Origin of the sequence: Bradyrhizobium viridifuturi (assembly GCF_001238275.1) — a bacterium.
Lineage (GTDB): Bacteria > Pseudomonadota > Alphaproteobacteria > Rhizobiales > Xanthobacteraceae > Bradyrhizobium > Bradyrhizobium viridifuturi.
In genome coordinates this window covers 1-57,671 of record NZ_LGTB01000030.1, presented here as the reverse complement: position 1 = coordinate 57,671, position 57,671 = coordinate 1, and the positions used below count along the sequence as shown (strand labels likewise).

General features: G+C 65.1%; 46 protein-coding genes and 3 pseudogenes (1 of these 49 running past the window's edge). 35 read left to right on the top strand and 14 right to left on the bottom strand.

Annotated features, from left to right (window positions below; all coding sequences use genetic code 11):
* The 4 genes from ALC15_RS25610 to ALC15_RS25595 form a co-directional block, all read left to right on the top strand.
* Window positions 1-1,143, top strand: partial view of an amylo-alpha-1,6-glucosidase gene (locus tag ALC15_RS25610; RefSeq protein WP_050629661.1) — the 3' portion only. It extends 1,059 nt beyond the left edge of the window; only the last 1,143 of its 2,202 coding nucleotides appear in the window; the start codon falls outside the window, past its left edge; it ends in the stop codon at window positions 1,141-1,143.
* A gap of 51 nt (window positions 1,144-1,194) precedes the next feature.
* On the top strand, window positions 1,195-1,740 hold the full coding sequence (locus tag ALC15_RS25605) for a PRC-barrel domain-containing protein (RefSeq protein WP_050629660.1): 546 nt from the start codon (window positions 1,195-1,197) through the stop codon (window positions 1,738-1,740).
* 94 nt (window positions 1,741-1,834) lie between these two features.
* Entirely contained in the window at window positions 1,835-3,067 is a 1,233-nt protein-coding gene (locus ALC15_RS25600; protein WP_050629659.1) for an MFS transporter, read from the top strand.
* Window positions 3,068-3,230: 163 nt separating this feature from the next.
* A complete protein-coding gene (locus ALC15_RS25595; protein ID WP_050629658.1) occupies window positions 3,231-4,853 on the top strand; it encodes a L,D-transpeptidase in 1,623 nt (540 codons plus the stop codon).
* A gap of 88 nt (window positions 4,854-4,941) precedes the next feature.
* Here the strand turns inward: ALC15_RS25595 and ALC15_RS25590 are convergent, their stop codons facing one another.
* The gene (locus ALC15_RS25590) at window positions 4,942-6,000 is read right to left on the bottom strand and encodes a class I SAM-dependent methyltransferase (RefSeq protein WP_050629657.1); all 1,059 of its coding nucleotides are present in this window, start codon (window positions 5,998-6,000) and stop codon (window positions 4,942-4,944) included.
* 181 nt (window positions 6,001-6,181) lie between these two features.
* Window positions 6,182-7,609: a glycogen synthase GlgA gene (glgA, locus tag ALC15_RS25585; RefSeq protein WP_050629701.1), complete on the bottom strand. Its 1,428-nt coding sequence runs from the start codon at window positions 7,607-7,609 to the stop codon at window positions 6,182-6,184.
* A 149-nt stretch (window positions 7,610-7,758) separates the two neighbouring features.
* On the opposite strand from glgA, the gene ALC15_RS25580 reads away from it, so the two are divergent.
* From ALC15_RS25580 to ALC15_RS25545, 8 genes are all read left to right on the top strand, one after another.
* A complete protein-coding gene (locus ALC15_RS25580; RefSeq protein ID WP_050629656.1) occupies window positions 7,759-8,991 on the top strand; it encodes a CaiB/BaiF CoA transferase family protein in 1,233 nt (410 codons plus the stop codon).
* A gap of 235 nt (window positions 8,992-9,226) precedes the next feature.
* Window positions 9,227-10,768: an ABC transporter substrate-binding protein gene (locus tag ALC15_RS25575; RefSeq protein WP_050629655.1), complete on the top strand. Its 1,542-nt coding sequence runs from the start codon at window positions 9,227-9,229 to the stop codon at window positions 10,766-10,768.
* A 6-nt stretch (window positions 10,769-10,774) separates the two neighbouring features.
* A complete protein-coding gene (locus ALC15_RS25570; protein ID WP_050629654.1) occupies window positions 10,775-11,725 on the top strand; it encodes an ABC transporter permease in 951 nt (316 codons plus the stop codon).
* Window positions 11,712-12,581: an ABC transporter permease gene (locus tag ALC15_RS25565; protein ID WP_050629653.1), complete on the top strand. Its 870-nt coding sequence runs from the start codon at window positions 11,712-11,714 to the stop codon at window positions 12,579-12,581. The genes ALC15_RS25570 and ALC15_RS25565 overlap by 14 nt, the downstream gene beginning before the upstream one ends.
* Window positions 12,578-13,564: an ABC transporter ATP-binding protein gene (locus tag ALC15_RS25560; RefSeq protein ID WP_050629652.1), complete on the top strand. Its 987-nt coding sequence runs from the start codon at window positions 12,578-12,580 to the stop codon at window positions 13,562-13,564. Before ALC15_RS25565 ends, ALC15_RS25560 begins: the two co-directional genes overlap by 4 nt.
* The gene (locus ALC15_RS25555) at window positions 13,561-14,529 is read left to right on the top strand and encodes an ABC transporter ATP-binding protein (protein ID WP_050629651.1); all 969 of its coding nucleotides are present in this window, start codon (window positions 13,561-13,563) and stop codon (window positions 14,527-14,529) included. Before ALC15_RS25560 ends, ALC15_RS25555 begins: the two co-directional genes overlap by 4 nt.
* 125 nt (window positions 14,530-14,654) lie before the next feature.
* Entirely contained in the window at window positions 14,655-15,725 is a 1,071-nt protein-coding gene (locus ALC15_RS25550; RefSeq protein WP_050629650.1) for an alcohol dehydrogenase, read from the top strand.
* A 106-nt stretch (window positions 15,726-15,831) separates the two neighbouring features.
* Window positions 15,832-16,914: an isocitrate/isopropylmalate dehydrogenase family protein gene (locus ALC15_RS25545; RefSeq protein WP_050629649.1), complete on the top strand. Its 1,083-nt coding sequence runs from the start codon at window positions 15,832-15,834 to the stop codon at window positions 16,912-16,914.
* A gap of 143 nt (window positions 16,915-17,057) precedes the next feature.
* Here the strand turns inward: ALC15_RS25545 and ALC15_RS44275 are convergent, their stop codons facing one another.
* The 3 genes from ALC15_RS44275 to ALC15_RS25530 all read right to left on the bottom strand — a co-directional run bounded on the left by ALC15_RS44275 (window position 17,058) and on the right by ALC15_RS25530 (window position 19,674).
* Window positions 17,058-17,399: a hypothetical protein gene (locus tag ALC15_RS44275; protein WP_157860942.1), complete on the bottom strand. Its 342-nt coding sequence runs from the start codon at window positions 17,397-17,399 to the stop codon at window positions 17,058-17,060.
* Window positions 17,400-17,607: 208 nt separating this feature from the next.
* Window positions 17,608-18,927: a L,D-transpeptidase family protein gene (locus ALC15_RS25535; RefSeq protein ID WP_094194098.1), complete on the bottom strand. Its 1,320-nt coding sequence runs from the start codon at window positions 18,925-18,927 to the stop codon at window positions 17,608-17,610.
* Between the two features lie 351 nt (window positions 18,928-19,278).
* Window positions 19,279-19,674, bottom strand: a complete 396-nt coding sequence (locus tag ALC15_RS25530) for a helix-turn-helix domain-containing protein (protein WP_094194089.1) — start codon at window positions 19,672-19,674, stop codon at window positions 19,279-19,281.
* Between the two features lie 570 nt (window positions 19,675-20,244).
* On the opposite strand from ALC15_RS25530, the gene ALC15_RS25525 reads away from it, so the two are divergent.
* Window positions 20,245-20,556, top strand: a complete 312-nt coding sequence (locus tag ALC15_RS25525) for a hypothetical protein (protein ID WP_128089583.1) — start codon at window positions 20,245-20,247, stop codon at window positions 20,554-20,556.
* Between the two features lie 52 nt (window positions 20,557-20,608).
* Here ALC15_RS25525 and ALC15_RS25520 read toward each other — a convergent pair whose 3' ends face one another.
* From ALC15_RS25520 to ALC15_RS25510, 3 genes and pseudogenes are all read right to left on the bottom strand, one after another.
* A complete protein-coding gene (locus tag ALC15_RS25520; RefSeq protein ID WP_050629646.1) occupies window positions 20,609-21,928 on the bottom strand; it encodes a dicarboxylate/amino acid:cation symporter in 1,320 nt (439 codons plus the stop codon).
* Window positions 21,929-22,017: 89 nt separating this feature from the next.
* Complete coding sequence (locus tag ALC15_RS25515; RefSeq protein WP_050629700.1) at window positions 22,018-23,478, bottom strand: sensor histidine kinase; 1,461 nt, start codon at window positions 23,476-23,478, stop codon at window positions 22,018-22,020.
* 259 nt (window positions 23,479-23,737) lie between these two features.
* Window positions 23,738-25,010, bottom strand: a pseudogene (locus ALC15_RS25510) (serine hydrolase domain-containing protein).
* A 145-nt stretch (window positions 25,011-25,155) separates the two neighbouring features.
* On the opposite strand from ALC15_RS25510, the gene ALC15_RS25505 reads away from it, so the two are divergent.
* The 6 genes and pseudogenes from ALC15_RS25505 (at window position 25,156) to ALC15_RS25480 (ending at window position 30,242) form a co-directional block, all read left to right on the top strand.
* Window positions 25,156-26,070: an intradiol ring-cleavage dioxygenase gene (locus tag ALC15_RS25505; RefSeq protein ID WP_050629645.1), complete on the top strand. Its 915-nt coding sequence runs from the start codon at window positions 25,156-25,158 to the stop codon at window positions 26,068-26,070.
* 1 nt (window position 26,071) lies between these two features.
* Window positions 26,072-26,890: pseudogene (locus tag ALC15_RS25500) on the top strand (CmpA/NrtA family ABC transporter substrate-binding protein); the annotation flags it as partial.
* Between the two features lie 60 nt (window positions 26,891-26,950).
* Window positions 26,951-27,853, top strand: a complete 903-nt coding sequence (ntrB, locus tag ALC15_RS25495) for a nitrate ABC transporter permease (protein WP_050629644.1) — start codon at window positions 26,951-26,953, stop codon at window positions 27,851-27,853.
* 10 nt (window positions 27,854-27,863) lie between these two features.
* Window positions 27,864-28,658: an ABC transporter ATP-binding protein gene (locus ALC15_RS25490; RefSeq protein WP_050629643.1), complete on the top strand. Its 795-nt coding sequence runs from the start codon at window positions 27,864-27,866 to the stop codon at window positions 28,656-28,658.
* Window positions 28,659-28,772: 114 nt separating this feature from the next.
* The gene (locus tag ALC15_RS25485; protein ID WP_050629642.1) at window positions 28,773-29,198 is read left to right on the top strand and encodes a globin family protein; all 426 of its coding nucleotides are present in this window, start codon (window positions 28,773-28,775) and stop codon (window positions 29,196-29,198) included.
* A gap of 144 nt (window positions 29,199-29,342) precedes the next feature.
* On the top strand, window positions 29,343-30,242 hold the full coding sequence (locus tag ALC15_RS25480) for an SMP-30/gluconolactonase/LRE family protein (protein WP_200914695.1): 900 nt from the start codon (window positions 29,343-29,345) through the stop codon (window positions 30,240-30,242).
* A gap of 19 nt (window positions 30,243-30,261) precedes the next feature.
* Here ALC15_RS25480 and ALC15_RS25475 read toward each other — a convergent pair whose 3' ends face one another.
* Both ALC15_RS25475 and ALC15_RS25470 read right to left on the bottom strand, forming a co-directional pair.
* Window positions 30,262-31,461 carry a 3-hydroxybenzoate 6-monooxygenase gene (locus tag ALC15_RS25475; RefSeq protein ID WP_050629640.1) on the bottom strand — a complete coding sequence of 400 codons (1,200 nt, stop codon included), beginning with the start codon at window positions 31,459-31,461 and terminating at the stop codon, window positions 30,262-30,264.
* A 22-nt stretch (window positions 31,462-31,483) separates the two neighbouring features.
* Window positions 31,484-32,047, bottom strand: coding sequence for a MarR family winged helix-turn-helix transcriptional regulator (locus ALC15_RS25470; protein WP_050629639.1), 564 nt, complete (start codon window positions 32,045-32,047; stop codon window positions 31,484-31,486).
* Between the two features lie 183 nt (window positions 32,048-32,230).
* On the opposite strand from ALC15_RS25470, the gene ALC15_RS25465 reads away from it, so the two are divergent.
* From ALC15_RS25465 to ALC15_RS25440, 6 genes and pseudogenes are all read left to right on the top strand, one after another.
* A complete protein-coding gene (locus ALC15_RS25465; RefSeq protein ID WP_050629638.1) occupies window positions 32,231-33,205 on the top strand; it encodes an amidohydrolase family protein in 975 nt (324 codons plus the stop codon).
* A 59-nt stretch (window positions 33,206-33,264) separates the two neighbouring features.
* Window positions 33,265-33,459 carry a hypothetical protein gene (locus ALC15_RS45190; protein ID WP_200914694.1) on the top strand — a complete coding sequence of 65 codons (195 nt, stop codon included), beginning with the start codon at window positions 33,265-33,267 and terminating at the stop codon, window positions 33,457-33,459.
* Window positions 33,456-34,622, top strand: a complete 1,167-nt coding sequence (locus tag ALC15_RS25455; protein WP_050629636.1) for an MFS transporter — start codon at window positions 33,456-33,458, stop codon at window positions 34,620-34,622. Before ALC15_RS45190 ends, ALC15_RS25455 begins: the two co-directional genes overlap by 4 nt.
* Window positions 34,623-34,624: 2 nt before the next feature.
* Window positions 34,625-35,715: pseudogene (locus ALC15_RS25450) on the top strand (maleylacetate reductase).
* Complete coding sequence (locus ALC15_RS25445; RefSeq protein WP_050629635.1) at window positions 35,708-36,565, top strand: intradiol ring-cleavage dioxygenase; 858 nt, start codon at window positions 35,708-35,710, stop codon at window positions 36,563-36,565. The pseudogene ALC15_RS25450 and the gene ALC15_RS25445 overlap by 8 nt, the downstream one beginning before the upstream one ends.
* Before the next feature lie 49 nt (window positions 36,566-36,614).
* Entirely contained in the window at window positions 36,615-37,064 is a 450-nt protein-coding gene (locus ALC15_RS25440; protein WP_050629634.1) for a DoxX family protein, read from the top strand.
* Between the two features lie 187 nt (window positions 37,065-37,251).
* On the opposite strand, the gene ALC15_RS25435 is transcribed toward ALC15_RS25440, so the two are convergent.
* On the bottom strand, window positions 37,252-38,337 hold the full coding sequence (locus ALC15_RS25435) for a substrate-binding domain-containing protein (protein WP_050629633.1): 1,086 nt from the start codon (window positions 38,335-38,337) through the stop codon (window positions 37,252-37,254).
* 114 nt (window positions 38,338-38,451) lie between these two features.
* Between ALC15_RS25435 and ALC15_RS25430 the strand changes: the two genes are divergently transcribed.
* From ALC15_RS25430 to ALC15_RS25395, 8 genes are all read left to right on the top strand, one after another.
* Window positions 38,452-39,936 carry an aldehyde dehydrogenase family protein gene (locus tag ALC15_RS25430; RefSeq protein WP_050629699.1) on the top strand — a complete coding sequence of 495 codons (1,485 nt, stop codon included), beginning with the start codon at window positions 38,452-38,454 and terminating at the stop codon, window positions 39,934-39,936.
* 278 nt (window positions 39,937-40,214) lie between these two features.
* Window positions 40,215-41,054, top strand: coding sequence for an aldo/keto reductase (locus tag ALC15_RS25425; RefSeq protein WP_050629698.1), 840 nt, complete (start codon window positions 40,215-40,217; stop codon window positions 41,052-41,054).
* A 243-nt stretch (window positions 41,055-41,297) separates the two neighbouring features.
* Window positions 41,298-42,236, top strand: a complete 939-nt coding sequence (locus ALC15_RS25420; RefSeq protein ID WP_050629632.1) for a DMT family transporter — start codon at window positions 41,298-41,300, stop codon at window positions 42,234-42,236.
* Window positions 42,237-42,703: 467 nt separating this feature from the next.
* On the top strand, window positions 42,704-46,321 hold the full coding sequence (locus ALC15_RS25415; protein ID WP_244486254.1) for an autotransporter domain-containing protein: 3,618 nt from the start codon (window positions 42,704-42,706) through the stop codon (window positions 46,319-46,321).
* A 118-nt stretch (window positions 46,322-46,439) separates the two neighbouring features.
* On the top strand, window positions 46,440-47,522 hold the full coding sequence (locus tag ALC15_RS25410; RefSeq protein WP_050629630.1) for a zinc-binding dehydrogenase: 1,083 nt from the start codon (window positions 46,440-46,442) through the stop codon (window positions 47,520-47,522).
* A gap of 94 nt (window positions 47,523-47,616) precedes the next feature.
* Window positions 47,617-48,375: an SDR family NAD(P)-dependent oxidoreductase gene (locus tag ALC15_RS25405; protein WP_050629629.1), complete on the top strand. Its 759-nt coding sequence runs from the start codon at window positions 47,617-47,619 to the stop codon at window positions 48,373-48,375.
* A gap of 5 nt (window positions 48,376-48,380) precedes the next feature.
* Complete coding sequence (locus ALC15_RS25400) at window positions 48,381-49,640, top strand: NAD(P)/FAD-dependent oxidoreductase (protein ID WP_050629628.1); 1,260 nt, start codon at window positions 48,381-48,383, stop codon at window positions 49,638-49,640.
* 73 nt (window positions 49,641-49,713) lie between these two features.
* Window positions 49,714-50,382, top strand: a complete 669-nt coding sequence (locus ALC15_RS25395; RefSeq protein ID WP_050629627.1) for an amino acid ABC transporter permease — start codon at window positions 49,714-49,716, stop codon at window positions 50,380-50,382.
* A 180-nt stretch (window positions 50,383-50,562) separates the two neighbouring features.
* Here the strand turns inward: ALC15_RS25395 and ALC15_RS25390 are convergent, their stop codons facing one another.
* Both ALC15_RS25390 and ppk2 read right to left on the bottom strand, forming a co-directional pair.
* A complete protein-coding gene (locus ALC15_RS25390) occupies window positions 50,563-51,441 on the bottom strand; it encodes a transporter substrate-binding domain-containing protein (protein ID WP_050629626.1) in 879 nt (292 codons plus the stop codon).
* Window positions 51,442-51,833: 392 nt separating this feature from the next.
* The gene (gene ppk2 / locus ALC15_RS25385; protein ID WP_050629625.1) at window positions 51,834-52,781 is read right to left on the bottom strand and encodes a polyphosphate kinase 2; all 948 of its coding nucleotides are present in this window, start codon (window positions 52,779-52,781) and stop codon (window positions 51,834-51,836) included.
* 147 nt (window positions 52,782-52,928) lie between these two features.
* Here ppk2 and ALC15_RS25380 point away from each other — a divergent pair, with 147 nt between their 5' ends.
* Together ALC15_RS25380 and ALC15_RS25375 are read left to right on the top strand one after the other, a co-directional pair.
* Window positions 52,929-54,101, top strand: a complete 1,173-nt coding sequence (locus ALC15_RS25380) for a fumarylacetoacetate hydrolase family protein (RefSeq protein ID WP_050629697.1) — start codon at window positions 52,929-52,931, stop codon at window positions 54,099-54,101.
* Window positions 54,102-54,493: 392 nt separating this feature from the next.
* Complete coding sequence (locus tag ALC15_RS25375) at window positions 54,494-55,786, top strand: cytochrome P450 (RefSeq protein ID WP_244486253.1); 1,293 nt, start codon at window positions 54,494-54,496, stop codon at window positions 55,784-55,786.
* Window positions 55,787-56,201: 415 nt separating this feature from the next.
* On the opposite strand, the gene ALC15_RS25365 is transcribed toward ALC15_RS25375, so the two are convergent.
* On the bottom strand, window positions 56,202-57,671 hold a 1,470-nt coding region (locus tag ALC15_RS25365; protein WP_347336316.1), incomplete at its 5' end, for a Spy/CpxP family protein refolding chaperone.

Sequence of the window (57,671 nt, the reverse complement as noted above, 5' to 3'; positions counted from 1 at the left end):
ATCCTGCATGAGATGCGCGGCGGCGAGATGGCCGCGCTTCGCGAGGTGCCGTTCGCGCATTATTACGGCAGCGTCGATTCGACACCGCTGTTCGTGCTGCTTGCCGGGCTCTATCTGGAGCGCACCGGCGACGTCGAGACGTTGCGCGAGCTGTGGCCGGCGGTCGAGGCCGGATTGCAGTGGATCGACGGTCCGGGCGATCCCGATCGCGATGGCTTCGTCGAGTATCAGCGCGCGACCGAAAAGGGACTGCGGAACCAGGGTTGGAAGGATTCCTTCGACGCCATCTTCCATGCCGATGGAACGCTTGCCGAGGGCAATATCGCACTGGCGGAAGTGCAGGGCTATGTGTTCGCCGGCAAGCAGCTTGCCGCGCGCGCGGCGCGCACGCTCGGCCTTGCGGACAAGGCTTTGAAGCTCGAAGCCGAGGCGGAGCGGTTGCGCGCGCGGTTCGAGGAGGCTTTCTGGTGCGAGGAACTCGGCACCTATGCGGTCGCGCTCGACGGCGCCAAGCAGCCGTGCAGGGTGCGCACCTCGAATGCCGGACAGACCTTGTTTTCCGGCATGGTGCGCCAAGATCGCGCGCGACGGGTCGCCGCGGATCTGATGAGCCAGAGATTCTTCTCGGGCTGGGGGATCCGCACTGTCGCCGTCGGCGAAGCGCGGTACAACCCGATGTCCTATCACGACGGCTCGATCTGGCCGCACGACAATGCGCTGATTGCGCTCGGATTGGCCCGCTACGGCCTCAAGCACTCGGTCGCACATCTGTTCAAGGGGCTTTTCGACGCCGCAAGCTATATGGAGCTGCGGCGGCTGCCGGAGCTGTTCTGCGGCTTCCGCCGCGAGCGCCGGCGCGGCCCGGTGCTCTATCCCGTGGCCTGCGCACCGCAGGCCTGGGCGAGCGCGACGCCGTTCACGCTGCTGGAGGCCGCGCTCGGGCTGGAGTTTGACACCGCGCGCGGCGAGATCCGCTTGCGTGATCCGTGCCTGCCGGAATTCCTCAACGACGTGGTGCTGCGCGACCTCAGGCTCGGTGCATCCAGCGTCGATCTCCGGCTGCGCCGCCACGGCGATGAGGTTTCACTCGAAGTGTTGCATACGCGCGGCCAGATCCAGGTGTCGATCGTGCTGACGCATTGAGTGTCGTCGCGCGGCGCGCGCCCGCCAGGGAAATCGTGGGGAGAGAGTAACATGCGTCCGAGGGTCATGGTCATGCTGGTCGCAGCGGCGCTGCTGACATGCGCTGGTGTCCGCGCCGCCGATGATGCATCGCCGTCGCCATCAGCGCCGCCGGCTGCTCAGGCGCCGCCTGCTGCTCAAGCGCCGCCAGCAACGCCCGCACCGCCGGCAGCCGCTGCGGCAAAGGAGCAGGCCAAGGAGTCGCCGCCACCCTCGGTGACCGTGATCGGGGCGCGCGATGCGCACGGCATTCTCGGGCGTGACGTTCGCAGCTCCGCCAATGAGGACATGGGCCGCATCGTCGACGTCATCGTCGACCGCGACGGCAAGGTGCGCGCCGCGGTGATCGATTTCGGCGGCTTCCTCGGCGTCGGCAGCCGCAAGATCGTGGTCGACTGGAACGCGCTGCGGTTCGCCGGCGTTTCCAGCAAGAGCGACAGCATCACGCTGGACCTCAACAAGCAGCAGGTGAGCGCTGCGCCTGAATACAAGGAAGATACGCCGCTGATCGTGCTGGGCGCGGCCGGCAATCTCCATCCATGGGACTACGAGCATTAGGGGGCAAAAGCTGGTCGCGCGTCCGAACTCTTCCTTCGAGACGGTTGGCGACGATCGTGACGAGCGATCAGCCGGCAGCACCAATATTGTGTCGATGGTGCCTGATCGGCCCAGTCCGGAACCGCCGAGCGGGCCGTCGCGCGAAAGCCAGCGCGGGCTCGACTGGTTCATCTTCTTCCTGGCCGACGTGCAGACCGGGTTCGGTCCGTTCATCGCGGTCTATCTGACGACCCAGAAATGGACCCAGGTCGAGATCGGCTTCGTGCTCTCGATCGGCGGCATCATCGGCCTGCTGGGCCAGATGCCCGGCGGGGCGATCGTCGATGCGGCGCGCTCGGAGCGCATTGTCGCGGGCTGCGCGGTGGCTGCGATCGGATCAGCCGCGCTGGCCTACGCGCTGTGGCCGATCTTTCCCGTGGTGACGCTCGCCGCGACGCTGCATGCGCTTGCAAGCTGCGTGCTGGGGCCTGCGATCGCCGCGATCAGCCTGGGCCTGGTCGGGCCGCGGGCGATCGGCGAGCGGCTCGGCCGCAATGCGCGGTTTGCCTCGCTCGGCAGCGGCTCGGCCGCGGCGCTGATGGGCGCCTGCGGCTATCTGTTGTCGAGCCGCTCGGTGTTCCTCGTCACCTTCATCCTGGCGATCCCGACGCTGCTGTCGCTGGCGCGTATCCGCGAGCGCGAGATCGACATCGCGCAGGCCCATGGCGAAGTGAAGCGCGAGGTTCCCGACAAGCGCGCCACCAGCGTGTTCAGTCTGGTGCGGCAGCGGCCGCTGTTGATCTTCGCCGGCGCGATGATGCTGTTCCAACTCGCCAATGCCGCGATGCTGCCGCTGATGGCGGGCGTGGTGACGACGCGGTCGAGCCAATGGGCGCCGGTCCTGATCGCTGCCTGTATCATCGTGCCGCAGGCGATCGTTGCGCTGTGCTCGCCGTCGGTCGGCCGCAAGGCCCAGGCCTGGGGCCGCCGGCCACTGCTGCTGATCGCGTTCGCTTCGCTGGTGATCCGCGGCCTGTTGTTCGCAACGGTGCGCGATCCCTATCTGCTGGTCGTGGTGCAGATCTTCGACGGCATCACGGCGGCGATCTTCAGTGTCATGGTGCCGCTGATCGTGGCCGACGTCGCGTTCGGCAGCGGCCATTTCAACCTGGCGCAGGGCATCGTCGGAACCGCCGTCGGCATCGGCGCGTCGCTCAGCACCGTGCTGGCCGGCTATGTCAGCGACAAGCTCGGCAGCAGCACGGCCTTCATGGGCCTCGCCAGCGTCGCCGCGCTCGGGCTGTTCATGATCTGGCTGGTGATGCCGGAGACACGGCGGACGGCATGACGGAGGCAGGTTTGGCTCCCGGCACCCTTCCTCATGCATGCGCCGTCATATATGAGTGATTTGCTGCTGGAACGAGCTGATAGTTCCCTGGATTAATCAATCCAAAATCGTGATCTGGTACGGATCGGCGCAGCGCGGGCAGGCATTTCGACCGAGGAATGGCATGGAAAATCGTACGACGACGGCGCAAATCACCGGAGCGATGCGGCGTTGGGGGCCTCCCGCCTTTGTGACTTTCGCGGCCATGGTCACACTTGCGTCACTGACCGGCGGCGTCGCTGCAAAGCAGCAGCGCCCTGCGGCAACGGTCGAGGCGACCGCGCCCCGCGCCGCGGGCGAGCCGATCATGGCGATCGTGTCGATCAGCGCCCAGAAGGTGACCTTCTACGACGCCGACGGCTGGATTTACCGCGCGCCGGTATCGAGCGGCGTCAAGGGACGCGAAACGCCGGCCGGCGTGTTCGCGCTGGTCGAGAAGGACAAGGACCATCACTCGACCATGTACGACGATGCCTGGATGCCGAACATGCAGCGCATCACCTGGAACGGCATTGCACTGCATGGCGGGCCGCTGCCGGGCTATGCGGCCTCCCACGGCTGCGTCCGGATGCCCTACGACTTTGCCGAGAAGCTGTTCGACAGGACGCGGATCGGGATGCGGGTGATCATCGCGCCGAACGACGCGGCCCCGGTCGATTTCACCCACCCGGCGCTGTTCGTGCCGAACGCACAGGCGATCGCGGCGGCTCCGGCGCGTGCCGAGACGCTGGCGCGGGAGGCCACGGATGCCGCCAAGGCTGCCGACGAGGCCAAGAAGGCTTCGGTCGCCGCGACGAAGGAAGCCGCACTGTTCACGCCGGCCTCGCTGCGCAAACTGCAACAGAGCAAGGCCCGTGCCGACGCTGCCGTTGCGTTCGCCGACAAGACGCTCGCCAATGCCAAGACCGATCAGGCCAAGGCGCGCGCCGAGGATCTGAAGCAGAAGGCCGTCGCCAAGGCCGCCGAAGCGACCACGCAATTCGAGGCCGCCCAGGGCAACGCCAAGCCGAAGCTCGATGCCGCGGCAGCGGCAAAGGACGCCGCCAAGGCGGCCGAGACCAAGAAGACCGATGCCCAGAAGGCGGCGACTGAGGCGAAGCTCGCGCTCGAGCCGGTCTCGGTCTACATCAGCCGCGCTACGCAGAAGCTCTACGTCCGGCGCAACACCCACAAGCCATGGGCTGACGGCGGCGAGGTGTTCGATTCAAGCATCGAGGTTCCCGTCACCATCCGCGATCCGGACAAGCCGATCGGCACGCATATTTACACCGCGGTGGCGCGCAACGATTCCGGCCTGCGCTGGACCGAGGTGACGATCGACGACGGCGACAACGCCAAGGACGCGCTCGACCGCGTCACCATCCCGCAGGATGTGCTGGACCGGATCGCGCCGACCGCCGTGCCGCGCTCCTCGATTATCATCTCGGATGAGCCGTTGAGCGCCGAGACCAACTATCGCACCGAGTTCGTCGCCGTGCTGAGCAACCAGCCCCAGGGCGGGTTCATCACGCGCAAGCCGACACCACGGCCGATGGATGAGGATTACCCGGTTGCGAGCAGGGACGAGGATGGTTTCGGCTTCTTCTCCCAGCGCAGCTGGAATCCCCAATCTGGTACCCAGTACGGCTATCCCCAATACGGCAATCCCCAGGCGCCGACCCAGTACGGCACGCCGTATGGCAATCCGCAAGCCGCCAATCCGCGCCGGCGCGGCGGCCAATACTACTGGCAATCGCAGGACTGGTAGCAGGGCGCTGACGGCGTAGCCGCCGATCAGGCCGGCACTGACAGCATTGGACGGCGGCGCGATGCCGCCGTCCAATTGCGTTGTGCAGTTACGGTCGAGCTTCCAGGATCAGGTTGAACGGCGTTTCCGCCGCGCGGCGGAAGCGCGAGAAACCAGCCTGACGCGCGACTTCGCGCAGTCTCGTCTCTCCGGCCTGCGCGCCGAGCGCAAGCCCGACTTCCTGATCCAGCGAGGCCGGCGTGCAGATCATGGTCGAAGCGGCGTAGTAGATGCGCCCGACCGGATTGAGGTTGTCCTCCAGCCGGTCGTTGGCGAACGGCTCGATCAGCAGGCAGGTGCCATCGTCGGCGAGGGTGGAGCGGGTGTGCTTGAGGGCGCCGACCGGATCGCCCATGTCGTGCAGGCAATCGAAAAAGCACACCAGGTCATATTTGTTGCCGGGGAATGTCTTGGCCGAGTGCGCCTGGAAATGGACGCGGTCCGACAATCCGGCCTCCCTTGCGCCGATCCGCGCCGTCTGGATCGAGCCATCGTGATAGTCGAAGCCGTAGAAGGTCGACTTCGGGAATGCTTCCGCCATCAACCGCGTCGAGACGCCGTGCCCGCAGCCGACGTCGGCGACGACGGCGCCCTTCTTCAGTTTGTCGACAACGCCCTCCAGTGCCGGTAGCCATTCCTGCACCAGATAGTGCTTGTAGCTGGTACGGAAGAAGCGGGCGGTGCCGCAGAACAGGCACTCGCTGCGCTTGTTCCAGCCGACGCCCTTGCCGGTCTTGAACGCGTCGGTGATTTGTGGCTCGTCGAGGAATGTCGCGCCGACAACATTTCCCACAGCGGCAAGGAAGACCGGGCTGTCCTCGTCGGCAAGCGCCAGTGCCTGCTCGGGCAGCATCGAGAATTTTCCGGTGGCGCTGTCATACTCGACGTAGCCGGACGCAGCCTGTGCCGAGAGCCATTCTTGGATGTAACGTCCGGCTGTTCCTGTCGCCTTGGCGAGCGCCGCGGCGTCCATCGGTCCGTGTTTCGCGAGAGTCTTGTAGAGCCCGAGCTTGTCTCCCAACAGCATCAGCGAGGTGTTCATCGCCGCGCCGACATCGCCGATCATCTTTCCCATGAATGAATTGAGACGCTCCTCGTTGACGTCCATGATGTTCCTCCATCGCAATCGCGTTTGGCCAAAAGTCCATCGTTCGCAATTTCACGCATGCGTCGTCGTCCGGTGGTAGGGCGACGTGACCGCTTGAAAGGTTCGGTGCAATGAACCGATTGTTACTGCTGCGCTGGGATCCCAGAGCAACCAGGCTTCACAAGCCTGCGAGGCGGGCCGCCTACGCGGCTGCCCGCGGCATCACCAGCCGCTTGTAGAGTGCGCTGTAACAAGCGGCCGACAGGTCCCAGCTGTAGGACTTGGCCATCGCGCTGGCGCGCATGGCATTGAGGCGATCCTTGGCGCGGTAGGCGTCAAATGCGCGCCTGACGCCGCCGAGGAAGGATTCCGCCGACGGCTGCGGGAACAGGAAGCCGGTCTCGCCGTCGGCGATGGTTTCGGCAAGACCGCCTGTCTGGTGGCCGATCGGCAGCGAGCCGAAGCGCTGCGCGTACATCTGGCTGAGGCCGCAGGGCTCGAAACGCGACGGCATCAGGGTGAAATCGCTGCCGGCGAAGATCCGGCGGGCCTGTCCATCGTTGAAGCCGATGATGACGCCGATCGCATCCGGCCGGCGCCGGTGCGCGGCCACCAGCGCGTCCTCGATCGCGGGCTCGCCGCTGCCGGTGACGACGATCTGTCCGCCGTCCCTGATGATTTCATCGGCGGCCGACAGCACGAGGTCGACGCCCTTCTGATGCACGAGCCGCGCGACCAGGCCGAAGATCGGCCCGCGCGAGACCGCAAGCCCGAACTGCCGGCGGACGTAGTCGGCGTTGGCCTGCTTGCCCTTCCAGTCGCCGGTGCCGAACGGCTGCGCAAGCTGCGCGCAGTGGCGCGGGTCCCAGCTCTCGTCGATGCCGTTCAGGATGCCGGTCAGCTGGTCGGCGTCGGAGCGGACGCGGAGCAGACCCTCCAGCCCGCAGCCGAGCTCCGCGGTCGTGATCTCCTTCGCGTAGGTCGCGCTGACCGTGGTCAGATGCGAGGCATAGACGAGGCCGCCCTTGAGGAAGGAGAGCTTGTCGTAGAATTCGAGCCCGTCGATGTGGAACGAGCTTTCCGGTGCGCCGATCCGCCGCAGCGAGTCCTTCGGAAACAGGCCCTGATAGGCGAGATTGTGGATCGTCAGGATCGACGGAATCCGCAGCTGACGCCAGGCGAGGTAGGCCGGTGTGAGCGCGGCCTGCCAGTCGTTGGCGTGAACGAGGTCGGCTGCCCAATTCTTGTCCAGCGTTCCGGCTGCAAGTTCGGCAGCGGCGGAGGCAAAGCGGCCGAACCGGATGTCGTTGTCGGGCCAGTCGCGGCCGGACTCATCGCCATAGGGATTGCCCGGCCGGTCGTAGAGCTCTGGACACAGCAGCACATAGACCGGCAGCCCGTCCTTGGTCGATGCGCGCCCGAGCGTGCAAGCCGGCATCTCCGCGAGGCTTGCGCATTGTCCAACGATTTCAATGTGCGTGAATTGCTCAACCACATCCCGGTAACCGGGAAGCATGATCCTGACGTCGCTCCAGGGGCGGAGCGCCCGGGGCAGTGCTGCGGACACGGCGCCGAGCCCGCCCACGCGGACGAAATCGTCCATCTCCGTCGTGACGAATAAGACCTTCAACAAGCGCCCTCGTTCCAGCCCGTGACAGGGCCATGCAAGATCGGGTCCAATCTGCCTTTGAATAAAATGCACGACGGCCCGCGGTCCCGGTCTGGACGAGACGCTTTCCTGTCAGGGCGGCTCACTTTAGGGTCACGCGACGCCAAACAATGACGAAGCTGGAGGAAGCCTTGGCAACGACAATAGCCGCTGACGATGAGGGGAATTTGACACGGAGCTTTGACGGCCTTCGCGTGCTCGACTTTTCGACCACGATCGCCGGACCTCATTGCACGCGGATGCTCGCCGATATGGGCGCGGAGGTGATCAAGATCGAGCCCGGTGAGGGCGAGACGATGCGGACACGGCCGCCGCTGCGCAACAATTGCTCGACGGCGTTCGGCCAGCTCAATATCGGCAAGCGCAGCCTCGTGCTCGACCTGAAGTCGCCGGCGGGCGTCGAGGCCGTGCGCCGCCTGATCGCGACCGCCGACGTGCTGGTGGAGAACTTCCGCCCCGGCGTGATGCGGCGGCTGAAGCTTGATTATGCCTCGGTCCGCGACATCAATCCGAAGCTGATCTTCTGCTCGATCTCAGGCTACGGCCAGACCGGGCCGTCGGCGGAATTGCCGGCCTATGCGCCGGTGATCCACGCCGCCTCGGGCTACGAGATGGCGCATCTCGCCTACCAGCCGGGCCGCAGCCGGCCGGACTATTGCGGTATCTACCACGCCGATGTGCTGACCGGCGTCTACGCCTTCGGCGCGATCTCGGCTGCTCTCTATCAGCGCGCCGCCAGCGGCAAGGGCCAGCATATCGACGTCTCGATGCTGGAATCGATGCTGAGCCTGACCCTGAACGAGTTGCAGTGGTCGCAATTCGAGGTGAAGCAGACCCAGCGTCCGATGTTCGGCCCGATCGAAACCACCGACGGCTACGTGATGGTGGCGATCGCCAGCGAGAAGACGTTCCAGAACCTGATGCAGGTGATAGGCCATCCCGAATGGGTGTCCGATCCGCGCTTCGCCAAATATTCCGATCGGCGAGACAATTGGGCGGATCTGATGGAGGGCGTCGAGGCGTGGTCGCGCGCAGTCAGCACGCAGGCCTGTCTTGCCGCGCTCAATGAATATGGCGTGCCGTCGTCGGCCTATCGCACCGTGCGCGAGGCGCTCGCCGATCCGCAGATCGCCCACCGCGGTGCACTCGCCGAAGTCGAGGATGGCGGCGGCAGCTTCAGGGTGCTCAATCTTCCGTTCCGCATGTCCGGTGCAACGGTCGGTGCACGGAAGCGGATGTCGACGCTCGGAGAGCACACACTGTCGTACCTGAAGGAGATCGGGCTCTCCGACGATCAGATCGCAGGCTTCGCAGCGCAACCGGCGAAGACGGCGCGTAGCTAGAGCATGATCCGGACCGGACGGCCGCGTTAGCGCAAAGTGGGACCGGTCTTCCGAAACATCACGCTCAAGCGAGCAGGTGACAACACAATGCGATCCGAGAGGATCGCATTGTGATCCCCCCTGCGGCTTTTCATCCGTTTTACGGTCTTGTCGCGCGCGGCGATTCCGGACAAGCTGCCGCCCGACATACGACGATCCGGAACACCGGACGTCGCCCACCTGGGAGGGAGCACGGATGAAGCTGGTCGGGCGCGCGCACGCAGTTGCGCGCATATTTCTTGTGGCGGGATTAGGTGCGGCGGCGTTCACTGCACCGGCCAATGCGCAGAAGCAGGGCGGTACGCTCACCGTCGGCCAGGAACTGGACATTCCGGGCTTCGACCCGCTCAAGGTCGGCGTCTACGACACATCGGCCAACACTGCGGCGGCCGCGATCTTCGACACACTCATGACGCTCGACGACAAGGGCGAGCCGAAGCCGAAGCTCGCGCTGTCGTGGGAGCATTCCGAAGACTTCAAGACCTGGACCATCAAGCTGCGGCCCGGCGTCAAATTCCACGACGGCACGCCGTTCAATGCGCAGGCGGTGAAGGAGAACTTCGACCGCCAGAAGGACCCGGCCAACAAGTGCCGCTGCGCGTTCTACATTACCAGCATCAAGAGCGTGGACGTCATCGATGATCTCACGGTGCGCTACAATTTCAGCGACCCGTCGGTGAACTTTCCGGCGACCCAGTCGATCCAGAGCTCCAACAACGTGATGCAGTCGCCCACGGCGTGGAAGACGAAGGGGGACGATTACAATCGCAACCCGGTCGGCACCGGTCCCTATATCCTGAAATCCTGGACAGCCGGGGACCGCATGGTGCTGGAGAAGAACCCGGATTACTGGGACAAGGGCAAGCCCTATCTCGATCGCATCATCCTGAAGCCGCTGCCGGATGCGCAGTCGCGCTTCGCCTCGCTGCAATCCGGCGAGGCCGACGTCATCTGGGACGACGAGGCCGACGCCGACAACATTATCAAGGCGCGCAAGGACCCAAGCCTGACCGTGCATACCTATCAAGGCTCGGGGGCCTCAGTCGCCGCCTTCAACACCAAGGTCCCGCCTTTCGACGACGTGCGCGTGCGCCAAGCGCTGGTGATGGCGCTCGACCGCCAGAAGATGTCGCAAGCGATCACCAATGGTCTGGCGCGGCCGGCCAGCAATCCCTATGGCGACGGTTCCTGGGTGAAGTGCAAGGATGACGGCGCGTTGCCTTACGATGTCGAGAAGGCCAAGGCGTTGATCAAGGACTACGGCAAGCCGGTCGAGTTCAAGATGCTGGTCACGGCGACACCCCGCGGTCGCACCGGCGGTCAGGTGTTGCAACAGTTCTGGAAGCGCATCGGCGCTAATATGGAGATCGAGCAGGTTGATCAGGCGACCATTCCGCCGCGCGCCTTCATGCGCCAGTTTCAGCTGACGCCGTGGCGCATCGTCGATCTCGCCGATCCCGATCCGCAGATGTACGCCAATTTCCACACCGGAAGTCCGGTGGCGTTGGCGAACTATTCCAATCCGGAGCTCGACCGGCTGCTGGAGCATGCACGGACGACCGCCGACGTCGCCCAGCGTACCGACGATTATTGCGCGATCAGCCGCCTGATCAACAAGGAGGCGATCTGGTTCTGGACCTTCCAGAACACCTACTACGCAATGTCGAGCGTGAAGGTGAAGGGCGTGCCAAAGATGTTCAACGGGGTGCTCGACGTCTCCTACGCCTGGAAGGAATAGCCTTTCATGCTGTTCTTCGTCGCGCGCCGGCTCCTGTACCTGGTACCGGTGCTGATCGCGGTTTCGGTCCTGACTTTCGTGATCGCGTCGCTGTTGCCCGGCGATCTCGCTTACGTGATCCTCGGCGACCAGGCGACGCCGGAGAATGTCGCGGCGCTGCGTCATGACCTGGGGCTCGATCAGCCGATCTGGCTGCGCTATCTCGGCTGGCTCTGGCACATCCTGCAGGGCGACTTCGGACGATCCTTCCGCACCGGGCAGACCGTGCTGCAGGCTGTCAGTGAACGCGTCCCGATCTCGTTCGAGCTGATGATCCTGGCCGAGTTGATCGGGCTTGCGATCGGCGTGCCGCTCGCGATCGCCTGCGCGGCCAAGGCCGGCAGTGCATTCGACCGCCTCATGACGGGATCGGCCTTCGGCATGCTCTCGGTGCCGACCTTTCTGTCAGCGATCCTCTTGATCTATCTGTTCGCGGTCGAGCTGCGCTGGCTGCCGGCGACCGGCTACGTGCCGTTCACCGAGGATCCGGTTGCCAATCTGCGCTTCATGGTACTGCCGGCGTTGACGCTCGGGCTTGCGGAATGGCCGGGCATCATGCGCGTGCTGCGCTCCGACATGATCGCGGCCCTTCAGGAGGATTATATCGCCCTCGCCAAGGCAAAGGGCCTGAAGCCGTCGCGCATCCTGTTCGTGCATGCGCTCAAGCCGTCGTCGCTGACGCTCGTCACCATCACCGGCATCAATATCGGCCGCCTGATCGGCGGCGCCGTGATCGTCGAGACGATCTTCGCGTTACCCGGCATCGGCCGTCTCCTGGTCGGCGCGATCCTGACCCGCGACCTCATCATCCTGCAGGGCGTGGTGCTGCTGGTCGGCGCGGGCTTCGTCATCATGAACTTCATCGTCGATCTGCTCTACGCCTTACTCGATCCGAGGATCCGCCATGGCCACGCTTGAGCTCGGCCTCGACGAGAGCAGTGCCGCACCGGCGCGGCGCAAGCGCCGGGTTGGCACGCTGTTCTGGTTCGCCGTCGGATGGACAGTCGCAGTATTTGCGGTCGCGATCCTCGCCGACCTGTTGCCGCTGCCGAGCCCGACCGACATGGACATGCTGGAGCGGCGCGGGCCGTTCTCCGCCGAGCATTGGCTCGGCACCGACGGTCTCGGCCGTGACGAGCTGTCGCGGCTGATCTATGGCGCGCGAATCTCGCTGATCGTCGGCCTCTGCGCGCCGATGATCGGGGTCACGATCGGCGGCGCGCTCGGCATGCTCGCCGGCTATTTCCGCGGCCGCTTCGAATCCATCGTGGTCGGCAGCATGGACGTGCTGCTGGCATTCCCGCCGCTGATCCTGGCGCTGGCGGTAACCGCCTATCTCGGGCAGTCGATCTTCAATTTGACCTGCATTCTCGGCGTGCTCGGCATTCCCGCCTTCATGCGGGTGGCGCGGGCGGCGACTCTGACGTTGGCGCGGCGCGAATTCGTGATCGCGGCACAGGCGCTCGGCGCAACACATACCCGCATCCTGCTGCGTGAGCTGCTGCCGAATGTGCTGCTGCCGCTGCTTGCCTTCTTCTTGCTCGGCGTCGCCGTCACGATCGTGGTCGAAGGATCGCTGTCCTTCCTCGGCCTCGGCGTGCCGCCGCCGATCTCGAGCTGGGGCAGCATGATCGGGGAGGGGCGGGAGAGCCTCGACGTAGCGCCGCGCCTCGCCTTCATTCCGGCGGCCGCGATGTTCCTCACCGTGCTCGCGTTCAACCTGATCGGCGATACGATGCGCGCGCTAACCGATCCCAGGCAGGGTGCGCTATGACCAGTGCGTTGCTGTCGGTCGAGAATGCGGTGGTCGACCTGCCGACGCCGCGCGGCAACCTGCGTGCGGTGGATCATGTCGATCTTGCCGTCGGCGCCGGCAGGACACTCGGCATTGTCGGCGAATCCGGCTGCGGCAAGACCATGCTGTCGCGCGCGATCCTGCAACTGCTGCCCAAAAAGGCCAGGCTATCCGGCCGCGTGATGTTCGACGGGCAGGATCTAACCAAGCTGTCGGCGGAGAAATTGCGCAAGCTGCGCGGCCGCTCGCTGGCGGTGGTGTTCCAGGACCCCATGACCTCGCTCAATCCGGTGCTGACCATCGGCACCCAGTTGATCGAGACCATCCAGGAGCACCTCGAGCTCGATCTTGCCGAGGCCAGGCAGCGCAGCATCGAACTGCTGGCAGCGGTCGGCATTCCCGCGCCGGAGCAGCGGCTGGCGCAATATCCGCACCAGCTTTCCGGCGGCATGCGCCAGCGCGTCGCGATCGCGGTGGCGCTGTCCTGCGAGCCGCAGCTGCTGATCGCGGACGAGCCGACCACCGCGCTCGATGTCACGATCCAGGCGCAGATCCTCGATCTGCTGGCGCGCGAGCAGCAACGCCGTCACATGGCGATGATCATCATCACCCATGACCTCGGCGTAGTCGCCGGCCGCACCGACGAGGTCGCGGTGATGTATGCGGGCCGCGTCGTCGAGCGCGCGCCGACGCCCGTCTTGTTCAAGCAGATGCGGATGCCCTACACCGAGGCGCTGCTCGCCGCGCTGCCGAAGCTCGATGTCGCCCCGCATACGCCGCTGCCGGCGATCTCGGGGCGGCCGCCCGATCCGACCCGGCCGCTCAAGGGCTGCTCGTTCTCGCCGCGCTGCCGTTATTCCGGCGAGCGCTGCGGTGCGGAGAAGCCGCAGCTCAGCCCGGCGGAGACGCCTGAACATCTCTACGCCTGCTTCCATCCGATTGCCGCGAAGGTCAGCGCATGATGCTGCAGGCTGCACCCGACCCGCTGATGAAGGTAGAAAACCTCGTCGTTGAATATTCGGTGGGGGGCAAGACCATCCATGCCGTCTCCGACGTCAGCCTCGAAATCGCACGTGGCGAGACGCTGGGGCTGGTTGGCGAATCCGGCTGCGGCAAGTCCACGCTCGGCCGCGCCGTGCTGCAATTGCGCCAGGCCGTCTCCGGCAAGGTGCTGTTCGACGGGCACGATCTCACCACCCTGAAGGGCGAGGCGCTGCGCCAGATGCGGCGGCGCGTGCAGCTGATCTTCCAGGACCCGATCGCCTCGCTCAATCCGCGGCGGCGGATCGGCGACATCGTCGCCGAGCCGCTGGTGATCGCGGGCGTCAAGGATCCGGAGGAACGCAAGCGGCGCGTGGCCGAGGTGCTCGCGGCGGTCGGCCTCGATCCCGCGCTGGTGAGCGGACGGCTGCCGCATGAATTCTCCGGCGGACAGTGTCAGCGCATCTGCATCGCCCGCTCGCTGGTGCTCAATCCGGAATTCGTGATCTGCGACGAGCCGGTGTCCGCGCTCGACGTCTCGATTCGCGCCCAGATCCTCAACCTGCTGGAGGAGATGAAGGCGCGCTACGGCCTGACCCTGCTGTTCATCGCCCACGACCTCGCCGTGGTGAAGGCGGTCTCGGATCGTGTCGCCGTGATGTATCTCGGCCGGCTCTGCGAGGTCGGCCCGTCCGAGCAGCTGTTCGCGCGGCCGGCGCATCCTTATACCGCGCTGCTGATCGAGGCGATCCCGGTGCCCGATCCGGATGTCCGCCCGACCCAGAGCGTCCCGGTCGGCGAGCCGCCATCGCCGATCGCGCCGCCCTCCGGCTGCCGTTTCCGCACCCGCTGCCCGCGGGCCGATGCGCGCTGTGCCAGCGAGGTGCCGGAACTGCGTCTCGTCGCGACCGGCCAGTTCGCGGCCTGCCATCATCCACTGATCTGAATAGTGACGCCTCGACCGTCGAGCGGCTGCATGGCGGCTCGCTCGAAAATGGGGTCATGAGCGTTTGTCCCGGGCGGGCAGGCGTGGCAAGGTCCGCCGCAACAACGAGCTTCGGGAGAACAGCGATGAAGAGTTTCCAGGTCGTCGATTTCAACGCCCCCTTGAAAGAGGTCGATCAGCCGACGCCGCAGCCGTCGGGCACGCAGGTGCTGATCAAGGTCAAGGCGGCGGGCGTCTGCCACAGCGACCTGCATATCTGGGAAGGCGGCTACGATCTCGGCCATGGCCGCAAGCCGCTGTCGCTCAAGGATCGCGGCGTCTCGCTGCCGCGCACGATGGGCCATGAGACGGTCGGTGAGATCGTGGCCTTCGGTCCCGACGTCAAGGACGCCGACAAGGGCGGCCTCAAGGTCGGCGATGTCGCGCTGGCCTATCCCTGGCTCGGCTGCGGCAAATGCCCGACCTGCCTCGGCGGCGACGAGAACATGTGCGCGATCAAGCCGAATGCGCTCGGCGTCTATTGCGACGGCGGCTACGCCGATCACATGACGGTGCCGCATCCGAAATATCTGCTCAACCTCAAGGGGCTCGATCCGGTCACCGCCGCGCCCTACGCCTGCTCGGGCGTCACCACTTATAGCGCGTTGAAGAAGGTCGAGAAGGATCTCGACACGCCGATCGTGATCTTCGGCGCCGGCGGTCTCGGCCTGATGGCGCTGTCGCTGCTGAAGGCGATGGGCGGCAAGGGCGCGATCGTGGTCGATATCGACGCCAGGAAGCGCGAGGCGGCCGAGGCCGCCGGTGCGCTCGCAACCGTCGACGGCAAGGCGCCCGATGCGCTGGAGCAGCTCATCAAGAAGGCCGGCCAGCCGATCCGCGCCGCGATCGACCTGGTCGGCAATGCCCAGACCTCGCAGCTCGGCTTCGACTGCCTGACCAAGGGCGGCAAGCTCGTGATCGTCGGCCTGTTCGGCGGCGGTGCGACCTGGGCGCTGCCGCTGATCCCGATCAAGGCGGTCACCATCCAGGGCAGCTATGTCGGCAATCTGCGCGAGACGCAGGAGCTGCTCGACCTGGTGCGCGAGAAGAAGATCCCGGCGATCCCGGTGACACCGATGCCGCTGGCGAAGGCGAACGAGGCGCTGACCAATCTGCAGAAGGGCCAGCTCGTCGGACGCGCGGTGTTGACGCCGTAACCGAGCTGTTGTCATTCCGGGGCGCGAAGCGAACCCGGAATCTCGAGATTCCGGGTTCGATGCTTCGCATCGCCCCAGAATGACTGTTGTCTTCCGGAGATCCCCCATGTCCGCCAACGACGCACTTCACATCGCAGTCCTCGGGGGCGATGGCATCGGCCCCGAGGTGATGGCACCGGCGCTCGAGGTGCTGCGCAAGATCGAGGCGTCGGCCGGCCTCAAATTCCGCTTCACCGAGGCGCCTGCGGGCGCCGGCCATTACAAGGAGACCGGCAAGTCGATGCCGGAGAGTACGATCCGGCTGTGCGAGGAGGCCGACGCGATCCTGCTCGGCGCCTGCGGCCTGCCGTCGGTGCGCTATCCCGACAATACCGAGATCGCGCCGCAGATCGAATTGCGCGTGATCTTCGATCTCTATGCCGGCGTGCGGCCCGCGCGATTGATTCCGGGCGTGAAGAGCACGATCGTCGGCGCCGATCAGAAGGGCATCGACCTCGTCGTGATCAGGGAATCGACCGAGGGCCTATTCGCCTCGATGGGCAAGGGCGTCGTCACCGACGATGAGGCGCGCGAGACGATGGTGATCACGCGCCGAACCTCGGAACGGTTGTTCGAGTTCTCGTTCCGGCTTGCCGAACGCCGCAAGGCGCGCGGCAAGATTGGTGGCGGGCTGACTTGCGTCGACAAGGCGAATGTGTTCAAGGCGTTCGCGTTCTTCCGCAGCATCTTCGACGAGACCGCGAAGCGTCATCCCGACGTCAGGGCCGATCACCTCTACATCGACGCGACCGCGGCGGCGCTGGTGAAGCGGCCCTGGGACTTCGACGTCATGGTCACCGAGAACATGTTCGGCGACATCCTGTCGGATCTCACCGCCGGCCTGATCGGCGGCATGGGCATGGCGCCGTCGGCCGACATCGGCGATCGCTATGCGGTGTTTCAGCCCTGCCACGGCACCGCGCCCGACATCATGGGGCAGGGCAAGGCCAACCCGACCGCGATGATCCTGTCAGCGGCGATGATGCTGGACTGGCTCGCCGACAAGCACGGCCTCGAAGGCGCGGCCGAAGCCGGAGAGCGGATCGAGCGCGTGGTCGACAAGGTCTATGCCGGCGGCATCAAGCCGTTCGAGTTCGGCGGCAGCAATGGCACCGCCGATGTTGCCAAGGCCGTGCTGGCGGCCCTTTAGCGCGAACAGGTGAAGCGGGTCACTGCCAGGCGCTCGAAGTCAGCAGCAACTCGGGCCGGCTGACTTGCCCGAGAAATCCTCGGTTGTGTGCCGGCATGTTCCGGCGCGAAAAGGTGAGGGGGCCGAAGCCCCCTCGCGGATGATCAGCGCCGGTGGCCACCGTGATGTCCGCCACCGTGATGCCCGCCGCCGTGATGGCCGCCACCATGGTGTCCGCCGTGATGGCGGTGCCCGTGATGATGATGGCGCGGATAGAAGTGCGGACGATGATGCCATCCGTGATGGCGCGGTCCGTAGCCGTAGCCCGGTTGCCAGTAGCAACGGCCCCAGCGATCGCAGACCTGGCGCACCTTGTCGACATTGGACGTCTCGCCTGCGATCTGGCTGGCCTGCGGAAGCCCGTTCGGCAGCGCCGACGCCGCACCGGACATCAACGCCGCGCTCCCGAGCGCGGCCAGTCCAATAACGGCAAGCTTGATATTCATCGAAATCTCCTTGGTTGAAGCCTGAAAACGTTCATGCGGCCGCTTGGTTGCTGCGACAAAAAAGACAGGCACGTGCACTTGGTTCTGGCGATATCGGTTCAACGCAGGAAATGCGGGAGTTGTGAGGTTGCCTGATGCGCGGGCGACAATTGGCCGCGCGACAGAATGGCGGGCCAACTCGCGATGTCGCGCTTCGTGCGGAAGCGCGTTACTGCGTGGTCAGCGGATGTTCGGCGGCCTTGTTGAAGAAGGCGGCTTCCTCGGCAGTGGCTTCGAGGAGCTGCTGGTCCTGGTCGTAGACGTCGTTGCGGAACTGGATGGTCCGGTCCTTCGTCATCCACGCCGTGAGGTAGACCCAGGCCACCGGCACCTTCTTCTGCATGCGGATATCCTGACGTTGTCCGGTGGCGATCGCGGCATCGATGGCGACGCGGGTCCACTGCGGCTGGTCCTTCAGCAGCCATGCCGCGAGGTCGCGGACATTGTCGACGCGCGAGCAGCCGTGCGAATCGAAGCGATAGTCGTCGCTGAACAGGCTGCGCTGATTGGTGTCGTGCATATAGACCGAATAGGAGTTCGGCATGTCGATCTTGACCGCGCCGAGCGCATTCCATGCGCCGCTCTGCTGACGCACGGAGACGTTCGGCGCATGATCGCCCGACCAGTCGACCGCATGCGGATCGATCGGGTTGTCGTGGGCGTCGAGCACGTCCATGTGCATGCGCGCCAGATAGGTCGGATCCTTGCGCATATGCGCCGCGATCTCCGTCTTCGTGATCGACGACGGCACTGTCCAGGTCGGATTGAGAATGACGTCGGTGATCTCGGACGTCAGCGTCGGTGAAGGCTTCTCGGTCTTGCCGACGATCACGCGGTAGCGCCGCACGACCTTGTCGTCCTCGACGGCCTCGGCGAAGGTGGCGGGAATGTTGACGACCACGTAGCGCTGCCCGAACTGGAAATCCATCTGGTCGAGCCGTTCCAGCGAGGCCTCGAGTTGCTTGATCCGCTTCTGGACGGGGACGTTGAGCGCAGCCAGCGTCCGCGGCGTCAGGGTGCCGGTCGCCGCGAGGCCGTGGCGTGCCTGGAAGTGCTTCACCGCCTCGGCCACAACCTCATCATAGGCGCCGGTGGTCTTGTCGGCAGAGAGGTCGCCGGTGATGATCAGGCGCTTGCGCAGCAGATCGTCACTGCTGCCCTGGACGCCCAAGGCAAATTTCGCGTCCGCAGGGATCGTGGGCCAACCGCCGCGGGCGGCGAGATCGGAATAGCTCTTCAGCACCTCGCGAATGCGCTGCGCGCTGCCCTGATCGTAGATCGGCTCGTGCGACAATGCGAGCGCGGCAACGGACCGGGTTTCCGCGACCGAGGCAGGCGCAGCCGGCTTGACCTGGCCTGGCTGGGGGGCCGCCGGCGCAGCATGATGGGGCGGCACCGCCGCGGCCGGGCCGGGCGCGCCGGCGGTTTGGGCGAATGCCGGCAGAGCCGCGAGCACGGTGGCCACGGCGGCGAGTGTCACTCTCTGCATATCGCGTTTCTCCGGACTGCGCCGCTCGCGCGAGAAATCGGAAGGCATCGCCGCGGCCGCTCGAATCGACGGGGCGGCGCGTCGGTGCGGAGCTGATGATCTACCCCGAGACCGTTGCGTCTTGATTAAATTTTGGTTTGCGGCAGGTCCATGACCGCAACCTGCGCGCCGGAACGCCTCGACCGACCGGCGCCGAACGAGCAAAGAAAAAGCGCTGCCATCGCCGATGGCAGCGCTTTGATATCTTCCTGGCCCGCTCGACACGTGCTGGTCCCGATGACCGGCCGCCGGCCAATCCGCTCGCCCTGGTCGGTCGCGTTCGCGGTGTCGCGACCGTACCTGTGCTGCCGCTCAGTCTTCGTTGGCGGCGATCGATTCCATCAGCGACACCAGCTGGCGCTGCACGGTCTGATCCTTGATCTTGCTGTAGGCGCGCAGCAACCGGAGGCTGAACGCGCTGTCGAGGAACAGCAGGCTCTCGACTTCGCGGGCCTTGTTGTCGCCGTCGTAGAAGAAGGTGACCGGCACATCCAGCGCGCTAGCGATCTGCTGAAGGCGCGCAGCGCCGACGCGGTTCACGCCCTTCTCGTACTTCTGAACCTGCTGGAAGCTGACGCCCAGCTTGTCGCCGAGCTCTGCCTGCGAGATCTTCTGCTCGACACGGCGCAGGCGAATCCGCTTGCCCAACTCAATGTCCGGCTTGCCGGCACTGCGCTGCTTCATCTTCTTTGCTGCTGATCTGTTCATTCTTGTGACCCGTCCTTCAAATCGAGAATCCCTGGCCCGGTCGGGTCAGGGACACGTTCATGATGTACCGCGTTAAGTTCGAGTGGATCGTCAGTTCGTCCGAACGACGAAATCCAAGAAGATCGCGGGATGGTATCCAGACGCAAATGCGCATTGGAAGCACCCTAGTACCGACTCGGTCGACTACCTGAAGTCGACCGCGCCAAGGTGTCTATCGACACCCCGCCCTCTACATTTGGCAAAATATTGACCAAACCACAACTAGCGCGAGTTTGATCGACACAGATTTTGCGCGCATGCTTACTGGGCGGCAATGCACTGCGCCCGTAGTTCTACGGGCAACCAATATTGTACGGGCGTCTTTGCATGGATGCAACCCCAGCTAGTGCATCCAGAGGTCGCGGGTGACGGGCTGAGGTTGCTTGACTGAATTGCCGCCAATGCGAAAACTTTGACGTAAGTCCAAGTCGGGCTTTCGGAATGTTGCTGGACAATTGCCCAAAAGTTCTGAATCATCTGGAACAATTGTGCGCCTACGAAACGCCGGCGAACTCTGGCAGGAGAGGCCAAATGAAGCGGAAGAGGGGAACACCTCGACTCTACCTCGCGGCTTCGGGAGTGGAAGGTATGCCGGTCGCAAATACGGAAGAACGGTTGCTGGCGCTGCTCGCAACCCTTGAAGAATGTCAGGCATTTCTGACTGACCGGGCGAACACGGAGACGGCGCGGCTGTTGTCCCTTGCGATCCTCGAGCTTCGGATGGAGCTCCACAAGGTGACGGATTCCGAGTTGAAGGCGCTGTGCGACATGATCGCGTCGGACGAGCCGGTGCAGGAACCGGCGACCAGGCAGTTGCCGCCGTATCTGCGGCTCATCAAGTAAGTCCGCGCCCCGCGCGATGCGCGGGACGCTCTTGGTCCTGTACCTTGCGGCTTCAGCCCGCGGTCACGTCGACCGCGTCAGTGCCTTCGAGCACGCGACGGGCCTTGTCCCGATCCAGGTCACCTTCCCAAGCCGCGACCACGACGGTGGCGACGCAGTTGCCGATCAGGTTGCCGACTGCGCGCGCCATGCCGATGAACCAATCGACCGAGAGCACCAGCACGAGGCCGATCGCCGGGATGCTCGGCACGGCGTTGAGCGTCGCCGCCAGGATAACGATCGCGGAACCCGGCACGCCGTGCGCGCCCTTCGAGGTGATCAGCGATACGCCGAGCACGAGCAGCAGGTCGCCGAACGACAGCGGCGTGTTGGTGGCCTGCGCGATGAAGACGACGGCCAGCGTCAGGTAGATCGAGAATGCGTCGAGGTTGAACGAATAGCCGGTCGGAATCACGAGGCCGACCACCGAATCCTTGACGCCGAAACGCTCCAGCTTGCGCATCACCTGCGGCAGCACCGCGTCTGAGGATGCGGTGGCGACCACGATCATCAATTCCTCGCGCAGGTAGCCGAGGAACTTGAGGATGTTGATGCCGGCGAGCGCCATCACGGCGCCGAGCACGCCGAGCACGAAGATCGCGACCGAGACGTAGAACAGCGCCACCAGCGACAGCAGCTGCTTCAGCGAGCCGACGCCGTATTTGCCGACCGTGTAGGCGACGGCGCCGAGCACGCCGATCGGCGCGAAGCGCACGATCAGGCCCATGGCGCGGAACAGCACGGTGGAGACCGCGTCGATGAAGGAGGAGATCCGCTCGCCCTTCTCGCCGCCGACCAGCGCCAGGCTGACGCCGAAGATGATGGCGAAGAACAGCACCTGCAGCACGTCGTTGCGCGACAGCGCGTCGAACGAAGTGCTCGGGATGATGTTGAGCAGGAAGCTGCCGATGCCTTCGCCTTTCAGCTTCTGCGCGTTGCTGGCGTAGCTGCCAAGCGCCTTGGCGTCGAGCGTCGAGGTGTCGATATTCATGCCGTGACCGGGCCCGAACAGATAGGCCAGGATCAAGCCGATCACGAGCGCCACCGTCGTCATCGCCTCGAAATACACCAGCGCCTTGACGCCGACGCGCCCGACCTTCTTGAGGTCGCCGGCGCCCGCGATGCCGTGCACCACCACGCAGAACACGATCGGCGCCACGATCATCGAGATCAGCTTCAGGAAGGCATCGCTGAAGATCTTCAACCCGATCGCGAAATCGGGCGCCGCCATGCCGATGACGATGCCGAGCAGCAGCGCGACAAGCACCTGCACGAACAGTGATGTGTAGAGCGGCTTGCGTGCCGTGCCGGCTTCCGCTGCGATGGTCGACATGAATTCCCCCTGTTTCCGGTCGTCCGAACCCGCCCCATCTTAGCAACTTGCGTGCCAAGTTGTCGCAGGATTGGGGGCCGTTTGCCCGGTCAATCGCCGGTTTCGAGGGTGCTGGTCACCGTGTAGACGACGCCGTGGGGCAGGAAATCGACCGTGGCTTCGCCGCCGAGTTGGTCGCGGGCGCTGCGCTCGATCAGCCGGGAGCCGAAGCCGCGCTGGACCGGCGCCGCGACGGGCGGGCCGCCGGTCTCGGTCCAGATCATCCGGAGCTTCGGTGTCGGACCTTCCTCGAGGATTTCCCAATCCAGCGTCACCGTGCCGGTGTCGTTGGACAGCGCGCCATATTTGGCGGCGTTGGTCGCCATCTCGTGCAGGAGCATCGAGAGCACCAGGGCAAGCCGGGGCGACAGCGGCACCCGCGGTCCGAACATCCTGACCCGCTCGGAGGTGTTGTTCAGCAGATATGGCCGCAGCACGCGGCTGATGACGTCCTGGAGGTCGGAGCCCTGCCATTTGTCGGTCGAGAGCAGATTGTGCGCCTCGGCAAGCGCGCCGAGCCGTCCCTCGAATTTCTCGCGCTCGGCGCGGCTCGCGCTGCGGAAGGTCTGTGTGGCGATCGATTGCAGGATTGCCAGCGTGTTCTTGACGCGATGGTTGAGTTCCTCGATCAGGAGGTCGTGCAGCTTCTCGCCGCGCGCGATCGTGGTCGCCATCCGCACCGCGAAGCCGAGGCCGACCATGAGCAGGACGCCGCCGATCACGGCCGTGATCGCAAGTGAGCGCCACAGCGGCGCCACCAGCGAGTTCTCGGCGATCCCGGCCGCGACGGTCCAGCCGGTGAGGCGAGACCGGGTGAAGCCGGTAATCAGCGCCACGCCTTCGAGCGACACGGTCGGCAGTGTCGCCTCGCTGCGGCGGAACATCTCGGCAAACAACGTCGGCGAGGCACGCTGCCCGACGGTCGCTTCCGGATTCGGGACCCGCGCCAGGTTGACGCCGTCGCCGTCGAAGATCGAGATGGTCCAGTCCTGATTCAGGCGCTGCTTTTCGATCATGGCCTGAAAGACCTCGATCGGCGGGCTGAAGGAGATGTCGTAGAGCACCTCGTCGTCGCGGATCACCGGCACTTCGACAGTGATGATCAGGCGCTGCTTCACCTGGCCGAAGAACAGGTTGGAATATTGCGGCTGGCGCGTCGCAAACACCTTCTCGACGATCTCGAGATTGTTGCGCGGCGGCAGATTCGCGGTGTCCGGCGTCAGCGAGGAGAACGCCTGGCGTCCGGCACGGTCCGCCACCAGCACCACGCCGTCCTTGCCATACTGGTCGAGGAAGCCGGCCGCGACGCGGCGGAAGTTGTCGAACTCGCTGTTGCGCAGCGAGTTGGTCAGCGCCAGCACCTGGAGCCCGCCGGTCATGCGCTGCATTTCGGCATCGAGCAGCAGGCGGATGCTGCGCGCCGTCTCCAGCACGCGCTGCGTGGCGGCCTGACGATCCCGCTGGTAATTGTGAAACACGATCCCGGCCGCGAAAACGATCAGCGGCAACATCGTCCCCGCGACCAGAAGCGCGAGACGCACTGGCAATGTCAGTTTCGGCACAATGTCCCCGGGTCGGCGCCCGTTTGCGGTGAGCTTAGGGGAAGTCGCAAAAGTCCGCCAAAGGAAATGACTGGCAATCGGAAAAATTCCGCGGCGCCAGGTGCACGATCCGGAAAAGTCTGAAGCGGTTTTCCCGCGCGACAAGCGCGGGACGCGCTTGCGCGGAGATCATGCTCAGAGGAGTTGTGCGCCGCGGAAGAGGCATCGGTCAGAGATTGCTCTCGGTGATCGCGGCGTAGACCATGGTGCGCAGCTCGCGCCGCAGCGGATAGCGCTCGACGGCAGCACCTGGGTCATGAAGATCGTGATCAGCTCCTCGGCCGGATCGATGAAGAACGACGTCGTCGCGGCGCCGCCCCAGTTGAATTCGCCCGGGCTGCCGGCGATCAGCGTCTGCGCCGGATGCATGGTGACGGCGAAGCGAGGCCGAAGCCGATGCCGTTATAGGCGGCCTCGGCGAACATCGAACGCGACATCGCCGGCAGGTCGACGCCGCCGGGCAGATGGTTGGACGCCATCAGCTTCAACGTCTTCGGGCCGAGCAGCCGGACGCCGCCGAGCTCGCCGCCGTTGAGCAGCGCCCGGCAGAAGGTCAGGTAGTCGGCCGCGGTCGAGCACAGCCCGCCACCGCCCGAGACCAGCGAGGGCGGCGACAGGAACGAGCTGGTGGTCGGATCGTCCTGCAAGGTCAGCGTGCCCTTGCGCTCGGCGGCGAGCGGATTGAAGCCGCCCTGCGGATCGGCGGAATAGCAGGCGGCAAAGCGGTGCGCCTTGTCTGAAGGCACGAAGAAATCGGTGTCGTTCATGCCGAGCGGCTTGAAGATCCGCTCCTTCAGAAACTGCTCGAACGGCACGCCTGAGATCTTGCCGACGAGATAGCCGAGCACGTCGGTTGAGACCGAGTAGTTCCAGGCCTCGCCCGGCGAGAACTCCAGCGGGATCTTCGCCAGGTCCTCGATCATGCTGTCGAGCGTGCCGGCCTTGATGACCTCGCCGATCTTCTTCTCGCGATAGGCGGCGTCGACATTGGAGCGCTGCTGGAAGCCGTAAGTGAGGCCCGAGGTGTGGCGCAAGAGGTCGACGATCTGCATCGGCCGCGTCGGCGGGCGGGTCAGGAAGGCGGGCGCGGTGCCGGCGACGAACACGCCGAGGTTCTTCCATTCCGGGATGTACTTTGCGACCGGCTCGTCGAGCGCGACCTTGCCTTCCTCGACCAGCATCATGAAGGCGACCGACGTGATCGGCTTGGTCATCGAATAGATGCGGAAAATCGTGTCGTCCTTCATCGGCGCCTTGCGCTCGAGGTCGGCAAAGCCCTGGACGGTGGAATGCACGATCTTGCCGCGGCGATAGATCAGGACCTGGGTGCCGGGAAAGCGGCCGGAATCGAGGTAGCGGCTCTTCAGATGCGCTTCGAGGCGGTTGAGGGCGGTGGTCGACATTCCCGCGGATTCGGGCGAGGCAGGCGTGGGAGCTAACATCGGGCAATTTCTCCGGCTGGCGAGGCAGCTTGATAGCCGAAAAGTGTCCGCTGCACCAATCGCCGGCCGCTTACTGGTCCCGGGCGGGTAGTGTACGCTCGCCCCTGCAATCACGCCCCAAAGGGCCCTCAAGGGAAACGCCGAGATGACCCAGTTCAACGAAACCGAGCTCACCACAGCCGTCATCCGCAGCTTCGACCAGACGCCCGATCCGAGGGCCAAGTTCCTGCTGCAGGAACTGGTGAAGTCGCTGCACGATTATGTGCGCAAGACCAATCTCACCTTCGAGGAGTGGGACCACGCGATCGGCTTCCTGACCCGCACTGGACAAAAGTGCACTGATATCCGTCAGGAATTCATCCTGCTGTCCGACGTGCTCGGCGTGTCGATGCTGGTCGACGCCGTCAATCACAGGGATCGCGACGGTGCGACCGAGACCACCGTGCTCGGCCCGTTCTATGTCGGCGAGCACAAGGTGACGCCGCACGGCACCGACATCTCGGCGAGCCTGCCCGGCGAGCGCATGTTCGTGCAGAGCCGCGTCACCGACCTCAACGGCAAGCCGCTCGCCAACGTACCGGTCGATGTCTGGCACGCCGATGACGACGGGTTCTATGACTCGCAGAAGCCGAGCTATGCCAGCGAAGGTCCGTCCTCGCGAGCGCGCTTCGTCACCGATGCCGACGGCCGCTTCTTCTTCCGCACCATCGTGCCGTGCAGCTATCCGATCCCGACCGACGGTCCGGTCGGGCAGATGATCACGCAGACCAACCGTCACCCGATGCGGCCGGCGCATGTGCACTTCCTGGTCAACGCCAAGGGCCATGAGCCGTTGATCACGCATGTGTTCGTCGAGGGCGATGAGTACATCGACTCCGATGTCGTGTTCGGCGTGAAGGACGAGCTGATCGCCAAGGTCGAGAAGCGCACCGATCCTGTCATGCCGGATGGCCAGCGGTCGGACGGACCGTGGAGCCTGATGACCTACGAATTCCATGTGAAGCCCGGCAGCGGTATGGCGCCGGCACCGCTCGGCACCAAGGTCAGCGAAGACGCCTGACGCGCTGGAGAAGAAGAAGGCCTCCGGCAAGGCGGTGAAGGCCGCGATGACCTTCCCGGGCGGCACGCATGATCTCTGGATCCGCTACTGGCTCGCCGCCGGCGGCATTGATCCCGACAAGGACATCGAGACCATCGTGGTGCCGCCGCCGCAGATGGTGGCCAACATGAAGGTCGGCACGATGGACTGCTTCTGCGTCTGCGAGCCGTGGAATCTGCAGCTGATCCACCAGGACATCGGCTACACCGCGATCACGACCGGCGAGCTCTGGGACAAGCATCCGGAGAAGTCGTTCGGCCTGCGCGCCGCCTGGGTCGACAAGAACCCGAAGGCCGCCAAGGCGCTGCTGATGGCGGTCATGGAAGCCCAGCAGTGGTGCGAGAAGATGGAGAACCGCGAGGAGACCGCGGCGATCTGCGCCAAGCGGCAATGGATCAACTGTCCGGTCGAGGACATCACCGATCGCATGAAGGGCAAGTTCGACTACGGCACCGGCCGCGTGGTCGAGAACTCGCCGCAGCAGATGCGGTTCTGGAAGGACAATGCGTCCTATCCCTATCAGAGCCACGACCTCTGGTTCCTGACCGAGGATATCCGCTGGGGCAAGTACGAGGCGGGCTTCGACACCAAGGCGCTGATCGCCAAGGTCAATCGCGAGGATCTCTGGAAGGAGGCCGCCAAGGAGCTCGGCGTGCCGACATCGGATATCCCGACCTCGACCTCGCGCGGCAAGGAGACCTTCTTCGACGGCAAGGTGTTCGATCCCGCCGATCCAGCCGCGTATCTGAAGTCGCTGTCTATCAAGCGTGTCGATGTCTGAGCCCGACAGGGCCGCGCTCTCTTGCGCGGCCCGTCGCCCGACCACGGAGATCATCTGTCAATGTCGATGCCTGCCATCAAGACCGAACTGTCAGCGGCGGCGATCCCGCAGGCCGCTACCGCGGCGCCGGTCGTGACCATGACGCCGAAGCGCGCACCGCGCGCCGAGACCTACGCCAGGTTGGCGAAGGAGACCGCGGCGCGCGTTGTGCCGCCGCTGATCGTGGTCGCGCTGCTGCTGGTGGTGTGGGAGTTGATCTGCCGCCGCGCCGGCTCCAGCCTGCCGCCACCGTCTAAGGTGTTCAAGGACACCAGAGAGCTGATCCTCGATCCGTTCTTCGACAATGGCGGCATCGACAAGGGCCTGTTCTGGCATCTCTCCGCCAGCCTGCAGCGCGTCGCGTACGGCTATTCGCTGGCGGCGATCGCGGGCATCGCGCTCGGCACGTTGGTCGGCCAGTCGGTGTGGGCGATGCGCGGGCTCGATCCGCTGTTCCAGGTGCTGCGCACGATTCCGCCGCTCGCCTGGCTGCCGCTGTCGCTCGCCGCATTCCGCGACGGCCAGCCCTCGGCGATCTTCGTCATATTCATCACCTCGGTGTGGCCGATCATCATCAACACCGCGGTCGGCATCCGCAACATCCCGCAGGACTACCGCAACGTCGCCGCGGTGGTGCAGCTCAATCCGCTGGAGTTCTTCACCAAGATCATGATCCCGGCGGCTGCGCCCTACATGTTCACCGGCCTGCGCATCGGCATCGGCCTGTCCTGGCTCGCGATCGTTGCCGCGGAAATGCTGATCGGCGGCGTCGGCATCGGCTTCTTCATCTGGGATGCGTGGAATTCCTCGCATATCAGCGAGATCATCCTGGCGCTGTTCTATGTCGGCATCATCGGCTTCGTGCTCGACCGTCTCATTGCAGGGCTGGGCAAGATCGTGACCCGCGGCACGGCGGCGAACTGAGGGAAACATCATGCAGGCCTATCTGAAGCTCGACCACATCGATAAGACCTTCACCCGCGGCACTGCGACCACGGAGGTTCTGAAGGACATCAACCTGACCATCGAGAAGGGCGAATACGTCTCGATCATCGGCCATTCCGGCTGCGGCAAGTCGACCTTGCTCAACATCGTCGCCGGCCTCACCGGCGCGACCAATGGCGGCGTGCTGCTGGAGAACCGCGAGGTCAATTCGCCGGGACCGGATCGCGCCGTCGTGTTCCAGAACCACAGCCTGCTGCCGTGGCTGACCGTCTACGAGAACGTCAAGCTCGGCGTCGACAAGGTGTTCGCCAGGACCAAGAACCGGGCCGAGCGCGACGCCTGGGTAATGCACAATCTCAGCCTGGTGCAGATGGCGCATGCCAGGGACAAGCGTCCGAGCGAGATCTCGGGCGGCATGAAGCAGCGCGTCGGCATCGCGCGGGCGCTAGCCATGGAGCCGAAGGTGCTGCTGCTCGACGAGCCGTTCGGCGCACTCGATGCGCTGACCCGGGCGCATCTGCAGGACTCGGTGATGGCGCTGCACCAGAAGCTCGGCAATACCATCCTGATGATCACCCACGACGTCGACGAGGCCGTGCTGCTGTCGGACCGCATCGTCATGATGACCAACGGCCCGAGCGCGCGGATCGGCGAGGTGCTCGAGGTGCCCCTGGCGCGTCCGCGCAAGCGGCTCGAGCTCGCGACCAACGCCAGCTACCTGAAGTGCCGGCAGCGCGTGCTCGAATTCCTCTACGAGCGCCACAGCTTCGTCGAGGCGGCGTGATGATGACATCGGTATCAGGCGCGTTTGCTTTGAACCGAAATGCCGGATGCGACTACCAATGCTCGCATTTCGAAAATCATTTCAGAGTTCATTTCAGAACCGAGGAGAGTTGAGATGAATCCGGCCCAAATCAAGCTGGTTCAGGAAAGCTTTGGCAAGGTTGCGCCGATCTCCGAGCAAGCCGCGGTCATTTTCTACGATCGCTTGTTCGAAGTCGCACCCACCGTGAAGGCGATGTTTCCCGCCGACATGAAGGAGCAGCGCAAGAAGCTGATGACGACGCTCGCCGTCGTCGTCAACGGGCTGAGCAATCTCGACACCATCCTGCCCGCCGCGAGCGCGCTCGCCAAGCGCCATGTCGGCTATGGCGCCAAGCCCGAGCATTACCCGGTGGTCGGCGGCGCGCTGTTGTGGACGCTGGAAAAAGGCCTCGGCGATGCCTGGACACCTGACGTCGCCGCTGCATGGACCGCGGCCTACGGCACGCTGTCCGGCTTCATGATTTCGGAAGCGTATGGCGGAGCGCAGGCGGCGGAGTAGGGATGAGCTGAAGACTCTGCGTCGTTGCGCGGGTCGGTCCGATCCGGCTACCGCGCAGGCGGATAGGTGGATTGCTTCGCTGCGCTCGCAATGACAGAGGCAAGCAACTAAGGTTCGCCCGTTCCGCCAACGGGTGAACCAACGATGATGTACCTGGAAACGCCGCCGAAACTGATCCCGACCGAAATCTTTTCCGCCGTGCCCACCAAATTCCGCCGCAGGGTGGCGAGCGAATGGGCCGACGCCAACCGGCCGGGCGCGGTGACCGACTGCTTCATCGAGGGGCCGTCATTCGATCCCGATGGTAATCTCTACATCGTCGACATTCCGTTCGGCCGCATTTTCAGGATCGCGCCGGACAAGACGTGGACGCAGGTTGCCGAGTATGACGGCTGGCCGAACGGGCTGAAGATCGATCCGATGGGCCGCGTCCTGATCGCCGACTACCGGCACGGGCTGATGGAGCTCGACCCCGGATCGGGTAAGGTCACGCCGCTGCTGCGCTCGCGCAATTCGGAATCGTTCCGCGGCTGCAACGACCTGCACATCGCCTCGAACGGCGACATCTATTTCACAGACCAGGGCCAGACCGGGCTGCACGATCCGACCGGCCGCGTCTACCGGCTGCGGGTTAACGGCGCGCTCGACTGCCTGATCGACACCGGCATCAGCCCGAACGGCCTGGTGCTCGATCCGCACGAGGCGGTGCTGTTCGTCGCCATGACGCGCGACAACGCGGTGTGGCGCGCGCCGTTCATGAAGGACGGCAGCGTGTCGAAGGTCGGGCGCTTCTGCTCACTGTTCGGCCCGAGCGGGCCCGACGGCATGACGATGGACAGTGCCGGGCGGCTGTTCGTCGCGCACGCTTCGCTCGGCCACGTCTTCGTGTTCGCACCGAACGGCGAGTGCATCGCGCGGATCAAGTCCTGCGCCGGCCAGAGCTGCACCAATGTCGCGATCGGCGGCGCCAACCGCGACCGGCTCTACATCACGGAATCGGTGACCGGCACGGTGCTGGTCGCCGACATCAGCGGGCTCGGCTGATCGTTCCTGCTCCCGTCGCCTATGCGGCGAGGTTCGGCCGCTCGGGGAAAGGCGAGTCGTACAGCCAGGCCAGCTTGTCGCAGAATTGCTCGAGGCTGGTCTCGCGGATCAGCTGGTTGCGTAGCAGCGCGTGCACGCCGGCGGGATGATAGACGTGGGTGCCGAGTTCGCGCGCCTGAAGCTGAACCCGCGCCGTGCGGATCAGCCGAACCTGCCGGTACTTTTCCAGCGCCTGCTCGAAGCGATCCGGCGTCTCCGCCAAGAGCTCGGCGAGCCAGACCGCGTCCTCCAGCGCCATACAGGCGCCCTGCGCAAAATATTGCAGCATCGGATGCGCGGCGTCGCCGAGCAGCACTGCTCGCCCGTCAATCCAGCGCTCGATGGGATCGCGATCGCAGGTCACCCACGCCTTCCAGTCCCTGCCGTGGTGAATGATCGCCTTGGCGCGTGGATGGACGTCGCGAAAACCTTCCAGCACCTCCTCATGCGTTACCGGCCTCGCGGCAAAGGCTTCCGCCGGATCGTTGTGACAGGTGATGGCGAGGTTGAACACCTTCCAGCCCGAGAGTGGATAGTGCACCAGATGGCACTTGGCGCCGGCCCATAGCGTTGCGGCGTTCCAGCGCAGATCTTCCGGCATCTGCTCGGTCGGGATGACAGATCGATAGGTGGTGTGGCCGGCGATCCGCGGCGGGCCGTCATCGACCATCTGCTGGCGGATCCGGGACCGCAGCCCGTCGGCGCCGATCAAAAGGCAGCCTTGGACGCGCCCGCCGTCCTTCAGCCTAGCGACGATTGTTTCGCCGTCCTGGTCATACCCGATGACGTCGCAGTCGCTGCGCAGCGTGATGGAAGCATGCGCCTCGCAGGCGCGCAGGAAGATGCCGTGCAAATCGCCGCGATGGACCACCGCATAGGGATTGCCGAAGCGCCGGCGGAAATAGCTGGTGAGATCGATGCTGGTGATCTCCTCGGCCGAGTTGGCGTCCATCAGCCGCAGCTGGTCGATGAACACCGCAATCGAGCGGGCGGCGTCGCCGAGATCGAGATGGTCGAAGGCATGGAACGCGTTCGGACCGAGCTGGATGCCGGCGCCGATCTCCTGATAGCGCGGCGCGCGCTCCAGCACGGTGACCTGAAATCCCTTGCGGGCCAGCGCGACCGCCGCGGCCAGTCCGCCGATGCCGCCGCCTGCAATGATGATCGGATCCCTGCGCATGTCCTCTCCCTGAATTATGGCTCTATTTCCTCGGTATCTTGCGCGCGCGGCCGGTATTGCCCTTGGTGTCGATCTTGGAGCTGATCCTGGGCTCGCGCGTCTCTTTCGATGTTGTCGCTGCGGGCACCTCGATCAGGCCGGCCTCGACCTCGTGCTCGAGCCGGTCGAGATTCCTGTAGAGCTCGACCAGCACCCGCTTCAGCTCGGCCGCTTCCTTGGCCGACATCGCGCCGGTTGCGACCTCCTCATAGTATTGGGCGATCGGCATAAGCCGGGCGGCGAGCTCGGCGCCATCAGGCGTCAGCGCGACCTGAAGGCTGCGCTGGTCGTTCTCCGGCCGGTCGCGCGTCAGCAGGCCGGCACGACTCATCTCGGCAACGATGCGCGACAGCGTCGAGACGTCGGCCGACGTCAGTTCGGCGATTTCACCGAGCCGCAACGGGTGTCCCTGCTCCGACAGCGCGGCGAGCACTCGGTACATCGGCAGCGTCAACTTCTCGTGACGGATGACGCGGGCGAACAGGTCGCCCATTCGCACGCCGAGCCGCGCGAGCAGATAGGGGAGCGAATTCGAAAATCGGTACATGGGCTTAGATCCGGGCTCGATTCCAGGCGGGAGATATCCGCCCGGAATAGCCGCGGGTGTTCGCACCGACAACAGTTGCATTCCAATCATTTGCATTTGCAACTTTCTCATTGACAAATAATTGGACCGGATGCTTTGCTCTGTCAACACGGAAACGCGGACATGAGCCGGGAGAGAGAACCGATGCAGGGAAAGATCGCGCTGGAAGAGCACTTCGCCATCGAGGAGACCGTTCGGGACAGCGCAGGCTTCTCGCCGGCCGACGACTGGGTCGAGCTCAAGGCCCGGCTGCTCGATATCCAGGACCGCCGTCTTGCCGAAATGGATGCGCACGGCATCGAGCTGATGCTGCTGTCGCTCAACGCGCCGGCGATCCAGGCGATTCCGGTTCGCGCCCAAGCGCAGGAGTTGTCACGTCGCGCCAATGATTTCCTGGCCGAGCAGGTCGCGCGGAGGCCGCAGCGCTTCCAGGGCCTGGCCGCGCTGCCGATGCAGGATCCGGAAGCCGCCGCCCGCGAGCTCGATCGCTGCGTCGGCGAACTGAAATTTCGCGGCGCACTGGTCAACGGCTTCAGCGAGGTCGAAGGCCATGACGGCGCGGTCTATTACGACCGCAAGGAGTTCTGGCCGTTCTGGTCCGAAGTCGAGCGCCTCGACGTTCCGTTCTACCTGCATCCGCGAAATCCGCTGGCGAAGGATGCCGCGATCTATGAGGGGCATCGCTGGCTGATGGGGCCAACCTGGGCGTTCGGGCAAGAGACCGCGGTGCACGCGTTGCGCCTGATGGGCTCGGGATTGTTCGATGCCTATCCGCGGCTGCAGATCATCCTCGGCCACATGGGCGAGGGGCTGCCGTATTCGATGTGGCGCGTCGACAATCACAACAAATGGATGCGCGCGCAAAACGTCTATCCGGCCAAGCGCAAGATCGCCGACTACTTCCAGGAAAACTTCTACATCACGACATCGGGTAACTTCCGCACCCAGGCCCTGATCGACGCGATGCTCGAGATCGGCGCCGACCGAATCCTGTTCTCGGCCGACTGGCCGTTCGAGAACATCGACCATGCCGCCCAATGGTTCGACAGCGCGACGATCGCGGAAGGCGACCGCATCAAGATCGGCCGCGACAACGCCCGCGGCCTGTTCAAGCTGTAGAGCCGCGCATTCCAACCTGCCGCAGAGCAGGGCGCATCATTGTTGCAATGGAGGAAACCGTGAGCACTTCGCCAGAAATCGACGTGCATGAGGAGTTGTCGGGCGCGGCCGTTGGCCGGCTGCACATACTCCTCGGCATTCTGATCACGCTCATCACGCTGTTCGACGGTTATGACACGTTCAATCCGGCCTATGTCATCCACTACGTGGCAAAGCCTGGGGGCTCTCGCCGAGCCAGGCGGGGCTGCTGGTGAGCTCGGGCCTGGTCGGATTCCTGTTCGGCGCAGTCGGGCATGGCACGGTCGCCGACCGGCTTGGCCGGCGCGGCACGCTGCTCGCGGGCCTGTGGGTCGTCAACGTTTTCACGCTGCTGACCGCGACGATCGCAAACGACTTCTGGAGTTTCTGCGCGCTGCGCTTTGCGACCGGTCTCGGCCTCGGCGTGTTGTTGCCGTTGGGCACCACCTTCGTCAATGAGTTGGCGCCGCGCCGCGTCAGCAACGCGTTCTCGCTCTGGGGCGTCACGCTGGGCTGGTCGCTCGGCGGGGTCTGCGCCGGGCTTGTCGGTGTCTATCTGACGCCGCATCACGGCTGGCAGATCCTCTATTACCTCGGCGCGCTGTCGATCCCGCTGACCTTCGTCGCGCACGCGGTGCTGCCCGAAAGCCCGCAATTCCTCGCGGCGCGTTGCCGCACCGAGCAGTTGCGAACGTTGCTCGCGCGGCTTCGCCCGGAGCGCGCCGTGGTCTATCGCAATGCGAGTTTCGCCTCTGCCGACGCCGGCAGCGTGTCCAACCCGGTCGCAGCGCTGCTGAGCCCGCGCTATCGCCGCGTCTCGCTGACGATCTGGATCACGGCGTTCCTCAGCCTGTTCGCGATCTTCGGCCTGACCGGCTGGATCCCGACGGTCATGCAGAAACGCGGCGAGACGTTTGCGGCATCGTTCGGCTTCGGCGCGCTGATGCAGGCGATGTCGTTCGTCGGCGGGCTGACGCTCGCGATGCTGGCCGATCGCAGGATGTCGCTGACGCCGCGCTACCTCGCCGCATGGTGGCTGACCGGCGGCATTGCCGTGTTGGCGCTGGTGTTCGTCAGCGGACACGGCGTCAATCTTGCGATCGTCGCCATCGCCGGCTTCTGCATCATCGGCGCGCAGCACGTGCTCAACAACTTCACCGCGGGCTCGTACGAAACCCTGCTGCGGGCCAGCGGCGTCGGCATGGAGCTGGGCGTCGGCCGGGTCGGCGCGATCCTCGGCCCCTATCTGATCGGACTGCTGCAGCAGGTGACCGGCGGGCCCGACATCGTGTTCTGGGTGATCGGCGGGGCCGCGATCGTCGGCGCGCTCGCGATCGGCTCGCTCGGACTTGCCGCCGCGGCCCGGCCCGCCGCCATCGATCCGGCCCCGGCGGAGTGACGATGCAGCCGTTCGCCTACAACGCGCCGGCAACCCGGGTGATTTTCGGATCCGGCACCCGCGCGCGCCTAGCCGATGAAGTCCGGCGCCTTTCGTGCCGCCGGGCGCTGCTGCTGTCGACCGCGCCGCAGCGCGGCGAGGCCGACGCGCTTGCCGCCGATCTCGGCGCGCTTGCGGCGGGCGTGTTTGCGGAAGCCGCGATGCACACGCCGGTCGACGTGACGGCAAGGGCCGTGGCCCAGGCGCGGGCGCTCGATGCCGATTGCGTGGTGGCCATCGGCGGCGGCTCGGCTACCGGGCTCGGCAAGGCGATCGCGCTCCACACCGATCTCCCGCAGATCGTGCTGCCGACCACCTATGCCGGCTCCGAGGCGACCGCGATCCTCGGCCAGACCGAAGGCGGCCGGAAGACCACGCTGCGCAACGCCAAGGTGCAGCCGGAGGTGATCATTTACGACGTCGATCTCACGCTCACGCTGCCGCCGCAACAGAGCGCCGTCTCCGGCCTCAACGCGATCGCTCATGCGGTCGAGGCGCTGTACGCGCATGATCGCAACCCGGTCACCTCGCTGATCGCCGGGGAAGCGATCCGCCGCTTCGCGCAATCGCTGCCCAAACTAATGGCTGCGGCCGGCGATCGCGACGCGCGCTCCGATGCGCTCTATGCGGCGTGGCTGTGCGGCTGTTGCCTCAATGCGGTAAGCATGGGCCTGCATCACAAGCTCTGCCATACGCTCGGCGGCATGTTCGACCTGCCGCATGCGGAGACCCATGCGGTGATCCTGCCGCACGCGGTCGCCTACAATACGCCGGCGGCCGCCGATGCGATGCAGCACATCGCGCTGGCGCTAGGCGCCACCGATGCGAGCGCAGGTCTGTTCGACCTGGCGCATCGGCTCGCGCGCCGACCTCGCTTGCCGCGCTGGGAGTGCAAGCATCGGACCTCGACCGCGCGGCGGCGGCTGCTATCGAAACGCCCTATCCAAATCCACGGCCGCTCGCGCTGCCGGCGCTTCGAGCGCTGCTCGACGACGCGCTGCACGGCGTGCGGCCAATGTCTTCATCGAGCCGCGGGGAGGCCTCGCATGCGTGATTTCGACGAGCACAACATCACACGAGCCGTGATCGACAGCCTGGCGCAGACCGGGGACGCACGCCTCAAGACCGTGATGACCAGCCTCGTGCGTCACTTGCATGATTTCGTGCGCGACGTCGAAATCAGCTTCGAGGAATGGAGCGCGGCGATCGATTTCCTGACCCGGACCGGACAGATGTGCAGCGACAAGCGGCAGGAGTTCATCCTGCTCTCCGACACGCTCGGCGTCTCGATGCTGGTCGATGCGATCAACCATCGGATGCCGGAGGGCGCGACCGAGACGACCGTGCTTGGTCCGTTCTTCGTCGCAGCTGCGCCCGAGCTGCCGTTTGGCGCCGATATCTCCGGCGGCATCGAAGGTGAGAAGCTCAGCGTGAATGGCGTCGTCTGTGCGTCCGATGGCCGGCCGCTTGCCGAGGCGACGGTCCATGTGTGGCATGCCGATGATGACGGCTATTACGACGTCCAGCAGGCGGATCTGCAATCGCTCGCGATGCGGGCGCGGTTCAGGACCGATCGCGACGGACGGTTCGCCTTCACTTCGATCATGCCGGCATTCTATCCGATCCCGCATGACGGTCCTGTCGGCGAGATGCTCGAGGCGCTCGGACGTCACCCGTACCGCCCGGCGCATGTCCATTTCATGATCGCCGCCGAGGGCTATGAGACGCTGATCACCCACATCTTCGATGCGGAAAGCCCGTACCTCGATTCCGATGCGGTGTTCGGCGTCAAGAACTCGCTGATCGCGCCATTCCCCCGCGACGACCGCTCCGGGAAAGTTCAGCGCGGCCTCTCATACCGGTTTGGCCTCAAGCCGCTTCCCAACGCCGCGCAGCTCGTTTGAGCGAGGCAGCCGCACCAATCGACGATTTCAACACCAAAGGAGACCGCTGATGTCCAGTTCCACCCATGTTGCGGCCGGCGACAAGGCCGGCCGCCTGTCCGAATCGTGGGTCCTGCTGTTTGCCCGGCTGGCGATCGCGCCGCTGTTTCTCTACAGCGGCATCGGCAAGCTGATGGCCTTCTCCACGACCGCCGGACGTCTCGGCGGCGCCGACGGCATCGGTGCGGTGCTCGCGGCGGGTGCTACGGCAGTTGAGCTTGGCTGCGGCGTGGCGCTGGTGCTCGGCCTGTTCGCACGCCAGGCCGCTGCCGTCCTGTTCCTGTTCACGATCGCCGCGACGCTGATGTTTCACAATTTCTGGGCCGCGCCCGAGGCGCAGGTCGTGACCCAGACCATCAACTTCCTGAAGAATCTCGGCCTGCTCGGCGCTCTCGCGATGATCGCAAGCTACGGGCCGGGAAGCTACGCCCTGCCTGCAGGCGCGCGAGCAGGCTCCTGATTGTTGCGTGCACAGCGGCATCGGTTCATGCGCCGGCGCTGGAACGCCGGAGGCCGGCGCGATGGAAAGCTGCCAGTCGCTGAACACCTGCTCAGCTTGCGCGGCGACCGGCTTTGCCAGCGCCTGCGTCGCCGCGCGCGGTTCGTAGCGGATCATGGCGAGTCCAGCCGCCGCGCGGCGTGGCGGGTCAGCGGCCTACATGCATCTTCTCGAGAAAATCCTTCACGCCGCTGACGGCGCCGGTATTCGAGGCGACGTAGCCGGGCAGGGCGCCCACCGCCTTGTGAAACTCGCTGCTCCTGATGATGTCGAGCACCCGCTGCATCGGCTCGGTCTCGAGGAACGCACGCTTGCAGACGAAGAAGTAATCCTCCGTGAGCAGGCGGATGAAATCGAGGCCGAACTGCCGTGCGGCGGCCTCGACGCCAAAACTCGCATCCGCCATGCCGCTTGCGACATAGGCGGCGACCGCGGCATGGGTGAACTCCATGTGCTGGGCGCCGTTGATCCGGCTTCCCGGGATCTTGTGCAGCGCCAGCAATTGATCGAACAGCAGCCGCGTTCCGGAATCATGGTCGCGGTTGACGAAGCGGGCCTTGCTTGCGACTAGGTCCTTCAGCGAAGCGATCTTCAACGGATTGCCGCGCTTGACCATCAGGCCCATCTCCCGCGTCACGAAGTTGATCACGCGGTCCTCGCGCGGATCGAGCCATTCGCGGCAGGCCTTGATGCCTTGCGCGCGCAACTCGCCGTGCGGCAGATGCACGCCGGAGAGATCGCAGGCGCCCTGCGCCAGCGAGACCAGCGAGTTCTGGTTGCTGACGTAGCGGAGGTCGACGCCCATGCCGCCTGCGCGATCGAGGAACTCGCGCAGCTTGGACACCGCAAAGCCGTGGCTGGCGTGGACACGGATCACCTGCGGCCGCTGCTCGAGGAACGGCTTGATCTCGGTGACCAGTTCCTGCGCGAGGTTCTCCAGTTGCAGTCCGAGCCGCGCCTGCATGCGCTCGCCGGCCCACACCAGCTTCTCGCCGAACGGCGTCAGCTTCGAGCCTTTGCCACGCTGGGTCTCGACCAGCGGCACGCCGAAGAATTCGGACCATTGCTCGATTAGGTTCCAGACGTGGCGATAGGACAGCTGCGCGTCGCTGGCCGCGCTGGTGATCTTCCCGGTCTTCCTGATCTCGTTGAGGATGCCGAGCATCACGACCGCGGTCTGCGGCGAGTTCTCCTTGCGGAACCGCCAGACGGTTTCGATCTCGATCTGCAGCATCGTAGTCACCATTTATGAACTTGATTTCATATCCTGGCATGCCAATAGGCACAAGATATCATATTTACTGGCGTCACTAGCCTCCTAGGTTAGGCAATACCAGGAGGAAATATGATGTCGGTTGCATATGACTATGACCGCGACGCCCGTCGCGCTCCGACCGTTCGGGATGAATTGCTGCTGATCGACGGCGCCCGCGTCCGCTCGTTGTCCGGAAACAGCTTCAAGTCCCTCAATCCCGCCAACGAGCAGGTGATCGCGACCGTTGCCGAAGGCAACGCGGCGGATGTCGATCGCGCCGTCGCCGCCGCCCGCCGCGCCTTCGAGGGCCCTTGGCGCAGCATGCGCGCGGCCGAGCGCGGCCACATCCTGCTGAAATGGGCCGGGCTCTTGAAGCAGCATGCCGACGAGATTGTCGCGCTCGAAAGCCTCGATGCCGGCAAGCCGATTGCGGGCGTGCTGCGCCAGGATTTCCCGGCCGCCATGGACACGCTGACCTATTACGCCGGCTGGGCCGACAAGATCAGCGGCGACGTGGTCTCGACGCGCGACGACGCGCTGACCTACACGGTGCGTGAGCCGGTCGGCGTGGTCGCCGCGATCGTGCCCTGGAACTTCCCGCTGATGATCGGCATGTGGAAGCTCGCGCCGGCGCTGGCCTGCGGCTGCACTGTCGTGATGAAGCCGGCCGAGCTGACCTCGCTGTCGGCGCTGCGGATCGGCGAACTCGCGCTCGAGGCCGGTTTGCCGAAGGGCGTGCTCAACATCGTGACCGGACCCGGCCGCGTCGTCGGCGACGCGCTGGTCAACCATCCCGACGTCGACAAGGTCACGTTCACCGGGTCGCCCGGCGTCGGCCGCGGCATCATGAAGGGCGCCGCCGGCAATTTTAAGCGGGTTTCGCTCGAGCTCGGCGGCAAGTCCGCCAATGTGATCTTCGACGATGCCAATCTCGAAGCCGCCGCCAAGGCCGCGGCCGCCGGCATCTTCTTCAATGCCGGGCAGGTCTGCTCGGCCGGCTCGCGCGTGCTGGTGCAGGAGAACGCCTATGACGAGGTGGTCGAGCGCCTGGTTGACCGCGCCGAAAGCCTGCGCATCGGCGATCCCGCAGATCGCGCCACCGCGCTCGGGCCAGTGATCTCCGAAAAGCAGATGCGATCGATCCTCGACTATGTCGAGATCGGCAGGAACGAAGGCGCGCAACTCGCCACCGGCGGCGCGCGCGTCGGCGACCGCGGCTATTTCATCAGCCCCGCGGTGTTCGCCAATGTCGCGCATGAGATGCGCATCTCGCAGGAGGAGATCTTCGGCCCCGTCGTCAGCGTGATCAAGTTCAAGGACGAGGCCGACGCGCTGCGCATCGCCAACGGCACCGCCTACAGCCTCGCCGCCGGCGTCTGGAGCGCCGACATGGGCCGCGTGCAGCGGTTTGCGAAGAAGGCACGCGCCGGCACGGTGTGGATCAACACCTATGGCTACACCGATGTGCGGTTGCCGTGGGGCGGCGAACGCGACTCCGGCCTCGGCCGCGAGCACGGCACCGCCGCGCTCGACAATTTCACCGAGCCGAAGGCGGTGTGGATGAATCTCAACGTTTGATGGCACGTGATGCCTTCAGGCAAGCACGGATCGGAGGATCCGCGCTGTTGGGATTGCGCGAGAACGCGGCAACATGTTCCGCTGTCGTCCCGGGCTTGACCCGGGACCCATAACCACAGGATGACGTTGTTGCGCGACGCTGTAGGCCCAGCGAGCGCAACCATGTAGTTCCGTGGTTATGGGTTCCTGCTTTCGCAGGAACGACGGTGTGGAGACATGATTGCTTGTTTCCTCTATCTTCGTGCGGCGAGATCCCAACCACGCAGAACGAGGCGATCGTGCAGACAAAAAAATTTGGCAACAACGGCCCGCAGGTCTCGGTGATCGGGCAGGGCACCTGGTATCTCGATCGTGGTGACCGCAAGGCGGCCGTCGCTGCGTTGAAGCGCGGCATCGATGCCGGCATGACGCATATCGATACCGCGGAGATGTATGGCGACGCTGAGCTCGTGATCGCGGATGCGATCGTTGGCCGCCGTGACGGGTTGTTCCTTGTCTCGAAAGTCCTGCCGAGCAACGCCTCGCGGCGCGGCACCATCACCGCCTGCGAGCGCTCGCTGAAGCGATTGAAGACCGATCGGCTCGATTGCTACCTGCTGCACTGGCGTGGAACCTACCCGCTGGCCGAGACGGTCGCGGCGTTCGACGAACTGATCGCGGCCGGCAAGATCCGCTCCTGGGGCGTCAGCAATTTCGACACCGAGGATCTCGACGAACTGCTCGACGTCGCAGGCGAGGGCAAGATCGCCTGCAATCAGGTGCTCTACCATCTGCAGGAGCGCGCGATCGAGCACGCCGTGATTCCGTGGTGCGAGCAGCATGGCGTCGCCGTGGTCGCGTACTCGCCGTTCGGCCACAATGATTTTCCCTCGCCGTCGAGCAAGTCCGGCACGGTGCTGCAATCGATGGCGGAGAAGCACAAGGTGACGCCGCGCCAGGTCGCGCTCAGCTTCCTCACGCGGCTGCCGTCGGTGCTCGCGATTCCCAAGGCATCGAACGCGGATCACGCGGCGGAGAATGCAGCCGCGGGAACGTTGAGGCTCAGCGGCGACGAACTCGCCGCACTCGACGCGGCGTTCCCGCGCGGGCCGAAGCCGCGCTCGCTGCCGATGCTCTAATTCCCCGGGATTCATCGAGCTCCGCTCCACACAGTTCTTAACAAACTGTTGCAGTTGCGACCGCGCGGAGGCTGCGACGGGCCGTCGCGCGCGCTGACGCATATCGGAGTCCCGTTTTCGGGCATTGTTCTCGCGGCGGAATTGGCGTTCTGTACGAGAGCAGATTCCCCTTATTTTGCCTTCGAGATTGCCGTGACACCGCCCCCCGCCGTAGCCGCCAGGCTGGACAGCGTTTCCCTTTCATTGCCCGCAAAGACAAGCTTGGTGCGTAAGGCGCCGGCGCGCACCGACCGACCGTTCAAGGGCATTGCGCTGATCCTGCTGTCGACGGTGTTTCTGGGCACCTCCGACGTCACCGCGAAATATCTCTCGTCCTCGCTGCCTTCGATCGAGATCGCCTGGATCCGCTTCCTGGTGTTCGCGCTGATCATGACGCCGGCAATGCTGCCCGGTTCGCCGCTGTTCGCGCTGCGCAGCAGCCGTCCCGGCCTGCATGTGCTGCGCGGCGCCGCGCTGCTCGGCTCCTCCCTGATCTTCATCACCGGCCTTGGTTTCCTGCCGATCGCGGAAGCCTCGGCCACCAGCTTCGTCTCGCCGTTGTTCGTCACCGCGCTGTCGATCGCTTTCCTCGGCGAGAGGGTCGGCATGCGTCGCTGGATCGCGACCGCGGTCGGCCTTGCCGGCGTGTTCATCATCCTGCGGCCGGGCACCAGCGCCTTCCATCCCGCCGCGATCTTCCCGATCGTCTCCGCGCTGGCTTGGGCCGGCACGCTGATCCTGACGCGCATGATGAGCGGCAGCGAGCGCCCGGTCACTGTCATGACCTATTCGTCGATCGTCGGCGTCGCCATCGTCAGCGCGCTGGTGCCGTTCGTCTGGGTGACGCCGAGCTGGCATGACATCATGTTCGGTATCCTGATCGGCGTTGCCTCCACCGTCGGACAGTGGATCGTGGTGCTGGCGTTCCGCTATGGCGATGCGTCGGTGCTCGCGCCGTTCTCCTACACGCAGCTGCTCTGGGTCAGCATCCTCGGCTTCATGATTTTCGGCGAAGTGCCCGACCGCTGGACCATCCTTGGCGCCGGCTTCATCGTCGCCTCCGGCCTCTACACCGCGCATCGCGAGCGCGTCAGACGGTCGCAGTTGCTGACCGCGGCCGGCGAGCCGTCGCCAAACGCCTGACCGGCGAGCTAGCCGTGCGAGAATCGCGGCAATTGGTATCATAGCCCGAAGGCGCATGAGGGGCGCGATGCCCCTGCGACATCGTGCACAGATTGAGAAGTCTGCCTTTACTAGCGTTGCACGGGTGCAACAATCGGCCCGGAAAGAGCCGGTTTTCCCTGTTCGCGCAGGAGACCAGAACGCGATCTCAAAGTCATCCCGGGACGCACATGCTAGGTTGCGCGCTTTAGGGCCGCAGAGCGCGGGGCATTGGGGTAGTTGCAGTGCGTTTTCATTTGTCGTTTCGGCGCCGGTTGCACCGAGGCCTCGCAGCATTGCTGTTTTGTGCTTTCGCCGTCGTAAGCCTGCTTTCAATAAATCCGGCACAAGCTCAGATCTACACTTGGGGCGGCTCCGGTAGCACGACCGCGACGTCGGACTACAGCGTTGGGACCAACTGGTCGAATCCGCCGGCTGGTGCACCGCCGGTGACGAACGGTCAATCTGCGATTTTCGATGCAGCGGGGTCGGCCACGATCAACGTCACCAGCGCAATCACACCGTACTCCTGGACGTTCACCGAGAACTCGCAATCCTATACGGTGAGCGGAGCGGACATCAAATTCGGTTCGGGCGTCTGGGGCATTTTCAACCTCGCCAATGCGTCGCAGACGATTTCCATTTCAAACAATATCGGCGAATTTTCCCCTGTCGCCCAGGTGAAGCAACTCGGCGCAAGCACGCTGATCCTGTCCGGCAACAACTCCTACACCGGCGGGACGCAGATCTCGGCCGGCACGGTGCAGGTGACCAACATCCATTCGGTCGGCTCGGGAATAGTGACCCTCGACGGCGGCGTCTTCCAGGCCAACGGCGCCAGCGATCTGACCTTCACCAATAGCTTCAACATAAATGCGCCAGGCGGCGGCATTGATAACAGGGGCGTGGTGCTGACGCTGGCGGGCGTCATCGCCAACGGCAACGCCGGCACCGGGGTGTTGCGACTGACGGATACGACCGGTGGTGGCCTTACGGTGCTGTCCGGCGTCAACACTTATTCAGGCGGCACGCTGGTACAGGGCACCAATGTGCAGGTGACCAACAACAGGTCGGTCGGGTCAGGCACGGTCACGCTCGACAACGCCTCATTCCAGGCCGATGGTCTGAGCAATCTGACCTTTGGCAATAATTTCAAGATCAACACGTCGGCGATCGGCAGCGCGATCGACGCCAACGGCGTAACGCTCACGATCGCCGGCAACATCGCCGACGGCAATGGCTCCGGCAAGCTGACGGTGCTGGACTCCTCGGGCGGCCTCGGCCGCGTGGTGCTGACAGGCACCAACACCTATACCGGCGGCACCTCGATCTGCGATTGCGCGACATTGCAACTCGGCGATGCCGGCCACACCGCCTCGATCGTCGGCGACGTCGTCGTCGACGGCAAGTTCGACATCGTCAATGCCAACACGTCGGGTATTACCAAGATCGTCAACGATGGCTTCAGCGGGATCGCCACCACGACGTTCTACAATTCCACGACCGCGTCAACGGCGACGATCGTCAACGTGAATTCCGGCATCACGGAGTTTCGCGACAGCAGTACCGCGGGCAATGCGACCGTGAGCAATACCAACGGTGCCCTGACGATCTTCCGCGACAACAGTTCTGCCGGTAATGCCACCTTCACCAACACCAACGGCGGCACCGTGGTGTTCGGCGACGCGCTTGGTCCTCCCGGTGGCTCGGACACCAGCACGGCCGGCAAGGCCGTGTTCGACAACCATGATGGCGGCGGCGTTGTGTTCCTGGGCCACACCAATGCGGGTCAGGCCACCATCACCAATGGCAACAATGGCGGCTCGACCCAGTTTTTCGAATTCTCGTCGGCCGGGTCGGCGACGATCACCACGACCGCGACCGGTTACACCGCTTTCTTCCAGAACAGCACCGCGGCGAACGCGATGATCGACAATAGCGGGCTTACCTATTTCGGCACCTCGGGCTTCAGCTTGACGGAAGCGCCGACCGCGGGCAACGCGACGATCATCAACCGTTCCGGCGGCGCACTGATGTTCGACGCCTACGCAACGGCCGGCGACGCAACGATCACCACCGAGAGCGGGGGCAACGTCAAATTCGCGGGTAATTCGACCGGCGGCACCGCGCAGTTCATCACCAACGGCACCGGCTTCGTGGACTTCGGCGGCAGCCTTGGACCGGGCGGCGACGGTCGCATCACGGCAGGCTCGATCGCGGGCTCGGGCACCTACTATATCGGCGGCGGCAATACGCTCGCCGTCGGCGGCAACAACCTCTCGACCAATGTCAGCGGCGTGATCGCCGATGTCGATCCCTGCGGCTGCGGCCCGGCTGGGCCGGGCAATCTGGAAAAGACCGGCAGCGGCACGCTGATCCTATCGGGCGTCAACACCTATACCGGCAGCACGGTCGTCAATGGCGGCGTCCTGCAAGTCGACGGCTCGATCGTGTCGTCGAACTCGGTGACGGTGAATTCAGGCGGTGCGCTCTCCGGCAGCGGCACGGTCGGCAATACGACGATTGCAAGCGGCGGCATCCTGATGCCCGGCAATGCAATGCCGGGCACGTTCCTCAACGTGGCAGGCAATCTCGCCTTCCAATCCGGTGCGCTGTATCTCGTCGGACTCAATTCCTCCGCGTCGACATCAGCCAAGGTAACCGGTACCGCGACGCTGGCCGGCTCGGTCGGTGTCAGCGTTGCCGCCGGCAGTACGATCGCCAGGCAATACACCATCCTGTCGGCGGCCGGTGGCCGCAGCGGCACGTTCGCCGGCGTCGATTCAACCGGGCTGCCGTCGGGTCTGGTCGCAACGCTCGGCTACGACGCGAACAATGCCTATCTCAACTTCGCGCTCGATTATCGCGCAACATCGAAGCTCAATGTCAACCAGAGCAATGTCGCCACCACGCTGCAGAACTTCTTCAATGCCAATGGCGGCATCAACGTGGCCTATGCGGGGCTTTCACCCAATGGCCTGACGCAGGCGTCGGGTGAGGGCGCAACCGGATCGCAGCAGGCGACGTTCAACGCGATGAACCAGTTCCTCGGGCTGTTGACCGATCCGTTCGTCGCCGGCCGCGATGGCGGTGTTGGTGGTGGCGCGGGCGCTGTGCCGTTCGCCGAGGAGAGCGCAACGCTCGCCTATGCGGCGCGCAAGTCCGAGCCGCGCGACGCGCTGGCCGCGATCTACGCCAAGGCGCCGCCGCAGCAACTCGATTTCGCGCAGCGCTGGAGCGTGTGGGCGGCAGGCTATGGCGGCTCGCAGACCACCGGCGGCAATGCGGTGCTGGGCTCGAACAACAGCAGCAGCAGCGTCTACGGCACCGCTGTCGGCGCTGATTATCGCTTCTCACCGAATACGACCGCCGGTGTTGCGCTCGCCGGCGGCGGCACCAGCTTCAGCGTCAATAGTCTCGGCTGGGGCCGCTCCGACCTGTTCCAGGCCGGTGCTTTCGTTCGCCACACCGTCGGCGCGGCCTATCTGAGCGCGGCGCTCGCCTATGGCTGGCAGGACATCACGACCGACCGTATCGTCACTGCCGCGGGCAACGATCATCTGCGCGCCAACTTCAACGCCAATGCGTGGTCGGGCCGGCTCGAAGGCGGCTATCGCTACGCGATGCCGTGGATCGGGCTGACGCCTTACGCTGCCGCGCAGTTCACCAGCTTCGAGTTGCCGGCCTATGCGGAGAGCGTGATCTCCGGCAGCGGCGCTTTCGCGCTGAATTATGCGGCGAAGAGCGTCACCGACGTCAGGAGCGAGCTCGGCCTGCGCACGGACAAGTCGTTCGCGCTCGAGACCAGCGTGCTGACGCTGCGCGGCCGCCTCGCCTGGGCGCATGACTTCAACCCGGATCGCACGGTCGGCGCTGTGTTCCAGGCGCTGCCCGGCGCAGCCTTCGTGGTCAATGGCGCAGCGCAGGCACGCGACTCCGCGCTGACCACGGCCTCGCTCGAGATGAAGTGGCGCAACGGCTGGTCGACGGCTGCGACCTTCGAGGGCGAGTTCTCCGGCGCCACCCAGTCCTACGCCGGCAAGGGTGTTATGCGCTATACGTGGTGACCCTCCATGCTATAGCGTCCTGCAACGAAAGCCTGCCGCGGACGCGATCCGCGACAGTACATTTCGCGGGACGAAATACGCATCAAAATGAGTGGGACAAAACCCACGCGGAGGAAACATGCGCGCAGCGATCTTCAGAAACGGCGAGATTGTCGTCGACCAGATGCCGGAGCCGAAGCCGGGCGCCGGCCAGGTGCTGGTCAAATCGCTCGCCTGCGGCATCTGCGGTTCCGATCTGCACGCGCGCAAGCATGCCCACCGCATGGTGGAGCTGAGCAAGTTCCTGCCCGGCCGCACGCCGATGGACCTGTCGCGCGACGTCGTGTTCGGTCACGAGTTCTGCTGCGAGGTGCTCGACTTCGGCCCGGGCACCGTCCGCAAGCTGAAGCCCGGCACGCGCGTCTGCTCGCTGCCGGCGCTGCTGACGCCGGAGGGACCGAAGGGCATCGGCTATTCCAACGATTATGCTGGCGGCTATGCCGAGCAGATGCTGCTCAGCGAGCCGCTGCTGCTCGAAGTGCCGAACGGCCTTTCCGCCGAGCATGCAGCGCTCACCGAGCCGCTTGCGGTCGGCGTGCACGCGGTGGCGATGGCCAACATCAAGGGCGGCGAGGTGCCGCTGGTGATCGGCTGCGGACCGGTCGGGCTCGCGGTGATCGCGGCGCTCAAGATCAGGGGGCTCGGCCCGATCGTCGCCGCGGATTATTCGCCGGCGCGGCGGCTGCTTGCCGAGAAGATGGGCGCCGATGTCGTGGTCGACCCGGCCAAGACGCAGCCCTATGCGAGCTGGGCCGAGCACGCCCAGATGTCCGAAGCTGAGAAGGCGGCGCGGCCGCCGATGCAGGCGCTGCTGCCGCCGCTGAAGCCCGCATTGATCTTCGAATGCGTCGGCGTGCCCGGCGTGCTGCAGCAGGTGTTCGAGGGCGCCCCACGCAGCGCTCGTGTCGTCGTGGTCGGCGTTTGCATGGAGACCGACAAGTCGGAGCCGATGCTCGGCATCATCAAGGAGCTCAACGTCCAGTACGTGCTCGGCTACACGCCGGAGGAGTTCGCCTATTCGCTGCGCCTGATCGCCGAAGGCCAGGTCGATGCCGCCTCGCTGGTCACCGGCCGCGTCGGCATCGACGGGGTCGCACAGGCGTTTGCCGACCTCGCCAATCCGGAGGCGCATACCAAGATCCTGGTCGAGCCGTGGCGGTGATTTGGCGGTGAGCCGAATGCGGCGGCACGGTTTGCATTTCGCGGCACCGAACCTATAGTTCGCTGTCCTCGGAAGTACTGACAGCACCTATATCATGCGCGTTTCAATCATCACGGGAGGCGGCTCCGGCATCGGTGCCGCGGTCGCGCGCCGGCTCACCGGCCCCGATCAATCCCTGATGCTGCACGGCCAAGGCGCTGACGCCGCCGGCCTTGCGCGGCTGAATGCGGTTGCCGAGGAATGCCGCAACAAGGGCGCCAAGGTCGAGATCCAGACCGGCGATCTCGCCGCGGCCGGCGCTGGCACCGCGCTGGTCGAGGTAGCGCGTGCCGTGTTCGGGCCGATCGATAACATCGTGCATGCCGCGGGCTTTGCCGACCGGCGTGAATTCGCCAGCCTGCCGCGCGAGGCGCTGGAGCGCGCCTTCGCCGTGATGGCGGCGGCCTTCCACGAGATCGCTGCCGCCGCGCTCGCCGACCTCACGCGCAGCGCGCATGGCCGCGTCGTCGCGGTGTCGAGCTTCGGGCCGCATCGCTTCGTGCCGGGTGCGACCTATCCTGGATCGGCTGCGGCGAAGGCCGCGCTCGAAGTGCTGGTGAAGTCGCTGGCGATCGAGCTCGCCGCATCGGGCGCCACTTCCAACGCCGTGATGCCCGGCTATACGCGCAAGGATCCCGGCCTGTTCGGCGCGCTGGATACCGCGACCTGGGAGCGCGTCGCGAAAGCCAATCCGATGCAGCGGCTGGCCGAGCCCGACCAGGTCGCCGCCGTCGTCGCCTTCCTGCTGTCGCCGGAAGCCGGCCACATCACCGGCGCGACGCTGCCGGTCGATGGCGGTCTGACCTTGATGTGACGGGCATGAGCGAGGGCACGCCAGCACAGCAGATTGACGTCGTCGTGCTCGGCGCCGGCATGGTCGGCGTCTCGGCGGGCCTTGCCGCGCAGCGGCGCGGGCTCTCCGTCGTCATCGTCGACCGGCGCGAGCCGGGCAGCGAGACCTCGTACGGCAATGCCGGCATCATCTCGTCCGGCTCGATCCTGCCCCTCAACACGCCGTCGCTTTTAAAGAACCTGCCGAAATATCTCACCAACACGCACCCGGCGCTGCGCTGGAATCTTCCATGGGCCATTGCCAATGCCGGCTGGGTGATCCGCTTCCTCGCCACGGCGACGCCGGCGCAGACCAAGCCGCGCGCCGCAGCGCTGCACGGCCTGATCGGAACGTCGCTGACGCTGCATCGCGACTGGATCGTGCAGGCCGGCGCCGGCCATCGCATCCGCGAGACCGGCTGGCTGAAGGCCTGGCGTGGCGACGGGCTCGCGGCCGCGAAGGCGGAGCAGGCGGCGCTTGCCGAGTTCGACATCAAGAGCGAGGTGCTCGATCGCCAGGCGATCTCCGCGCTCGAGCCGAACATCATTCCTGCCTACAGCGTCGGCCTGCTGCACACCCAGACGGCATCGGTCGATTCGCCGGGCGCGGTGGTCAAGGCCTATGCGCAGCTGCTAGCCAATAGCGGCGGCACGGTCAGGCGATCTGAAATCCAGCGGATCGAGCCGGCCGGCGACGGCTGGCGCGTGCAGCTTGCCGATGGCGAGATCGCCGCGCGCCATGTCGTGGTTGCGCTTGGCCCATGGTCGGCGGAGCTGCTGCGGCCGTTCGGCTACCGAGTGCCGCTGGCATTCGAGCGCGGCTATCACCAGCATTTCGTGCCGAACCCGGCACGCAAATTGCTGCGGCCGATCCATGATGCCGAGGGCAGCTTCCTGATGACGCCGATGGAGCAGGGAATTCGCGTCACCAGCGGCGTCGAGCTCACCGCGCGCGACGCGCCGTCGAACTACGCGCAGCTCGAAACTGTCGTGCCGATGGCGCGCAGCGTGGTCGAATTCGGCGATGCGGTCGGCGAGCGCTGGCGCGGCGCACGGCCGACGCTGCCCGACAGCCTGCCGATGATCGGGCGGGCGCCACGGCATCGCGGGCTCTGGCTCGCCTTCGGCAATCAGCATATCGGCTTCACCACCGGCCCCGGAACGGGCGCTGCAATCGCGGCGATGATCGTGGGTGAAGCGCCGCCATTCGAGCTGAAGGGATTTGCGCCGGAGCGGTATATCGCGTGACACGCACGAAGCTGCCTGCGATGCTGGGGCATCAGGCCACGCCGAGGGGAACGCGCGGCAACCGAGGGGCAGGATGAACTACGTCTGGGATTTCGGGATCCTCGCCAAGTACAGCCATCTGTTCTGGCTGGGGCTCGGCTGGACCATCGCCTATACGATCGGCACCATCATCCTGGGCACCTTGATCGGCCTGATCGTCGGCATGCTGCGGCTGCGGCGCATCCCGGTGATCGACTGGCTCCTGATCGCTTATATCGAAACCTTCCGCTGCACGCCGCTCTTGGTGCAGATCATCTGGTTCTACTACGCGTTTCCGGTCGTGATCGGCGTCAACATCCCGGCGCATGTCGCCGCTGTCAGCGTGCTGTCGCTCTATGGTGGCGCGTTCTATGCCGAGATCGTGCGTGGCAGCATTGAAAGCGTGCCGGTCGGGCAGTGGGACGCGGCCAAGGCGCTCGGCTTCCGCGGCTGGCGCCTGATGCGGCTCGTGATCCTGCCGCAGGCGCTGAAGCCGATGATGGCGCCCTATGTCAACCAGTCGGTGACGCAGCTCAAGAACACCTCGCTGGTCTCGATCATCGCAGTGCCCGACCTCGTCTACAACGCAACCCTGATCAACGCCGACACCTACCGGCCGCTCGAAGTCTACACCGTCGTGGCGCTAATCTATTTCGCGATCCTGTTCCCGTCGACGCTGGTGGCCAGGCGGCTGGAGCGCGGACTGACCTACGACAAGGTGTGAGTGGCCTTCTCCCTCGCCCCGCTCTTGCGGGGAGCGGGCTGGGGTGAGGGGCTTCTATCCGGTGAGCAGTTCGCTGCTTGTTGAGCTGAGTGCCTTCGCCCCTCACCCGGATCGCATCTCCGATGCGATCCGACCTCTCCCCGCAAAGCGCGGGGAGAGGTGAAGCAGACATTCTCAATCTCAGATATTCAGCTCCACCGGCACGTCCTCCGGCTTGACGCCGGCGAGCCCGAGGCCCTTGACGAACCATTCGCGCATCTGGCCGATGCCGCGGTTGTAGTCGATCCACACCGACAGGAAATCGCGCCAGCGCTTGTCCTGTTCGCGCCGTACCGCCGTGCCGCTCGCGATCGTCACCGAGGGCGAGGCCAGGATCTTGTAGGTGCCGAGGTTGGGGTTCTTGGCGATCGCGGTCAGCCCGAGCACCAGCGCGTTGACCACGCAATCGACGCGGCCCGACGACATTTCCAGCATCACCTCGTCGCGCGACTTCAGCGACTTGATGGTGGCGTTCGGCGCAAAGCGCCGCGCCACGGCCTCATTGGCCGATCCGACGTCGACCGCGATCTTGACCTCCGGTTTGTTGATGTCAGCCCAGGTCTTGGCCTCCAGCCCCTTCTTCAGCATCGCGCCGAACGGGTGCGGGAACACGAGGTTGGTGAAATCGACTACCAGCGCGCGCTGCGGGGTCGGGTTGAGCGCGAAGCCGAGATCGATCTTGTTGGCCTGCAAATCAAGAATTGAATTGCCATAGGTCGATTCGACATATTCCAGCTTGACATCGAGCAGTTTCGCCAGATCGTTGGCCATCTCGATCGAGAAGCCGGACCAGGTGCCGGTGGCGAGGTCCTTGTTGAAATAGGGCAGCTCGCCCGGCAGCACCGCGATCCGCAGCACCTTGTTGGCGCGGATGCGATCCAGCGTGTTGTCGGCTTGCGTCTGTGCCGCGGCCGGGGTTGCCATCGCGGCCGCGAGCGCCGCGCCGCTGCCGATCCCGAGCGCATAGCGCAGCGCGTCGCGGCGATCTTCGGAAATCTTGATGTCGTCGGATTGAGTCAAGCGGGCCTCCCTGCACCAGATCGGGGAAGCCTAGCGTCGGGTTCCGGTGCCAGCAAGGGCACGCGTCTGCACCATTGGTAGGCGTGGCGAAGAGGGGATGCCTATCCCTTCACCTTGCTCCGTTTACGGCAGGGCTATCGCACGTTGCCCATCTCCGCAGGAGCGCACCACCAAAATGCTGGAAAACAACCCCATGCAAAGGAGTCGGCGGGCGTGCCGGCATTCGACACGGCAACTTGACACGTCGGGCAAATCAGGGGCATTATTCTATTATTCAGAAAATTCACAGGCGTACCTCATCCGCGCGATGGGGCGCGGCGGTAGAGGTCGGTCGGATCGCATCGCGAGATGCGATCCGGGGAGAAAGTACAGGTCGGCGAAAGGCAGTTCGCTCAATACCGTCCCGGCACGTACATTTCCGGCGGGATCGGGCCGCGGTGATAGTCCGGGTTGCGCACCCGCGGCGGCAGCACCACCGGTTGGTGGGTGACGTGATGATAGGGGATCTGGCTCAACAGATGCGAGATGCAGTTGAGCCGGGCGCGCTTCTTGTCGACGGCATCGACGATCCACCACGGAGAGTCAGGCAGGTGGGTGCGCTCCAGCATCGTCTCCTTGGCCTTGGTGTACAGTTCCCAGCGGGTCCGCGCCTCGACGTCCATTGGGCTCAGCTTCCATTGCTTCAGCGGATCCTGGATCCGCATCGAGAAGCGGAATGCCTGTTCCTCGTCGGTGATCGAGAACCAGTATTTCAGCAGGATGGTGCCGGAGCGGATCAGCATGCGCTCGAATTCCGGCACCGAGTTGAAGAATTCCTCATACTGCTCGTCGGAGCAGAACCCCATCACTTTCTCGACCCCGGCGCGGTTGTACCAGCTGCGGTCGAACAGCACCATCTCGCCGCCGGCCGGCAGATGCGAGACATAGCGCTGGAAATACCATTGCGTGCGCTCGCGCTCGTTCGGCGCCGGCAGCGCCGCGATGCGGCAGACCCGCGGGTTGAGCCGCTGGGTGATGCGCTTGATGACGCCGCCCTTGCCTGCGGAATCGCGGCCCTCGAACAGCACCACGACCTTCTTCTTCTCGTGCTGCACCCAGTCCTGCAGCTTGACCAACTCGCCCTGCAGCCGCAGCAGTTCGCGGAAGTAGAACTTGCGGTCGATCGACGGCTTTCCGGCCTCTCCGTCATGGTCGAGCTCGTCGAGCCTGATGTCATCGAGTTCGAGCTCGAGTTCCTCGTCGAGGTTGTCGGCCATCTCCTGGTGGATGCGGGCGCGCAAGGCTTCCTCACGCAGTGCTTCCTCGTGGGTGGCTTCGTCGGTGAGGTGGGGAGCGGTCATGAAGGTCCGTCTTTCAGTGTGTTAGATGGATCGACGGGAGCATTGACGGGCGATGTTACCCCTCTATGACATTGGCATGACCGCTGTTTCACGCCGGCGCCGCGACTGTGCTAACAAGCGCCAACAACACGAAAATGGGAGATGCCGATGATTTCGCTCACGCCAAAAGACGTTCTGCCGGAGGACGGCGCGGCCGGCACGCTGGTCGGACGGGTCTGGCTGCCGCAGGCGGGGGGACCCGCCGTGGTCGCGGTGCGGGCGGAAGGCGTGTTCGACGTCACTGCGCGCTTCCCCACCGTGAGCGCGCTATGCGAGGAAGCCGATCCTGCCGGCGCATTGCGCGCCACGCGCGGCGAGCGGGTCGGCGATTTCGAGACTATCCTCACCAACACGCCGCCTGACGGCCGCGACAAGGCGAGGCCGCATCTGCTCGCGCCGGTCGACTTGCAGGTGCTGAAGGCCGCCGGCGTCACCTTCGCGATCTCGATGCTGGAGCGGGTGATCGAGGAGCGCGCGCGCGGCAATCCGTCGTCGGCGGAGGCAATCCGCAAGGAGGTGGTACGGCTGGTCGGTGACGATCTCTCCAAGCTGAAGCCGGGCTCGGAGCAGGCGATGCGGCTGAAGCAGGTGCTGATCGATCAGAACGCGTGGAGCCAGTATCTCGAGGTCGGCATCGGCCCCGATGCCGAAGTGTTCACCAAGGCGCCGACGCTGTCCTCGGTCGGCACCGGCATGGATGCCGGGTTGCATCCGAAGTCGACCTGGAATAATCCCGAGCCGGAGGTCGTGCTCGTCGTCTCCGGTGCCGGCAGGATCGTCGGCGCCGCGCTCGGCAACGACGTCAACCTGCGCGACTTCGAGGGCCGCTCGGCGCTGCTGCTGTCGAAGGCCAAGGACAACAATGCCTCCTGCGCGATCGGCCCGCTGCTCCGGCTGTTCGATCAGACCTTCTCGCTCGACGACGTCCGAAAGATGGATGTCGGCCTGACCGTGACGGGCGCGGACGGCTTCGTGCTCGAGGGCCATTCCTCGATCTCCAAGATCAGCCGCGACCCGACCGATCTCGTCGCCCAGACCATCGGCCCAGTGCATCAGTATCCCGACGGCTTTGCGCTGTTCCTCGGCACGATGTTCGCGCCGGTGAAGGACCGCGACGCCAAGGGCGAGGGCTTCACCCACAAGCGCGACGACATCGTCACCATCGCGGCGCCCCAGCTCGGCAAGCTGGTCAACCGGATGCGGGGCAGCGACGAATGCGAGCCGTGGACGTTCGGAGTCGGTGCGTTGATGAAGAACCTTGCGCAGCGCAAGGTGCTGTGAGGCAAAGCGTCGTGCTTGGGGGTGGGTTGGCGAAAGCGCATCCCACCATCTTCGGCGCGAGAGCATCGCGGTGGGTTACCCCTTTGGCTAACCCACCCTACGGCCAGTGAGGAGAACATAGGGTGGGTTGACCGGCTTCATCCGCCGTAGCTCAACGAACGATGCGGCAGGCCGACCCACCGCCGGTGCCGGACTCCTCGCGGCCGCGCCCGCCGTCATTTCGTGCTGCAATACGAAGCGCTTGAGGAACCGATCGCTTTTCCTGATATTGTTCGCCGGTACATTGAACTTTTTCACGGTGGCCCATGTTGCAGTGCCACGAAGCCGATTATTGTCCTCCTGTCCCGCGTCCTCCGCAAAGCCGGCTTGGATTTGTTGAGCTGCTGACCAGATTGCGGCGGAATCCGCTCGAGTGCTGGAGCGCGGATTTCTTTCGGCAGCCGATCGTCAAGCTGCGCCTGCCATTCACCGACACATTCGTGGTTCACGACCCGCGCGCCATCAAACGCGTGCTGATGGACAATTCGGAGAACTACCCGAAGGACACGATCCAGCGCCGCATCCTCTCGTCGGGACTGTCCGACGGCCTGCTGAGTGTCGAAGGAAAGCGTTGGGAGATGCAGCGGCGAACGCTCGCCCCGACCTTCGCGCCTCGTACCGTTACTTCCTTCACAAAGCCGATGTTGGCGGCAGCCAACGAGCTGGCGGCGAAATGGACCAGGATGGGATCCGGCGCCACGCTCGATGTTGCAGCCGAGATGACCCTGGTCACGCTGAACGTTCTCGCGCTGACGATCTTTTCCGATGGCATCGGTAGCGACATCGATGAATTCCGGATGGCCATGAATGCCTATTTCGGCGTGATCGGCCGCATCGGCGCGCTCGATCTGCTCGGGGTGCCCAAATTCGTGCCGCGCCCTGGGCATCGCCGCCTGCGCGCGACGATGACCTATTTCGAGGCCGTGATCGACCGGATCATCGACACGAGAAGTCGAGGGCATGCCAGTCCCCCCAACGATCTGCTGACCCTGCTGCTGCGTTCGCCGGATCCCTCGACGGGACGGCAACTCGGCCTGAAGGAAATCCGCTCGAACATTCTCACCTTTCTCTCCGCGGGACACGAGACGACTGCGAACACGCTCGCCTGGTCGATCTTCTTGTTGTCGCAGTCGGCTGAATGGCGATCGCGCGTCGTGACGGAGGCGGCGCGCGAACTTGCCAATCCGGACGATGAACTCGCCGCGCGGCTGACGGTAACGAGGGCGGTGATCGAGGAGGCGCTGCGCCTTTACCCGCCGATCGCCGCGCTCAGCCGGATGGCGCGCGAGGCGGACAGGCTGGGCGATCTGATGGTCGGGCCGGGTGCCCTGATCGTGATCGCGCCCTACGTGCTGCATCGGCATCGCGAGCTGTGGGATCGCCCCGATGCGTTCGACCCCTCGCGTTTCCTGCCGGAGGCCCGCGGCGCAATTCCGCGGTTCGCCTATCTGCCGTTCGGGGTCGGGCCGCGGACCTGCATCGGCGCGTCGTTTGCCTTGCAGGAAGCGACTATCGTGCTCGCGACTTTGATGCGCGATTTCGAGATGAGGTTGCTGCCGCACGCCGACGTGCAACCGCTCCAGCGCATCACGCTGCGTCCGGCGCACGGGCTGCCGATGACGATCAGCCGGAGATCTGCGCCGTAGCAGGCATTGCGCAAATGTTTCCATGCGAGTCCGCACGCGCGCGTGGATGTGCTAGTGTCTGCCGGAGCGGCCGGCGTTGTCGAACATGTTCAGAAACCTGAGCGGAAGATAGATCGTACGTCGCAACTTGCGCGCGCTACGCGCGAAAAAATTTTGACAATCATTATTTCCTGTCCGGTGTGATCTGCTTCACGCGCGTTGGTGCGTTATCCGCTTCAGCATGGTGGCTCGGCGCGAACAGAGGGAGTCGCGGACATGAGCAAGCAGCCAGCAAATGGAATGCCGGGGTGGCTCACGACCGATGTGCTCGTGATTGCCGTCTCATTGGCGATCATCATGATTGGCATCTGGATCGCGCCGTAGCGCGCAGGCGGCATCGCGGTGGTGCCGCCAATGCGAGAGGCGACGGCGAGCCCTACAGGCCGATCATCCGGAAGATCATGCCGCCGATATTCGGACCGTGATGGTGGCGGCGGCGATGATGGCTTCGCGGCGGCTCGTCGACGCTTGCGGCGGCCATCGCGCTCCTGCCGCCGTCGCGCTCGGGACCGATCGCGTCGAACGCCGCCTTCTGCTCGTCGCTGAGCGCGCTGTAGAAGGTGTCGAGGGCCGGGCGTACCGTCCCGATCGCCTGAAGCATGGAATCGAGTTTTGCTCCGACCGCCGCAAGGCGTGCCGGCGGCGTGCGCGCATCGCCGGGCGGACAGGACGACTTCAATGCGTCCTCGGCCTTCGTTGCCGCATCCCGCAAGGCGTCGAGGCTCGCCCGCTGGGCGTCGGTCGGCCTGACGTCGCGTTCGATGACGTCGCCGGGCCACGCGATGGCGGCCGGTTGCGCGGCGTTGCAGTTGCCGTTGCCGGACGTCGCTTCACGCGTGCCGCGTTGCTGATTTGCCGCCAGCGCGGTCACCTTGGCTTTCTGGTCGTCGCTGAGCAGCCCGTAGAACTTCTCCAGCGCCGGTTGCAGGATGCCGACCGCATCACGCATCGCCTGGAGGCGCTGCTGCATCGCGGCGAGGCGGCTCGGCGCGGTCACAGGCACGTCCTTGGGACATGAATTGAGAATGGTCTCGGAGGCCTTCTGCGATGCGCTGGCGAGTTCATCGAGCGCTGCGTTCTGCTCGGCGTTGGGCTGAATGGCGCTGCGGAATTGCTCGATCGGGAAGCCCGCGATATCGCTTCTGTCGCTGCCGCACATGTCCGCGAGGGTCGCGGTCTGAGCGCGGGCGCCGGATCGGCCTGTGACCGGCGGCCGCGGACCGGCGTAGCCGGGCAGATAGTAGGCATAGCCGCTCAGGGCATCGTAGTCATAAGGACCGAACAGGCCGGTATAGATGTCGTTGTAGCCATAGTCCCAGAAGTACGGGTCGTAGTCGTCGCCCCACCACGCGTAATCGTAGAGATCGTAATAGGCGTAGGGCCAGAACACCGGGCCGATCCAGCCGAAACCGCCATGCGGATGGCGCCACCACCAGCCACCATTGTTGTTGTGAATTCCCCAGGCTGCGCCGGCGGCAGCCGTCATGACCGCGGCGCGCGCCGCCGGGTTGCGCAAGCCGCCCGGGCTGCGCAAGGCGGCCGTGACTGGACGCGAGGACAACGAGCGGCCGACAGCGCTGGCGTTGCGCCGCATCGCGGCGGCCGACGGCGCCTGGCGCCCCGCGGCTACGCCGTGCGAGACGGCCGGATTGTGGCCGACGGCCGGGCTGTGGGCCATGGCCGGATCGTGAACGGCATGGAATTGCCGCGCGCCGCCGCTGCGCCCCATCCTTGTCGCGGCATGGGGAGCCGCATGGATGGTATGGAATCCGCCCGCGCGGGCCCCGCCGCCGTGAAAGCCTCCGCCGTGGAAACCCCCCGCGCCGTGGAAGCCGCCGCCACCGCC

What these genes read in the sequence shown, in the direction of transcription:
- ALC15_RS25605 (WP_050629660.1), top strand. Translation starts at nt 1,195, where the DNA reads ATGCGTCCGAGGGTCATGGTCATGCTGGTCGCAGCGGCGCTGCTGACA.
- ALC15_RS25600 (WP_050629659.1), top strand. Translation starts at nt 1,835, where the DNA reads ATGGTGCCTGATCGGCCCAGTCCGGAACCGCCGAGCGGGCCGTCGCGC.
- ALC15_RS25595 (WP_050629658.1), top strand. Translation starts at nt 3,231, where the DNA reads ATGGAAAATCGTACGACGACGGCGCAAATCACCGGAGCGATGCGGCGT.
- ALC15_RS25590 (WP_050629657.1), bottom strand. Translation starts at nt 6,000, where the DNA reads ATGGACGTCAACGAGGAGCGTCTCAATTCATTCATGGGAAAGATGATC.
- ALC15_RS25580 (WP_050629656.1), top strand. Translation starts at nt 7,759, where the DNA reads ATGACGAAGCTGGAGGAAGCCTTGGCAACGACAATAGCCGCTGACGAT.
- ALC15_RS25575 (WP_050629655.1), top strand. Translation starts at nt 9,227, where the DNA reads ATGAAGCTGGTCGGGCGCGCGCACGCAGTTGCGCGCATATTTCTTGTG.
- ALC15_RS25570 (WP_050629654.1), top strand. Translation starts at nt 10,775, where the DNA reads ATGCTGTTCTTCGTCGCGCGCCGGCTCCTGTACCTGGTACCGGTGCTG.
- ALC15_RS25565 (WP_050629653.1), top strand. Translation starts at nt 11,712, where the DNA reads ATGGCCACGCTTGAGCTCGGCCTCGACGAGAGCAGTGCCGCACCGGCG.
- ALC15_RS25560 (WP_050629652.1), top strand. Translation starts at nt 12,578, where the DNA reads ATGACCAGTGCGTTGCTGTCGGTCGAGAATGCGGTGGTCGACCTGCCG.
- ALC15_RS25555 (WP_050629651.1), top strand. Translation starts at nt 13,561, where the DNA reads ATGATGCTGCAGGCTGCACCCGACCCGCTGATGAAGGTAGAAAACCTC.
- ALC15_RS25550 (WP_050629650.1), top strand. Translation starts at nt 14,655, where the DNA reads ATGAAGAGTTTCCAGGTCGTCGATTTCAACGCCCCCTTGAAAGAGGTC.
- ALC15_RS25545 (WP_050629649.1), top strand. Translation starts at nt 15,832, where the DNA reads ATGTCCGCCAACGACGCACTTCACATCGCAGTCCTCGGGGGCGATGGC.
- ALC15_RS44275 (WP_157860942.1), bottom strand. Translation starts at nt 17,399, where the DNA reads ATGAATATCAAGCTTGCCGTTATTGGACTGGCCGCGCTCGGGAGCGCG.
- ALC15_RS25535 (WP_094194098.1), bottom strand. Translation starts at nt 18,927, where the DNA reads ATGCAGAGAGTGACACTCGCCGCCGTGGCCACCGTGCTCGCGGCTCTG.
- ALC15_RS25530 (WP_094194089.1), bottom strand. Translation starts at nt 19,674, where the DNA reads ATGAACAGATCAGCAGCAAAGAAGATGAAGCAGCGCAGTGCCGGCAAG.
- ALC15_RS25525 (WP_128089583.1), top strand. Translation starts at nt 20,245, where the DNA reads ATGAAGCGGAAGAGGGGAACACCTCGACTCTACCTCGCGGCTTCGGGA.
- ALC15_RS25520 (WP_050629646.1), bottom strand. Translation starts at nt 21,928, where the DNA reads ATGTCGACCATCGCAGCGGAAGCCGGCACGGCACGCAAGCCGCTCTAC.
- ALC15_RS25515 (WP_050629700.1), bottom strand. Translation starts at nt 23,478, where the DNA reads ATGTTGCCGCTGATCGTTTTCGCGGCCGGGATCGTGTTTCACAATTAC.
- ALC15_RS25505 (WP_050629645.1), top strand. Translation starts at nt 25,156, where the DNA reads ATGACCCAGTTCAACGAAACCGAGCTCACCACAGCCGTCATCCGCAGC.
- ntrB (WP_050629644.1), top strand. Translation starts at nt 26,951, where the DNA reads ATGTCGATGCCTGCCATCAAGACCGAACTGTCAGCGGCGGCGATCCCG.
- ALC15_RS25490 (WP_050629643.1), top strand. Translation starts at nt 27,864, where the DNA reads ATGCAGGCCTATCTGAAGCTCGACCACATCGATAAGACCTTCACCCGC.
- ALC15_RS25485 (WP_050629642.1), top strand. Translation starts at nt 28,773, where the DNA reads ATGAATCCGGCCCAAATCAAGCTGGTTCAGGAAAGCTTTGGCAAGGTT.
- ALC15_RS25480 (WP_200914695.1), top strand. Translation starts at nt 29,343, where the DNA reads ATGATGTACCTGGAAACGCCGCCGAAACTGATCCCGACCGAAATCTTT.
- ALC15_RS25475 (WP_050629640.1), bottom strand. Translation starts at nt 31,461, where the DNA reads ATGCGCAGGGATCCGATCATCATTGCAGGCGGCGGCATCGGCGGACTG.
- ALC15_RS25470 (WP_050629639.1), bottom strand. Translation starts at nt 32,047, where the DNA reads ATGTACCGATTTTCGAATTCGCTCCCCTATCTGCTCGCGCGGCTCGGC.
- ALC15_RS25465 (WP_050629638.1), top strand. Translation starts at nt 32,231, where the DNA reads ATGCAGGGAAAGATCGCGCTGGAAGAGCACTTCGCCATCGAGGAGACC.
- ALC15_RS25445 (WP_050629635.1), top strand. Translation starts at nt 35,708, where the DNA reads ATGCGTGATTTCGACGAGCACAACATCACACGAGCCGTGATCGACAGC.
- ALC15_RS25440 (WP_050629634.1), top strand. Translation starts at nt 36,615, where the DNA reads ATGTCCAGTTCCACCCATGTTGCGGCCGGCGACAAGGCCGGCCGCCTG.
- ALC15_RS25435 (WP_050629633.1), bottom strand. Translation starts at nt 38,337, where the DNA reads ATGCTGCAGATCGAGATCGAAACCGTCTGGCGGTTCCGCAAGGAGAAC.
- ALC15_RS25430 (WP_050629699.1), top strand. Translation starts at nt 38,452, where the DNA reads ATGTCGGTTGCATATGACTATGACCGCGACGCCCGTCGCGCTCCGACC.
- ALC15_RS25410 (WP_050629630.1), top strand. Translation starts at nt 46,440, where the DNA reads ATGCGCGCAGCGATCTTCAGAAACGGCGAGATTGTCGTCGACCAGATG.
- ALC15_RS25405 (WP_050629629.1), top strand. Translation starts at nt 47,617, where the DNA reads ATGCGCGTTTCAATCATCACGGGAGGCGGCTCCGGCATCGGTGCCGCG.
- ALC15_RS25400 (WP_050629628.1), top strand. Translation starts at nt 48,381, where the DNA reads ATGAGCGAGGGCACGCCAGCACAGCAGATTGACGTCGTCGTGCTCGGC.
- ALC15_RS25395 (WP_050629627.1), top strand. Translation starts at nt 49,714, where the DNA reads ATGAACTACGTCTGGGATTTCGGGATCCTCGCCAAGTACAGCCATCTG.
- ppk2 (WP_050629625.1), bottom strand. Translation starts at nt 52,781, where the DNA reads ATGACCGCTCCCCACCTCACCGACGAAGCCACCCACGAGGAAGCACTG.
- ALC15_RS25380 (WP_050629697.1), top strand. Translation starts at nt 52,929, where the DNA reads ATGATTTCGCTCACGCCAAAAGACGTTCTGCCGGAGGACGGCGCGGCC.